Source organism: Furfurilactobacillus sp. W61-4, from assembly GCF_057545565.1.
The window spans coordinates 1-57,671 of sequence record NZ_BAAJNZ010000006.1; the positions used below are offsets into that span (position 1 = coordinate 1).

The following is a 57,671-nucleotide window of genomic DNA, read 5'->3' on the forward strand; positions in this document are numbered from 1 at the left end:
AACACGGAAGTTAAGCTTCGTCGCGCCAAGAGTAGTTGGGGGATCGCTCCCTGCGAGGGTAGGCCGTCGCCATGCATATGAATCGTCAATCTGCGGATTGACGATTTTTTTGTACCGTTATCCAGTTTTGCGCCTAGCCTTACCCATACCTAACTAGCTTGTTTTAAGTTAAGCACCCACAGACGGGATGGCGTGTAGGCTGCGTCTTCTCTTCAGCTCCACCTAGCAACCAGGGCCCGAGTGTTCGGAACGTTCTTAATAACGGCGTCCGGTGTAAAAATGATGGTAGGAGTCTGATTTCTAGAATTATACTGGGTAAGTTATCCTATCAACTCCAAATATCGTCGCACTACAAAAATTGGTCAAGACTGTTAACTGCTAAGTCTCGGCTAGTACTTAGCCCCTCGGGCTTCTTAACCCCCTTGAGGCCTTCGTGGTACTGATGTCACCATGTCACCTAAAAGAACGATGATTAGCGACAAAATTGGGCTTCGGCAAGATCTCGACCTGCTCCCAGTCGGATGCTTTAATTCATTTAGAGGAAACACGCTTGCCATCTACGGAACAACAAACTATTACCACAATAATCACTTCATTTTGTAAGTTAGATATTCCTTGACTTGAAAGTCCAACGGAAGCTTCATAAGAGGAAGCTTAGATTAGTCGCTCGTCAATTAGCTGAAACACGGCAACGGGAAAGTCGATCTAGATTTAAGAACGTCGTCGATCCTGGCAAGAAGGGATCACGCACAACTTTGAAAGATAAGTGAGTTAACCGAAAAGTAGACCAACCTAGACGCCGCGGGCATCGGTCAGCAGGTCCACGGCGTTCCAGCTGAATGCCCGTGAAGTTCATGTTAGTCGACAGTGATCAACACTGCTAAAGTTTTAGCCTAATCTACTAACCCACTAAAATTTGACGCCATCTTGATTGTGAAAGGGACTTGAAGCAAACGGTCAAGTCCGCTATACTATCAGATATGCCAATTAGTCCTGCCGGATTAGCTCAGTTGGTAGAGCATCGGTATCGTAAACCGAGGGTCAGGTGTTCGAGTCACCTATCCGGCATTAAATTTAACTTCTTTTAACCACACTTAGATGTGGTTTTTTATTTATCTAATATATAAGCCTCGGATTGCCACGGTTGGAAGTTCGATCAGCGGTAATGTGGAAAGTGACCCAAGCTGTGATTATCAAAAAAGTGATGAAATTGTTATAACATTAGAATTGTTCGATGAAAAATGGCGAATAAATTAAAAGAAAGTTTGACTATCGCCATTTATAACGGCTATAATTATTTTATCGTTTTTTTTAAAACGGACATTTAATTGAATATGTATTTTAACAAGAATTCCCGAAAGTTGTGGCCGTTGGCTATCATTGGGGATCAATTAGGAGGATTCTTTTGGAAACTAAAAGCACGGATACAGCATTTTTTGGCCAACCCCGTGGATTGGCAACGCTGTTCTTTACTGAAATGTGGGAACGGTTTAGTTATTACGGAATGCGAGCCATTCTGCTGTTCTATATGTATTTTGCGATCGATAAGGGTGGTCTTGGCTTCAGCCAGGCAACAGCCAGCTCGATTATGGCGATTTATGGATCGCTGGTCTATTTATCCAGTGTCCTCGGCGGTTTTTTGAGTGACCGGGTCTTTGGGCCACGGCGGACGGTCTTTATGGGTGGTGTGCTGATTATGTTTGGGCACATTGCGTTAGCCATTCCAGCTGGTGCGTCAGCATTATTTGCTTCCATCGGCTTGATCGTGGTTGGGACCGGGTTATTGAAGCCAAATGTCTCTGAAATGGTTGGTGCGTTATATAGCACTGAAGATCGTCGCCGGGATGCCGGTTTTAACATTTTCGTCTTCGGGATCAACATGGGGAGTCTCTTTGCGCCTTACATCGTTGGTACCCTAGGGGAGAAAGTTAACTTCCATCTTGGTTTCTCATTAGCTGCGATTGGGATGTTCTTCGGCCTACTCCAGTATTGGCTGGATGGGCGTAAATACCTCAGCAAAGATGGTCTTTATCCATCTGATCCAATCGAACGTAGTGACATTCGGCCACTAGTGGTTCGGTGGGGACTGGGGATTGTTGCTTTGATTTTAGTGCTCGTCTTAATGGCCTTGATGGATGCCTTTAATCTAAAGAATATTATTTTACTCATCAGTATCGTCGCAATTGCTACGCCGGTGGTTTACTTTATTGTCATGTTATCGAGTCGTAAAGTGACCCATAATGAGCGTCGTCACGTTGTCGCATACATTCCGTTATTTATTGCCGCCATGCTCTTTTGGGCTATTGAAGAACAGGGCTCTGTCGTGCTCGCTTTGTTTGCTCAACAGCGGACCAACTTGACCATCGGGGGTTGGACGATGCCAGCCGCCTACTTCCAGTCGTTAAACCCGATGTTTATCATGATCTATACCCCGTTCTTTGCCATCTTATGGACACGGTTGGGTAAACGGCAGCCAAGTACGACGACTAAGTTTGCCTACGGTTTAATGATTGCTGGTCTTTCATACCTGTTTATGGCGCTACCTGGTTTAATCGGTGGAACTTCTGGTCGAGTATCCTTGCTTTGGCTTGTTGGGAGCTGGGCAATCGTTGAAATTGCCGAATTGCTCATTTCACCGATTGGGTTATCTGTAACGACGCGGCTGGCTCCAAATGCTTTCCGATCGCAAATGATGAGTATGTGGTTCTTAGCTGATGCAGCTGGACAAGCGGTTAACGCTCAGATTGTTCAATTTTACAGTTCATCAACAGAAGTACCATATTTCCTTGCTATTGGCGCGGTTAGTGTCGTCTTCGGAATTGTCTTGTTTATCTTCAGAAAACCGATCTTTGGTCTGATGAAAGATGTTGAAATTGCCGCGAACTAATTAGGATATGCTAAGATGTCTTCAGATAATCCTGAAGGCATTTTTTTGTTTCAGAGGAGGTGATTATCATGGCCAAGGTGGCAATAACTAGCGACAATCATTTTGATGTCAATCGATTAGATGCTCAAGAACTGTTGAAGAAGCAGGCTCAAGCTCTGACTGATCGCCAGGTGGATTATTACATCATCGCTGGTGATACGTTTAATGATTTCACTAAAACCACTGCTTACGTTGACGCCTTACAACATGAGCTAGGCCGGCAAACCGAAGTGTACTATTTGGCTGGGAATCACGATATGGCGGCCGGGGTCACCTATGCAGAGTTAGAAACACGGGTCAATGCGCATTACTTACACAATCAATTTGTGGACATTCCCAACACGAATTGGCGAATTATCGGCAATAATGGCTGGTACGATTACACGTTTGCGGCTCAACTGTTCAATGAACGCAGTGAAGATGACTTTGCCCAATGGAAACGAGCTTATTGGTTTGACGGGACGATCCAGCAACCGATGAGTGATCCAGAACGTGAACAGGTGGTCCTTGATCAAACGGCCACCCAATTATTAGCAGCCAACGTTGCGCACAAACGAATTTTTTATGTCACTCATTTTGTACCACGCCGTGAGTACATTCATGTGACCAATGACAATCGTTTTTGGAATATGGCCAATGCGATGATGGGAAGTCAGCGATTAGGAGAGGTATTGAGCAAAGGTGGGGTGGATTTTGCACAGTTTGGCCACTTACACATTAAGCCAGCGCCAAGATTATTAGACGGGGTCACGTATTTTGACCAGGCGGTGGGCTACAACACCCATCGAATTATGGAATGGGACCATGCGGACTTTATGAGCGAATGGCTCACACGGTTACGAATCCTGTCATTAACGTGAATAACGGCCTTGAATTTATCGAAAAGATTCGGTAAAATAAACGGGTTGTTAATTGGCGGAATAGCGAAGTGGCTAAACGCAGCGGTCTGTAAAACCGCCCCGAAAGGTTCGTTGGTTCGAATCCAACTTCCGCCATTCATTGGGATATAGCCAAGTGGTAAGGCAACGGACTTTGACTCCGTCATGCGCTGGTTCGAATCCAGCTATCCCAGTTTAATCAAATGAAGACCTGATTTCCGGTAGTGTTGCGGAAGTCAGGCCTTTTTTGGTTCAGTTTCGGTGGCTGGCATGTATCGACTGATAATGATTCAGGGGCAGATGTTATCGGCGCGCAGGTTGAGACGAGTATAAAAAATGTTATACTAGTGCTACGAACGTATGTTTGACTAGGAGGTGAACCGCATGGCCGAACAAACTTCTTTATTTGAGGATAACGGGGAAAATCAACCCTTAGCAAGTCGGATGCGACCGCGGACCTTAAGTGAATTCGTCGGTCAGACACAATTGTTAGGGCCGGGTAAGGTATTACGGCAACTAATTGATGAAGACACGCTGTCCTCGTTTATTTTTTGGGGACCGCCAGGCGTGGGAAAAACAACGCTGGCGCGAATTATTGCTAGAAAGACGCAGGCCCGCTTCATTAATTTCAGTGCGGTCACTAGTGGCATCAAAGAAATCCGTGATGTGATGACTGAGGCCGAGGCAAATCGACAGGTTGGCGAACGAACGGTTGTTTTTGTCGATGAAATCCACCGCTTTAATAAAGCCCAGCAGGATGCCTTTCTTCCCTTTGTCGAGAAAGGAAGTATTACGCTGATCGGGGCGACCACGGAGAATCCGTCGTTTGAGATCAATGCAGCGCTATTATCGCGAACCAAGGTGTTTGTCTTGCAACCACTAAAACAAGCCGATTTAATTCAATTATTGCAGCAAGCGCTTCACGACAAGCGTGGTTTTGGTGACCAACAAATTAACATTGACGAAACGACTTTGGCTGCCATTGCCGATTTCGCTAATGGTGATGCTCGGGTGGCGTTGAATACGTTAGAAATGGCAGTTTTAAATGGACAACGGGTCGGTGAAGTGACGACGCTTGATCAAAACGATGTCGCCCAACTTGTCTCAAAAAAATCGCTTTTGTATGACAAGCATGGTGAAGAACACTACAACATTATCTCAGCGTTGCATAAATCGATGCGTAACTCAGATGTAGATGCAGCCCTATACTGGTTATCCCGGATGCTAGAGGGCGGTGAAGATCCGCTATATGTTGCTCGACGCCTCATTCGTTTTGCTAGTGAAGATATTGGACTAGCGGATTCGCGAGCGCTTGAATTAGCTGTGGCCGCCTATCAGGCTAGCCATTTAATTGGTATGCCGGAGTGTAGTGTCAATCTGGCACATGCAGTCAGCTATCTGTCACTTGCGCCAAAATCAAATGCGATTTACACGGCTTACGATGCGGCTAAAGCAGATGCCTTGCACACGTTAGCAGAACCTGTGCCGTTGCAGATTCGCAATGCGCCAACCAAACTAATGGCTGATTTGCACTATGGCGAAGGGTACCAATATGCCCACGATACCGAGGCTAAACTAACAACGATGCAAACAATGCCTGATAATTTAATCGGGCGCACCTATTATCGGCCGACTAATCAAGGATCTGAAGCCCGTTTTGCCAAGCGATTAGCTGAGATTAAACAGTGGCAGCATGACCACCGGAAATTGTAGTGGACAAGTAATACTGGCCTGGTCCCTGTGCCTAGTCAACTGCCAGCTTCACGCTGATTTTTTGATGATGCAGTAGGCGGCGCGTTGAAAAAGCCCTATAATAACGGCAACTAAGTTCGTTTGTGATCAATCAATTTAATAGATGATGAGGCGCATGCAATGGCAAAACCAGTGGCAATAACAGATCTTTTTGAATTAGTGGCGATGGGACAGCCGGTTGCCAATGATACCGGCGTTTTTTACCTAACCACTCAAATGCGGCAGCGTGAAAATGATTACGCGACAACAATTAATCGTTTTGACTTTAACTCACAGACGACAACCACGTGGGGCACCAACAGCGGTTTGGACAACCAACTACAGCTGGCCGACGATGACACGGTATTGTTGTTTACGAGTGAAGATGATCACCAAAAGCGTCAAGTTTTTACGCAATCCCTGGCTGGTGGGTCTCCAGTTCAACGGACGTTTGAGCCTTTTGGTGTAACGGCATTTGTTTTTGATGCAGCGCGGCAGGTGATTTACTATCAGGCCGCGTTAAAACAAAGTGGGATTGTACCAGTTCCGGCTGACTCGCGTTTTCCCCAACCGATCAACTACACCAAGACCATTTATAAGGATAATGATCTGGGGTATTTTGCTGAAGACGAGCGGTACGTGATCAAGCGCCAAGTTGTCGGACAAGCCAGCGCTAGTGAACTCTGGACAAGTGAGGAGCGCTTCACATTAGGGCCCTTGTCTCATGATGGTCGCCTGCTAACCATTGCCATTGCGGGTCAGCCGGATGTGGATTGGGATTTTAGTCAAGTGACTCAAATCCTGGACGTTGAAACAGGTGAACTGCGGACAGTCAAGTCACCAAGCTCGCTTGGCACCCTGGCGCCGGTCGCTTTTAATCCAAGCGATACTGTTTTACTGCTGACTGGCGCTACTAATGAAATTCCTAATATTTCTGCACAACATTTATATGCGTATGTGATCGACCAGCTGCAGTTAACCGAACTAACGCCAAACCCGGACGTCGTGGTCGGTGATTTAGTGATGAATACAGATGCTCAACAAAATTTGCATGGCCGAGCAGCAATGTTTATTGATGATCAACAATTTGTGTATCAACAATTGATCTCTGGGCAGTTGCAACTGGTTTTAGGTCGGTTGGGTGATGATCCGGATAATCGAGTGGTGGTGGCTGGCGGACCACGGCACGTCACTGATTTTACGACAGGAATCAAACAACACCGGCTGTATTTTATGCAATCACAGTGGACACAAGTGGCAAAATTGGTTGCCTTAGATTTGGACACACAGACAGAAACGACCCTAATTAATCCTAACGCGGCCTACGAAGAAAAGCATGACTTGGTCAAACCACAGACCGTTAATTTCACCAGCGCCGACGACTTTCATGTTCACGGCTGGTACTTGCCTCCAGTGGATGCACCAGCGATGGCAAAATATCCGGCTATTTTATACATTCATGGCGGGCCTGGGGCTAATTACGGTGAGACCTTCTTTCACGAATTGCAGGTTTATGCGAGCCACGGCTATGGTGTAATTGCCATCAATCCCCGCGGATCAACTTCTTACGGTGAGGCCTTCCAACGTGGCGTGATTGGTCACTACGGTCAAGGTGATTACGAAGATTTAATGGCAGCCGTAGATCGTGTTTTAGCCAGTGACGTCAAAATTGATCGAGAACACCTGTATGTCACCGGTGGTTCTTACGGTGGGTTTATGACGAATTGGATTGAGGGGCATACAAACCGATTTAAAGCAGCGGTCACACAACGCTCAATCGCCAATTGGATTAGCATGTTTGGTACTAGCGACATCGGTTATTACTTCTTGCCGTGGGAGTTAACTGGGCAACGGAAAATGGCTGTGACAGGTGTAAAACCATTGTGGGATGCCTCGCCATTGAAATATGTGGATCATGTTCACACCCCAACATTAATTTTGCATAGTGAGCAAGATTTTCGTTGTCCCATTGGTCAAGGGGAAGAGTGGTTTACTTCGCTAAAGTTGAACGGGGTTGAGGCGAAAATGGTTCGTTTCCCTGGCGAAAATCATGATTTATCCAGAATCGGTAAACCTAGCCTGCGAGTTGCTCGAATTCAAGCAATTCAAGACTGGTTTGACGCGCATCAATAATAAGGAGGAGCCGAAGATGCGACAACTATATCAAGCTGTCTTAAGCGTTGGAGCTGATCAGTTTCAATTATTAGCCTCAGAGCAGGGATTGGTTTTTGTGGGTTCACCCAACGCTTCAATCGACGAGGCAAAACGTTATTTACCAGACTATCAGGCTGTGCTAAAGGCGCAGCCAAACGCGTTGATCATGGCGCCATATTTGAAACAACTTTCTGAATACTTTGCCGGTAAACGCAAAGAGTTTGACTTAGCTGTTGATTTTGACGGTGTTGGGACCGGTTTACAACAAGCGGTATGGGCTGCGCTCCGTCTGATTCCATATGGCATGACTTGTGATTACACAACCATCGCCCAAAATATCGACCGCCCAGATGCGATTCGGGCAGTAGCGACTGCGATTGCTAAAAACCCAGTGCTCATTGTCACGCCTTGTCATCGCGTATTGCGAAAAGATGGCGGTCTAGGTGGCTATCGTGGCGGGCTTACTATGAAAAAAGCACTATTGGCGTTGGAAAAACAAGCTCATTAATGACTGACATCGGCTGAATTCTTGTGCATTAGGTAGCTACCAACGATTAGTCAAGAAAACTGAAGGCCAATTTCTTTTCTACCTTTACTCAAGGCAAACAACGGTTTATTTGTAAGTCATGCAATGCTAATTAATGACTAAGATACAGCACAAGTAACCACAAATAAGCCTTACTCACTGGAATTTTTGTCGAGCTCCGTCAGCCTGGGCCTTGCGCCTGGCGTGTTGCCAGCAATTGGTAAAGCCCACCAATCACTGCCAACTTGCTAGTGCTCAGGCTCAAAGCGGCTGATTGCGCTCTGAGTTCTTTTGTCGAGTTACACAAGCCTGATGTTTGTGCCTAGACCAGCTTGTTTCGCTCTGATTTTCTTTGTTGTGGCTCAGCAGCTGGCGTGTTTTTTATTGATTTATGACTTCGAGTTGCATTAATGGTCTATATCAGTTACATTCTTATTAAATAAGGACATAGTCGGGTTTTGATTTAAAGTGGTCAATAAGCATAATGGTTTAACAAAAGTCACTAAATATTGGAGGGATGATTTCTCATGCAGCTTGGTTTTATCGGCGTTGGTGGCATGGCACAGGCCATTATCAGTGGTTTAATTAAAACGGATACCGTGGCCGCTAGTGATATCTTAGTTCACAGCCCGCATCCGGCTCACTATCAAAAGTTTGCGGCAGCTACTGGCATCCAACAAGCAGATAGTAACGCCGCGGTGGTGGCCGCCAGCGATTTTGTTGTCTTAGCTGTTGTTCCTGGGGCAGCCCAGGCAGTATTAAGGGAAATTCGCGATGAATTAAATGGCCACCAAAAGGTGTTGATTTCCATTGTCGCCGGGTTGAGTTTGCAAGCAATGGAAGAAATAGCTGGTTATGATTTAGCTATTTTGCGAACATTGCCCAATGTGAACGTGGCGATTGGGGCCGGCATGACTGCCGTGGCCGCTAATAATAATCTAACTGGGGCCAAATTGGCCGACGCGAAAGGTCTGTTTGACGCTATTGGCAGTACGTCGGTTTTACCAGAAGCAGATTTTAGTACTTTCTCGGCTTTGGCAGGTAGTTCACCGGCGTTTATTGATTTCTTCATTGACGCGTTGGCGCGCGCCGGCGTGAAACATGGGTTAACCAAGGTTGAAGCGACGCGAATTGCGGCTGCCGTTACAGAGGGATCAGCCAAAATGGTCCTAGATAGTGATCGGACGCCGTTTGATTTGATTGACCAAGTTTCTTCGCCGGGTGGATCGACGGTTGCCGGTTTATTAGCCATGGAGGAAGCCGGGTTGATGACGGCGGTAGTCAAGGGCATCGATGCCACGATTGAACGCGATCAAGAAGCTTAACATTGTCAAAATGGTCTAGACCATCTATACTAGAAAGCGGATCCAATGTTTGGACTAGACCCATAGTGAAATGCATCCTGTCATAAGGGTGGTTTGCTGTGTGGCACAATGATGAGGAGGAAGATCAATGAGTACGGTTTTGAAGCACGCGATTATTTATACGGGTGAAGAAAAGATTGACGACGGTTACATTCGCTTTAGTAAGTCCATCGAGGCGATTGGACCAATGAGTGACTACGTGGCCGAACCGGAAGATGAAGTTGAATTTGTCTCTGGCAAAGTGATCGTGCCAGGATTTATCGATGTGCACGTTCATGGTGGTTATAGCTTTGATTCAATGGATGGCAACGCTGACCAAATTAATGAAATGGTCAACGATATGATTCATGAAGGCGTGACGACGTTATTCCCGACAACCATGACCCAATCTACGGAACACTTAGATCACGCGATGAAGGGGATCGCAGCCGCTGCTGAAGAGAATCCAGTCATCCAAGGGGTGCATCTGGAAGGACCATTTATCTCAGCCACCTTCAAAGGCGCACAACCAGAGCAGTACATCACTGATCCAAACATCGAGTTATTGGATAATTGGAATAAACTGTCTGGCAATCGTGTTCGGCTCATCACGTACGCTCCAGAAGACCCTGGTTCGCGTGACTTTGAAGCTTACTGTCTCAGCCACAACATTGTTCCCTCAGTCGGCCACAGTAATGCCACTCGTGAACAGATGTTAGCTTCTAAAGCCACTCATGTCACTCACTTATATAATGCACAGCGTGAATTCAAGCACCGTGAACCTGGCGTCACTGGTCATGCCATGTTAGAAGACAATATGTATTGTGAACTAATTTGTGACGGGTTCCACATTGTGCCAGATATGATCAAGCTCGCTTATGAACAGAAAGGCCCAGAACGGATTGACTTAGTTACCGATTCCATGCGGGCTAAAGGAATGCCTGAAGGAATTAGTGAACTTGGCGGTCAAAAAGTCATCGTTAAAGATAAACAGGCGCGATTAGAAACCGGGAACCTGGCTGGCTCAGTCTTACGTTATGATGATGCATTCCGCAATATTCAATACTTTACTGGTTGTGGGATCGAAGAGGCCGTCCAAATGTCGTCTGTCAACCAGGCCGAAGAATTCGGTTTGACGACCAAGGGCGCTTTGGTTCCAGGCAAAGACGCGGACTTTAACGTGATGGATCGAACGCAGACACTGGAACGGACTTATAGTTATGGACGTCGATTTGACGATTAAATTTCAAAAACAGTAAGGGATGGATAAGATGGCCTCACCGATATACATTCAAATTCATAATCGCTTGCGTAAAGCAGTCGAAGACGGGCAATGGCAAGTTGGCGACAAAATTCCCTCAGAACGGGAGTTAGCTATCCAATTTGGTGTTAGCCGGATGACCCTTCGGCAAGCTGTGCAAACGTTGGTTGAAGAGGGATTATTAGAACGACGCGTTGGCGCCGGAACCTACGTTGCTAATCGCAAGGTGCAAGAACGGATGTCTGGCGTGACCAGCTTCACTGAATTGATGGAACAAGCAGGTAAGGTACCATCTTCTCGCACCGTCTCTTACCACATTACCGCGCCGTCATTGTCTGAAAGTGAAAAATTGCAATTGTCACCAACTGAACAAATTCTGCGCATGGAACGGATTCGATTTGGTAATGATGAACCGATTTGTTTTGAAGTTGCGACGGTACCAGAACGATTGATTAAACGATTTTCTAAGGAAGATGTGACCAATTCGTTGTATCGTGTCTTGGAAGACGAAGCTGGCTTAAAAGTGGGGCATGCGCAGCAGACGGTGTCAGCGATGACTGCTAGTGAACGCGTGGCTGAATACTTGAATGTCAAACGTAATGCGCCACTTTTACGGCTGCGCCAGGTTTCATTTTTAAACGATGGGACGCCGTTTGAATATGTCAGAACCCAATACGTTGGCAGTCGGTTTGAATTCTATCTGGAGCGGTAGTTTATTTATATTTTCATTTTATCAAGTGGTGATTTGTGCGAAATTTTTCGTGCAGATCACTTTTTGCTTACGGCCCTTACTTTGCCTGGATGACGCCAAGCTGATTTATGGCAAGTTTTTATGGATGTCATTGCACAAATCACCGTATCAGAGGGGGATATGGTAGAATGTGAGGGTTAAATAAAATTCAATCGGGAAGGATCGTAATTCCAATGGCAACGCGTTACCCTGATGATAGTTTGACGCTTCACACGGACGCTTATGAAGTCAATATGGTACAGACCTACTTTGAGGAAGGCGTGGCTGACCGTCATGCTGTTTTTGAATTATATTTCCGTGATTTACCTTTTCACAATGGTTATGCGGTGTTCGCGGGTTTGGAGCGATTAATTGATTACATCAATCAACTGCGCTTTAGTGAAACGGATTTAGCTTATTTAGCGAGTTTAAATCAATACTCGCCAACGTTCTTAGCTTATTTACGCGACTTTAAATTCACCGGCACGATTCGAGCAGCTCGTGAAGGTGACCTTGTTTTCAATAATGAACCGCTTGTTCAAGTTGAGGGCACGTTAGTCGATTGTCAGTTGGTCGAAACGGCATTGCTCAATATTGTTAATTATCAGACACTGATTGCGACGAAAGCGGCTCGTATTCGATCCGCTGCCGGTCATGATGGTATCTTGGAATTTGGCACCCGACGCGCGCAAGAGTTGGATGCTGCTATTTGGGGTACCCGGGCAGCGTACATCGGTGGTTTTGATGCCACGAGTAATATGCGTGCTGGTAAAATTTTTGGTATTCCAGTGAGCGGTACACACGCTCATAGCTTAGTACAAACATATCGTAATGATTACGATGCCTTTATGGCTTATGCACGTTCCCATAAGGACTGTGTTTTCTTAGTTGATACCTATGACACGTTACGATCTGGTGTGCCTAATGCGATTCGAGTTGCTCGCGAAATGGGCGATCAAATCAACTTTTTGGGTGTGCGTATTGATTCAGGGGATATGGCGTATATTTCAAAGCGCGTTCGCGAACAATTGGATGAAGCTGGCTTCCCGGATGCAAAGATTTATGCTTCCAACGACCTTGATGAGAAGACAATTACTAACCTTAAGATGCAAGGCGCTAAAATCGATGTCTGGGGAGTCGGCACAAAGTTGATCACTGCCTTCGATCAACCGGCCTTGGGTGCGGTGTACAAATTGGTTTCCGTTGAAAATGAACGGGGTAAAATGGTGGACACCATCAAGTTATCAAGTAACGCTGAAAAGGTGACCACTCCCGGGAAAAAGCAAGTCTGGCGGATTACCAAACGCGCTGATGGTAAGTCAGAAGGTGACTATGTAGCGCTAACTGACGAGCGCCCAGACCAAGCTGACAAATTGCATATGTTTCATCCTAGCTATACTTACATCAATAAAGATGTGACTGATTTTAATGCGCGACCGATCTTGGTTGATATTTTTGATCAGGGACAACAAGTCTATGAAATCCCTGAGTTGGCGGAGACAAAAGCTTTTGCCGCTGAACAATTGGCCTCGTTGTGGGATGAATACAAACGTGATTTAAATCCACAAATTTATCCGGTCGATTTATCACAAAAACTATGGGATCACAAACAACATATCATTGAAGAAGTGCACGATTATGTGAGCTCCTTAAAGTTTGATAATTAAGGCATTGGAGGCATAATGATGAGATCACAACAAGCGGCCATTATCAAAGCGCTAGGCGTTAGCGCTGATTTTAATGCGGAAACGGAAATTAGAAAAAGCGTTGATTTTTTAAAAGCTTACTTAACAAAGCATACGTTTTTGAAGACCTTGATTTTAGGCATTTCTGGTGGTCAAGATTCAACGCTGGCCGGGAAATTATCACAAATGGCGATTGCTGAATTACGGACTGAGACTGGGGATCAGGCCTATCAGTTTGTTGCCGTCCGGTTACCATATGGCGAACAGGTTGACGAAAGTGATGCGATGGACGCCATTAGTTTTATGCAGGCTGACCGGGTTTTCCGAGTGGACGTTCGGCCAGCAGTGGATGCAGGGGTGGCAGCGGTGGAAGCTAATGACTTGGCCGTCTCTGACTTCAATAAGGGTAATATCAAAGCGCGCGAACGGATGGTGGCTCAGTATACGATCGCTGGTGAGTTACATGGGGCAGTAGTTGGCACTGATCATGCTGCTGAAGCCGTTACTGGTTTTTATACGAAATATGGTGATGGTGGGACAGATATCGATCCGTTATATCGCTTAGACAAACGGCAAGGTAAAGCGATGCTGAAAGTATTAGGTGCGCCTGAACATTTGTACCTGAAAACACCAACGGCTGATTTGGAAGATAAACGACCAGCGTTGCCTGATGAAGTCGCTTTAGGGGTCACCTATGAAGATATTGACAATTATCTAGAGGGCCAAACAATCGATCCGGCGGCAGCAGAGAAGATTGAATCCTGGTATCAAAGAACGGCGCACAAGCGGCATATGCCGATCACGATTTTTGATAACTTCTGGAAGCGAATTTGATCCACATAAAAAACGTCATCCTTAGATGGCGTTTTTTATGTGGATCAAATTAAAACTAGGCCTCATTGCGGCCGGTGATCTTTTTCAAGGCTTCATAAAGGTGGTAGACAACCGGGCGCACAGGCTTCGTGAAAGTACCTAAGCGTTCTTCCGTTAGACCACCAAAGGATTGCTTAAAGGCGAGGACCCCATCTGACCCATCAAACAAACCGGCGACACCGAAAAAGTTGTAGCGCGGGATATGTTGGGCGATTGCAAGGTGCATCATATGATCTTGGATTAAATAAGGCGCATAGAATTGTTTGAATGTTTCATTAGTGAAGCTAAACATATAGGTCAATTCTTGCGGTTGAATAAAGAACATTGCCCCAGAAAGAACGGCTATCTGCCCATATTGGTCAGTCAATTGTTGCGCTTCAGTAATCCGTTTTTCATGTTGATGGGCTTGATCAGAAAACTCATTAAGCTGCGCCTTAACGTGTCGATTATTGGGCTTTTGCGTCAATTGGTCATTCAAGGCGCGAATTTTTTCCTTGAGTTCGGTGAGCTTAACCGTTTGATTGGCAATGTACGTTTCAAAATTGAGCTCTGCGAAGATAAATTTGACACGATCGCCATAAGCTTTAAACGTTCGTTGATAATAATCCAGTGACTTATCGTGAAAGTGCAAGCGGTCAGCGGTAGCTTGTGTGTATTTTTTGAATTGTGGGAGTTGATCATAGGTGAGTTCGCGCAATTGAATTCCGAACTGTTGTGTCTTTTTCACCCCGTATTGGGCATCTTTTTCATAACTTTTTACCAACGATGTAGCCGTGAGACCCGTTAAATCTTTAGCGAATTCGTAACCAACTAAAGTTGTCGAGAATCCGGCAATCATCGGTTGATAGGTGAAACCGAGTCGTTGCATTGATTCAATCACGTCTTCGTTGCTAAGGTTAACCACTTGGCCGTCACCATTGAATTGTCTTCGATGTAAATTAGGAATGAAGCGAATCATCAGACCATGACGCTGATGGGCAAAACGTTGTAGGCCATCAGTAAAGGTTTTGACAACAACTTGATTACGGTAATCCATTAGCGGGCCACCTTCGATTTCAAATAGCTGTCCGATGCGAAGCTTTTGCCAACTGACCAAAGCGGCAGCAACGACTTGATGCTGATCGTCATAAACACCCACAAAGGCAGTTGAACGGCCCCGCTGTGACAGAACTTGTTTTTGCCAACTCGTTTGTAAATATGTCCCCTGCGGATGGCGTTGTTCAAATGTCATAAATTCTGCTTCGTTAAGTTCTCCAAATTCCATGAAAGCCAGGCTCCCTTGATTAATCTCTTATCTTACCGGGTGTCATTATAGCATAGGGCTTGTGTAGTCCATGAGTCAGCCACGTGCCTTAATAACTTTCTTAAACGTTGTGCCTTAAAGTCAGCCCACTTGCGTTTAGGATGGTAACTCGGTATACTTACTCCAGATAAATGAGGGAGTAACTAATGCTTTAGTCGACTACTGGTCGCTTGATGATCCATGATAGCAGTCTGACAGAGTGTGACAACGCCACCAGCAAGACATGTTCTGGTTTTGTCTTAAATAGTGAGACTCATGATCGACACTTTTAGGTGTGCGTTCATGAGTCTTTTTTGGTCTCACGGACGTGCGGAAGGGAAGCATTAGATGAGTCAAAATAAATTACCACAGGCTGCTCAATGGACGACCGAGCAGGCATTAAAGCAAGTCGAGAGTCAACCGAAGGGCTTAAATGACCAGGCGGTGCAAACACGTCAACAGCAGTATGGCGTGAATGCGTTAACCGGTAAACGGCAAACCAGCTTGCTAGAGAAATTTATTGCGCAATTTAAAGACCTCATGATTATTGTCTTGATCGCGGCTGCAATTATTGCTGCTTTCACCGGTGAGGGTGTTGACGCAATCATCATTTTATTGGTGGTGATTCTCAATGCGGTTTTCGGCGTCTTTCAGGAGGCGAAAGCTGAGCAGGCAATTAATGCGCTGCAAGAAATGTCGGCGCCTAATGCGCATGTCTTGCGAAATGACACTACCATGACCGTTAAAAGTGATGAGTTGGTGCCTGGCGATATCGTTTTGTTAGAGGCTGGCGATATCGTTCCGGCGGACTTGCGATTAATCGAAGTTGCATCGCTTCAAATTGAAGAATCGGCGTTAACCGGTGAGTCAGTCCCCGTCGACAAACAGTTAGCGCCGATTACGGATCCGAGTGCCGGTCTAGGTGACTTAAGTGATTTGGCCTTTATGAACAGTAATGTGACGTATGGGCGAGGCACTGGGGTGGTGGTTGCCACCGGAATGCAGACCCAGGTTGGACGGATCGCCGGCATGCTAGATCGGACGCAAGAACGTAAGACACCGTTACAGGAAAATCTGGCTCACCTAGGGAAAGTTTTAACCGCGCTAATTTTGGTGGTGGCGGTTATCGTCTTTGTTGTGGGGATGATCCGGGGCAATGAAACGTTGGTTAATATGTTGTTGACGGCGATTTCACTGGCGGTAGCCGCGATTCCGGAAGGTTTACCAGCCATTGTCACGATCACCTTAGCACTGGGTACGACAAGGATGGCCAAATTAAATGCGCTAGTACGCCGTTTGCCAGCAGTGGAAACTTTAGGGAGCACCGACATTATTGCTTCCGATAAAACGGGAACGTTGACGCAAAATAAAATGACCGTTGAGAAAGTAATTGTGGATGGCGATGTGCTGGACGCAAAGCAAACGGCTGGGGCAACGAGTAGCGACGACCAGGGCCTGCTAGCTAGTTTACTTTTGTTAAACAACGACACTAAAACAATCGATGGTCAATTGGTTGGTGATCCAACTGAAACCGCGTTAGTTCAATACAATATTGATCATCAGGTAAATCCCGAAGACTTTTTGGCGGCCCACCCCCGGGTGGCTGAAATTCCGTTTGATTCTGATCGTAAATTAATGACGACCGTTAATCAAATGAATGAGGCTAATGATCAATTGTGGGTAACCGTAAAAGGGGCCCCTGATGAATTGTTGAAACGGGTTACTCGTATTCAAAGCAATGGCGAGATTAGCCCAATGACCGATCAGTTGCGCGAGCAATTGCTGACGATTAACCATCAACTGGCGGTCCAAGCGCTGCGGGTATTGGCTTTTGCATATCGACCGGTCAGCACGATTCCGGTCGAGATGGTCAGCGATCAAGTCGAACAAGATTTGATTTTTGCCGGATTTGTCGGGATGATCGACCCAGAACGACCAGAAGTTGCTGGGGCCGTTGCGGAAGCAAAATCGGCGGGAATTCGTCCATTGATGATTACTGGTGACCATGCGGATACGGCAAAAGCGATTGCGGTTCGGTTAGGTATCATTGACGCTAATGATCAGGCTGGTGTCATCACGGGCGCACAGCTTGATGCACTGAGTGATGCTGAGTTCTCTAATCAAGTGGAACAATATTCCGTCTATGCACGGGTGGCGCCTGAACATAAAGTGAGGATTGTCAATGCTTGGCAACAAAAGGGCAAGGTTGTTGCTATGACTGGTGATGGGGTTAATGATGCGCCAGCGTTAAAGGCAGCTGATATTGGCGTTGGCATGGGGATCACCGGGACTGAGGTTTCTAAAGGGGCCTCTGATATGGTGCTAGCTGACGATAACTTCTCCACGATTGTGGTGGCGGTTCGCGAAGGCCGGAAAGTGTTCGCAAATATTCAAAAGGCGATTCAGTACTTGTTGTCTGCGAACTTAGGGGAAGTATTAACCTTGTTTGTGATGACAATGATGGGGTGGCAAATTCTGGCACCGGTGCATATTCTGTGGATTAACCTGGTGACAGATACTTTTCCAGCGATTGCCTTAGGACTAGAACCCGCCGAGAAAAATATTATGCAACAAAAGCCGCGGGGGCGTTCATCAAACTTTCTATCCGGTGGAGTCTTTGGCAATATTATCTATCAAGGGCTGTTCGAAGGTGGCTTGACCTTACTGGTTTATTGGCTTGCTTTGACATTCCCCGTCCACGCTAATGCGACGCAGATGCATGCTGACGCGCTAACCATGGCCTTTGCGACTTTGGGCTTGATCCAACTGTTCCACGCCTTTAACTCAAAATCGATTCATGGTACCATCTTCACCGGTCAATTGTTTAAAAATCGGGCGTTTAACTGGGCTATCCTGGCAGCTTTCATTCTCTTAGCTGCGACGATTGCGATTCCTGGTTTTAATGGTTTATTCCACGTCACAACGCTATCTGGTTTCCAATGGCTGATTGTTTTGAGCGCTGGTGTTGCCATGATTTTGATCGTAGAAGTGGTAAAATCGTTTCAGCGGATGGCGGCGCGCCGTCACTAATTTGATTGATGACAGGAGTAAGACTTTTGAAAAAGAATTTAATGATGACATTTGCACGAACGCTTTCACAGGTGATCGAAGAAACGCAAACGATTCAACAAGGATTGGAACCTTATTATACGAAGTTACGTGAAGCACTTGATCAGGCCCAGCTGGATCAAATTGACGTGGCGAATCTGGCGGATATCAAGGCTGAATTTCAGGATGGAACGGAGCGCTATCGCGGACTTCAAGAGCGACTCCAGCAATTGCAAGCACCGGCTCGCTTTTTAGGGAAGCATCGGAGTCTAGTGACGGCCTATACGACCTATGTCACTGCTTGTCAGGCCATGACTGATAGTATTAACTTGGATCGTCATCAAGTGGACCAAGCACAATTCGATCAAGCTGAGACAGATCAGACTGAGGCGATGAATCGGATTATTCGATTGGTTCAGACTTTAATGCAAACACAAGCATAATCGACGTCAAAATAAGGACGAGTTGCGTATATCTTAATCAGTTTTGATTAGTAGGTGAGTTTGAGACATGACTCATAAAGGTGTCGCGATTTGTGGTTTTGTACACCACGTTTTCATGATGAAGACGTGCCTAGCAATAACGGTAGCACCTTCCAGAATGCGGAGGATGCTACCGTTTTCGCTAGTGTTCACGCTCAATTCGGCGTTATGTCTCACTCTCGCACTTTTAGCGAGTTAGCGTATTAATGAAATTTAGATTTTCGTATTTGCTATTAATCAAGGCAAGGATGCTGTGGCTATTAAGGAAAGGAGCAGCAGATGACAAACGAAGCCTTGCAAACGTTAGTCGAAGAAATTTCTGTGCGGGATTTCGGTCGTCCATTTAAACATCAGGCCATTTTTAATGCTCGTTTACGGTCGACTGGCGGTCGGTATCATTTAGCAGATCATCACATTGATATCAATCCGCGAATGATTAATGATTTTGATCAAGAAACCCTGATAGGTGTTATTCGTCATGAGTTAGTCCATTATCATCTCGCACTGGCAGGATTGCCTTACCAACATCGGAGTCATGAATTCAAACAGTTGCTAGCGCAAGTTGGTGGCTTGCGTTACGCACCGGCGCCAAAGCAATCAGTTAAATCTAAGCACTCTGGGCGGCGGTATTATTATCATTGCCAGAAATGTGGTCGTCAATTTATTCGGCGTCGACGGGTTAACCTTGAACGGTATGCTTGTGGTTATTGCGGTGGCCGTCTGCATCTAGATGAGTTGGTTCGCGACGTGAAGTAGCCAAGCACACTGAATTTTGATGAATGGCATCCCAGCAGACGGGATGAAGTGTTCTGACTCAGCTTTACACGCGGGTGTAAAGCTTGGGTGTCAGAAGCTTACGATTAATCGAGGCGTGGTCCTAGTAATGATAAAATGGTTAGTGGGTTGATAGTGAACGATGTTGCAAAAGGATCATCTGCCACCGGTCCACGTTGCCAACCTAACCATCGGTCGCCACTAGCGAATTAAAATCAACCGTTGCCTTCAATGAGAATATTTGATAAACTCTTTCTTGTTGATGCGGCCATGGCGGAATTGGCAGACGCGCAAGATTAAGGATCTTGTGATCCCTTCGATCATCCGAGTTCAAGTCTCGGTGGCCGCATAAAAAAAGCAGCTTCATTCCTGATTTCAGGTGATGAAGTTGCTTTTTTGGTGCTTGGTTAATTTGTCGTAGTAAAATCAAGATCAAATTTTGATTGACCGAGACCGGGATCGACGTGCAGTTGTTGAAAGTTAATTTCATACACAACTAAGGTCGAACCAATGGCATCCCACACACTTTGATAATTAGGAATCAGTTCAAGATAACGCGGTAGCAAGTCGGCCATCGTTTTACTTGATGGAGTGATATGCACGTTGTGGGCGCGGATAAACGGATTATTAGGGGTTCCAGTAAATGGAATTGTCGTTAATGATGCATTAGCATGGTCAGCATATAAAGTGAGCGCATGGCTACCTCGAACAGAAGAAAAGTACATTTTTGCTGGTTCATCCGGAAACCACACAAAGTTGATGACTTTAACGTCGGCTTCATCCTGAAATGAAGTGGCTAAAGCGATCGTATTTGTCGTCTGGTAAACTTGTTGGAGTTGATCTAATGGGTTCGACATCGTAAAATTCCTCACAATCTGGTTTAATTGAATCAATTCTAATGAAAGCTGGCAAATTTTGCTAGTTGTTGAGCTTTTGTCGAGCTACACCAGCTTGTTGTCTGCGCCTAGCCCAACCCGATCAATTGGCAAAGAACGCCAACTGCTCAGGCTCCGCTAGTGCTCACCACCACCCAGCTGGTTTCGCTCTGAGATGTTTGTCGAGCTGGCGCTGGTTACCGCAACCTTTAAGAAAAGCTTCAGTCTAGAATAAGAGATGTGAAAGCTTGCGTGATGGTTTACAATAAATTGAAGTTTAAAAAACAAAATCGTTAATTACCATGGGGGATCATGAGATGAATAACCAGCCAAATGAGAACAATATGGATTCGCGCATGCAACGCCGCAGTGCAAATCGGCAAGGACCAAAGCAGCCGAAACAACATGGCTCACGGCGTTGGCATCCATGGCGATGGTTTTGGGGGATTATTATTCTCTTGTTGCTCGTGATTGCCGGTTTTGGTGCAGTTGCCTATCACAATATTAATTCGGCCACGAGTAAGGCATACAAGTCGGCCGGAATCACCAAAGCGCGTGACACGAAGGCAGTTTTGAATTCCAAAAAACCGATTTCAATTCTATTTTTAGGAACTGACACAGGGGCTCTGGGACGTTCTTATAAGGGACGAACCGATACCATCATGATTGCGACGATTAACCCACAAACTAAAAAAATGCTGTTGGTTAGTTTACCTCGGGACACGATGACTGATATTGCCGGCTACCCAGATGAATCACCCGCTAAAATTAATGCGGCTTATGCTTATGGTGGTGTTGGCACGACGATTAAAACCGTTCAGAATTTACTAAATGTGCCTATCGATTACTATGCTATGTTGAACATGGGTGGGCTGGAAAAGGCCATCAATGAAGTGGGTGGTGTGACCGTGACGTCACCACTGTCTTTCTCTTATGAGGGGAGTACCTTTGAAAAAGGACAAACCTATCACATGAACGGGGCAACGGCGTTGAAGTTTTCGCGGATGCGTTATGATGATCCACAAGGGGATTATGGGCGCCAAACCCGCCAACGGTTGGTTGTGGAGGCCCTATTCCGAAAATCGATTGCCGTTCAAACGGTCCTGAATTCGAGCTTTTTGAATTCAATTTCTTCGCAATCACAAACCGATTTGACGAGTTCAGATTTAGTTAAGTTAGCGCAGAATTATCGGTCAGCGACTAAAAATATTAGTAGCGACCATATGCAGGGCCAAGGTCAGATGATTAACGGACAATCCTTTGAAGTTGTCGGCCATAGCGAAAAACAACGAGTAACGAATGAGTTGAGAACGAGTCTTGATTTAAGTGCGAAAACGGATGAATGATTGAAATGAATTAGATGAGCCGTTGATCAACCAAAAAACGCCACTTTTCTTCTAAACAACGTCTAGAAGAAAAGTGGCATTTTTGGTTGTTAATTAGCCTCGATCGATAACTTGAGTTGGTGGTGTTCAGTATGCTTAAAGTGAACTTACCAACTTGCTTTGCGTACACCAGGAATCTTACCTTGCAGAGCAAGTTGCCGGAAATTAAGGCGGGAGAGGCCGAAGCGACGTAAGTAGGCATGCGGACGACCGTCGATTTGGTCACGCCGGTGAATTCTAACAGGTGAGGCATTTTTAGGCAATGCGGCTAACCCAGCATAATCTTTTGCCGCTTTTAAAGTTGCCCGTTTTGCTGCATATTTTGCAACAGTTGCTTCAATACGTTGTTCTTTAATGATTTTGGATTTTTTAGCCATTTACACGACTCCTTTACGATAGTTTTTTGCTTAAAGTGTAATAGTTACTATTTAGTATACCAAATCAACTTACAAAAAGAAAGAGGAAAAGTCTAAGATTATTCATGATTACAAGACGCTAAGATGTCCTGTCTAGGATACCAGCAAAATTAAGAAAAAGATTTTCTCTGAACTCACATTGAGACAAAAAAGTTGATGAACTTTGACGACATGAAAATGCCTTTCTATCAACCTGTCTAGTCCATTTCAAAGAAAGGCACGCCGGGTCAGCGATTTTTTAACTTGATGTAAGCGCTTTACTAGGCTATGCTAGTCACGTGCTGAAGAGTTAATTGCCAATTAGAATCGAGTCATTTTTGTTAGGCATCGAAAAAATTTTCATTATTTTCTGGAAGCGCTTTTTTTGGCAGTTGACTTGCGCTATGATACAGTTATTCCCGAGTCGTCAATAAGTTTGCGATTAATGAACGACTTTTGAATAACGACCAAGCGGAAGGAGGTTGACGCAATGCTCGCTATCGTGCTAGCCAGTCATGGTGGCTTCGCTGATGGGATTAAGGAATCTGCCGATATGATTTTCGGTAAGCAGGAAAAAGTCGTCGCAATTCCATTTACCCCTGATGAGGGACCTGACGAGTTGCAGCGTAAGTTCGAAACTGTCGTGGACGGTTTCGAGACAGACGATGAAATTTTGTTTCTTGTGGATTTGTGGGGTGGCTCGCCATTCAACATCGCTAGTCGGTTGGTAACTGAGCAACCAGAACGAATGGCCTTAATTACAGGCTTAAATTTGGCGATGCTGATTGAGGCATACACAGTTCGCAACCAGTCTCTTGAAATGGTTATTCCACATTTAGAGGAGATTGCTAAAGCTGGCGTAAAGCACCTAGACCAACATTCATTAGAGCAGGAGGCCGAATAAATGACGATGGAAATCCGCTTAGCACGCATCGATTCACGTTTGCTGCATGGTCAAGTGGCCACCGTTTGGACGAAAGCCATTGCTCCAAATCGGATTATGGTCGTCTCTGATGGTGTGGCGCACGATAATCTACGAAAGACATTGATCACTCAAGCGGCTCCGCCGGGAGTAAAAGTCAATGTTATTACGGTCGATAAACTCACTGAAATTTATTCTGATGAGCGCTTCGACGACGTACGCGCCTTTCTATTGTTCGAGACACCACAAGATGTGTTGCGCGCAGTAAACGGTGGCGTCAAATTAGCATCGGTTAATATTGGTAGCCTAAGCTTTACGGATGGCAAAACAATGATTACTGATGCGATTGCAGTGGGTCAGGATGATGCACAGACTTTCCACCAACTGCACGATGATGGGGTTACTTTGGAAGTTCGTAAAGTGCCAGGAGATCACCCACAGGATTTAATGACCCTTCTGGAACAACATGGCTTCTAGTACATCATCACACTAATTAACGGTATCAAATTATATTTTTAGGAGGGACACTCATGGTAGGTATTATCTTAGCCAGTCATGGTGGCTTTGCTGAGGGCATTTACCAATCAGGTGAAATGATCTTCGGCAAGCAGGACAATGTCCAAACAGTCACCTTGCTGCCAAGCGAAGGCCCGGATGATGTGCATGCCAAGTTTGAAAAAGCAGTCGCCAGTTTTGACGATCCAAGTCAGGTATTACTGTTAATCGATCTTTGGGGTGGGACACCATTCAATCAGGCCAGCAACCTCTTTGAGGAACATAAGGATACATGGGCAATCGTCACCGGGATGAATTTGCCGATGGTGATTGAAGCTTATGGTTCTCGAATGACGATGGATTCAGCCCAAGAAATTGCGGCGCACATCATCGAAACAGCTAAGGATGGGGTTAAGGCAAAACCTGAGTCGTTGGTTCCAGCAGCCCCGGCCGCTTCAACTGATGACAATCAACCTAAAGCTGCCATTGCGCCAGGAACGGTGCTAGGCGATGGTCACATCAAGTTTGCGTTGGCTCGGGTTGACTCCCGTCTATTACATGGGCAAGTTGCCACTGCTTGGACGCGTTCGGTTAATCCGACTCGGATCATTGTAGCTTCTGATAATGTGGCTAAGGACGCATTACGGAAGAATATGATCGTTGAGGCAACACCACCTGGTGTAAAGGCAAACGTGATTCCAATCGACAAGTTTATTGAAATCACTAAGGATCCTCGTTTTGGGTCAACGAGAGCTCTAGTCTTATTTGAAACACCAGAGGATGCTTTACGAGCGATTGAAGGTGGCGTCGATATCAAGACGTTAAATATTGGGTCAATGGCTCATTCAGCTGGTAAAGTGGCCGTTTCTAATGTTCTGTCATTAGGGAAAGAAGATATCGAAACCTTTGACAAACTTAAGGCGGACGGCGTGAAGTTTGATGTTCGCAAAGTGCCAGATGATTCTTCCGCAAACATGGATGAAATTGTCGAAAAGGCACGTAAAGCCCTCGCAAATAACGCATAACGCATTCACATAGAAAAGGAGGATTCTCAGATGTCTGCTATTTCGATGATTTTAGTTGTAATCGTTGCATTCTTTGCCGGCATGGAAGGGATCTTGGATGAATTTGAATTCCATCAACCTGTCATTGCCTGTACGCTGATTGGATTGGTTACAGGTCACTTGGCCGCCGGATTAATTTTAGGTGGTTCGCTACAAATGATCGCCCTTGGCTGGGCCAACATTGGTGCGGCTGTCGCCCCTGACGCTGCCTTGGCATCCGTTGCATCTGCTATTATTTTGGTTCAAGGTGGTCAAGGAACGAAGGGTGTCGGTTCAGCGATTGCGATTGCGATTCCGCTGGCCGTGGCTGGTTTATTCTTAACGATGATTGTTCGTACGATTACGGTGGCGATCGTCCACTTGATGGATGCGGCTGCCGAAAAGGGTAATTACCACACCATCAATTTCTGGCAAATTGTATGTATTTGTTTGCAAGGTCTGCGAATTGCGATTCCAGCCGCTTTGCTATTAGTTATTCCGGCTAGTCAAGTGCGGGCAATGTTGGAATCAATGCCTGCATGGTTATCCGATGGGATGGCGATTGGTGGTGGCATGGTGGTGGCCGTTGGTTATGCCATGGTTATCAACATGATGGCTTCCAGTGAAGTTTGGCCATTCTTCGCCATTGGGTTTGTCATTGCTGCGCTTTCTGACTTAACTTTAATTGCGATCGGGACATTAGGCCTTTCATTAGCTTTGATGTACTTGAAGTTAGACAGTGGTCACTCCGATAACGGGGGTGGCGGTAGTAGTAATACTGGTGATCCACTCGGCGATATCCTCGACGATTATTAAAATTAAGGGAGGAAAACGAACATGGCTGATAACAAAATTACGCTAACTAAACGTGATCGTTTGCATGTTGCTTGGCGTTCCACCTTCATTCAAGGGTCATGGAACTACGAACGAATGCAAAACGGTGGCTGGTGTTATTCTTTAATTCCAGCATTGAACAAATTATACAAAAATAAAGAGGACCGCGTGGCCGCTTACAAGCGTCACTTGGAATTCTTTAACACCCACCCATACTTAGCATCACCAATCATCGGGGTGACATTAGCCTTGGAAGAAGAACGGGCTAACGGTGCTGAAGTGGATGATGTTGCGATTCAAGGGGTTAAAGTTGGGATGATGGGACCGTTGGCAGGGGTTGGTGACCCAGTCTTCTGGTACACGGTTCGTCCAATCGTGGGGGCGCTTGGTGCCTCATTAGCCCTAGGTGGAAACATTCTTGGCCCAATCTTATTCTTTGTTGTTTGGAACTTAATTCGTTGGGGATTTATGTGGTACACCCAAGAATTCGGTTACCGGGCCGGGTCACGAATTACTGAAGACCTATCTGGTGGTTTGTTACAATCCGTTACCCGTGGTGCTTCAATGATGGGGATGTTTGTCATTGGTGCCTTGATCGAACGGTGGGTTAACATTAAGTTTGTCCCAGTGGTTTCACAGATTAAGCAACAAAAAGGGGCTTATATCGAATGGGATAAATTGCCTAAAGGACCAAAAGGGATTCAAGAAGCGTTGACCCAATATAACTTGGGCAAGGGGTTATCACTTTCCAACGTTAAAGTTACAACTTTACAAGATAACTTGGATCAGTTGATTCCTGGTTTAGCAGCATTACTGTTAACTTTCCTATGCATGTGGTTATTGAAGAAGAAAGTTTCACCAATTATCATCATCCTAGGCATTTTCGTTGTCGGGGTTGGTGGACACGTGATCGGGTTGTTCTAATTTTAAATTGAACAGTTACTGTGGTACTAATTAGTTTCGGATAGCGGTCGGGTCTTACGAAATGTGAGAATCGACCGCTATTGATTTACCACAAAAAATATGGTTTGATGACCATAGTTCTAATCGGATGAGGAGAGTAACATGGTAGAATCCTTAAATGCAAAAGTTGAATTGACGACACCTGGAACGTCTTATCTTGGGGTCGGCGACTACGGGCAAATTATGATTGGGGACAAGGCATTTGAATTTTATAACGACCGGGATACAAATAAGTTCGTTCAAATTCCTTGGGAAGAAGTGGATGTGGTCATTGCATCAGTCATGTTTGGCGGGCGCTGGATTCCTCGATATGCTTTACGGACCAAGAAGAATGGTACTTACAAGTTCTCGTCAAGGAAACCCAAAGTTGTTTTAAGAGCGATTCGGGAACATATACCGGCGGAACGAATTGTGCGCTCACTGACCTTCTTCCAAGTGATGCGGCGTAATTTAAAGCGGTTGTTTCATCGCAACTCTGCGTCAAAACAATTGAAATAATTAACCGATTGGCTGTCGTTTAAGCTCGGTCCAAAAGGCAATTCACCAAAATAAGGTGGTGTTGCCTTTTTTTTGTTTTTAGCCGAGGATTACCCAAATAATGCGTGACAGTGTGCGTGGTATACTGAGCGAGAGTTCAAATAGAGGGAAGATGAGAAAATGGCGATATTTTTTGAAAGCGCGCAAGGCGTGTTCATGATCGTCTTAATGGTCGCAGTCGGGTACTTTTTGGCTTGGCGGCATTGGTTTGATGAGTCTGCCAAACAGTTGTTAGCTAAATTAGTGACCCAAGTGGCCCTACCACCATATATGATTGTTTCAATTACAAAGGATTTTTCTCGACAACAACTAGATCAATTTTTACCTGCCTTACGATTTCCTGTTCTGTCAATGCTTATCTTAATGGGATTAGCCTGGGGACTGGTATTTGTCTTAAAAATCGATGAAAGTCGTCGAGGTCTGTTTACCTCAATGTTCTTTAATTCCAATACAGTGTTTGTTGGCTTGCCGATCAATTTGGCGATTTTTGGCCGTGCCAGTTTGCCATATGTTTTGGTCTATTACATGGCAAATACCACGATTTTTTGGACGTTGGGGGTGATGTTTATTCAACGTGACGGAGCGTTGCATGAACATTTAACGATCAGTGGGGTGCTTAAAAAAATCTTTTCTGCACCGCTGATTGGGTTCTTGATTGGGGTTGCGCTTGTGTTAACGGATATTCATTTACCCCATTTTCTCAACCAAACTTTTAATTACTTAGGTGGTTTGACAATACCTGTGTCCATGTTATTTATTGGTGTTTCCGTTTATGATGCTGGATTACGCAACATGCGACTCGATCGAAGTAGTTTAGGTGTTTTATCGGGGCGGTTTATCTTTGCACCACTGTTAATGCTCGCGTTGGTTATCCCTGCTAATATGCCATTGTTAATGAAGCAGGTGTTTATTTTGCAGGCCGGGATGCCAGTGATGACGAATGCGCCGGTAGTGGCGAAGTTGTATCACGCTGATGCGGATTTTGCGTCCATTATGGTGTCCGAAACGACTTTGTTATCCCTAATTTTTGTACCTGTGATGATGCTAGTGATTCAACATGTTGTTTGATTTTGGACAGAAAATGATCGAGGGAGAGTGGCTTGAAAATGAAAGTGACACGGAAAATGTTGGCCCCGGACTTACGATTTTGCGGTAGTCTATTACGACCATTTACTCAAGTAAGAAATCCGTCTGTATTCAAGTGGCAACAGTGGTTAACGGAAAAAGTTTATCGTGGTCAGATGCCAAGTGATCCACAGATTGTCTTTAAAGAAACGTTTATTTCAAATGAGGATGGGGAACGGATGCGGCTTTGCATCTATAAACCGCGTCATTTAGATCCTAGTCAACCGGTCACCGGACTTCTTTGGTTACATGGGGGTGGGTATGCGATTGGTTTGCCAGAACAAGAATTGCCGACAATTGAGCGTTTTATTCAAACTAACCCCTGCGTGGTAATCGCCCCTGACTATCGCCGTTCTCTAGTTGCGCCATTTCCAGCTGCGCTTAATGATGCATATACAACATTATTGTGGATGAAGGAAAACGCGAAAAAATTAGGAATTAGGACAGACCAACTATTTGTCGGTGGTGAAAGTGCTGGCGGTGGCTTAACATGTTGTGTTTCTGCGTACGCGAGAGATCATGGCACGGTCCAAATTGCTTACCAAATTTCCTTATACCCAATGTTAGACGATCGGATGTTAACAGCCTCGATGAGGGATAACAATGGTCCAGTTTGGAATGAGACCAGTAATCGTACAGCATGGCGTTTATATTTAGGTCAATCGACAGCGAAGACGTCGGCTTACGCCGCCCCAGCTCGCTTGCAGAATTTTCGAAATTTGCCACCGACTTACACATTTGTTAGTGATATTGAACCATTTTATGATGAAACGCGGCAGTATATTAACCACCTAAAACAAGCTGGTGTGCCAGCTATTATGACTGTTTGCCCCGGTGGCTTTCATGCATTTGATCGATTTGTACCTAAGTCTAAGCTAGCTGAGTTTGCCACGATAGATTTACTCAATCATTATCGTCAGGCAACAGAGCGTTACTTTAAAGAGCAGACAGATTGAGCAGGGTGCAAGTGGGTTAAAGTGGGCAATGCGTGATAAAAGTAACAAGGCTTTATCATTGAATGGTGTGGTCCAATGAATAAAAGTTGAGAATTCCTTAACTTTTTTATGAATTCACGACTGTATGAAAACTTGATATGACGGGGTTCTTAAGTAATTTTAGGAAGAAAAGTAATGCTTTTGTAACGTTCGTAACAAAGTGTTATATGGCTGCTATGGCCCTGTCATACGAATGGCTTAATATGTTCACCAGTGAGTGTTACATACGACCTGTTACACGGGATGAATTGACTAGGAGTGACTAACGTGAAAAAATCAATTAAAACTGCTTTACTAACTACTGCCGGTGCTGCCAGCGTGCTTGCTGGGGTTTCCGCCGCAAATGCCTCAACGATCAAAACAATCAAAGGTGACACGGTTTGGAACTTTGCTCAAAAGAACCACACCACTGTCGATGCTATTGTTAAGGCGAACCACCTTTCAAACGCCAACTTGATTTATGTTGGTCAATCATTGGTTATTCCTGACGCCAATGATGCAGCTTCAACCAGTGATGCAGCTGCGTCTACAGCGCCTGCTTCAGATGCAGCAGCGACCTCAACGGTCAGCGAAGCTTCTGCAGCGACAACTACGGTTGATGCTAATGGTGACTACACAGTTCAAGCCGGTGACACTTTGTCAGCCATCAGTGCAAAGACTGGTGTTTCGATTGCTGATCTTGCTGCCTACAGTAACATTAGCAATCAGAACTTCTTATTAGTTGGTCAGACAATTCACACTAAGGGCACTGCTAGTGCAGCAACAAGTGAAGCGCCTGTGTCACAAGCTAGTCAAGCTCCTGCATCTTCTGAAGCAGCTAGCCAGGCACCAGCATCAGTTGCTAGTCAAGCACCTGCTTCACAAGCTAGCCAAGCACAGCCAGCCCCTGCGACTAGCAATGCTGCACCTACAACGCCAACGACTAATCCAACTGCCCCAGCAGCTGTTTACGGCAACGCCGCCGCAGCTGGCCAAGCTGGTTTCTTTAGTGGCGTGCAAGGTTACCCAGCTGGTCAATGTACTGCATTTGTCGCAGGCATTTTACAGGCATCTGGTGTACCTGCTTCTGAATGGACATACCTTGGAAACGGGGATGCTTGGGGTGCCAACGCTGCTGCCCGTGGCGTAGCTGTTGACCATAACCCAGTAGCCGGTTCAGTTGCTTACTTTGGTTACATGCACGTCGCTTACGTTACTGGTGTTAACGGTGACGGTACAGTTAACATTATCGAAGGTAACTTCAATGGCATGTCATACCATGCGCGGACAATTTCTGTTAGCGAAGCCGCTGGTTACATTCACTTCTAATTCAAATTAATCATTACCAAAGACCGGTCCAATGTGGATACGGTCTTTTTGTTTTGTCCAGCTATACCGACGTTTAGTTCACCAGATCACTGTTGGGCAACACTTTACCTAGTTTCATCCTGCGGCTTTTGTTTGCAACAAATTTTCCACATGTTACGATATTCTTGGTAGAGTAAGCATTAACATAGAGAGAAGATTATGATGATGAGTGAGTTAGTTATCTTACGCCATGGTGAAAGTACCGCTAACCGGGACAATATTTACACCGGCTGGTCCGATGTGCCGTTAACGGAGCGCGGCCGGGAACAAGGGCGTCTGGCTGGGAAGCTGGTGGCTGGTACAGGAATTTTGTTTACGGATGTGCATACTTCTTTGTTACAACGAGCGATTGAAACAACCCATTTGGTTTTGGAAGAATGTCATCAGCTCTGGTTACCCGAGCATAAAACTTGGCGCCTTAATGAACGTCACTATGGCGCATTACGAGGCCAAAATAAAGACTGGACACGTCAAGTTTATGGCAAACAACAAGTTGCAAAATGGCGACGCAGTTTCGACGTGGTACCACCGCTGTTAGACTATCCAGACCACGAACAAGATCGTCGTTATGCAATGTTCCCAGCGTCTATCTTGACACGAGGTGAGAGTTTGGCCATGACGTTAGCTCGCTTACAGCCTTATTGGATTGATGAAATTGCGCCTAAATTGCTTGATGGTCATAATCAGCTCATTGTGGCACATGGAAGTTCCTTACGGGCCTTGATCAAGGATTTAGAACAGATTAGTGATGAGGCAATTAGCCAAGTAGAGGTGCCTAACGGTCAACCAATTCACTATACGTTTGATAATGAGTTGCGCATTGTTAATAAAGAGATTTTAGGCCAGTGAATGACTGACCGTGCAAATAAAGATTCATTTTTAAAAAGCAAAAGACCTCGTTTTCACCATTTATGATGAAAACGAGGTCTTTTCGATTGAAATTAAATTTCAACTTTTGGGATGGGTGAGGGGAAAGCTAATCGTGAAGATTGTGCCATGGGGAACATTGTCCGTAATGCTAATCCGACCCCGATGGCTATCGGCGATCCATTTCGCAATTGATAAACCTAAGCCGTTGCCACCGGTGGCCCGGCTACGAGATTTGTCAACGCGATAGAATCGATCGAAGACGTGTGGCTTGTCGCTATCGGCAATGCCAATACCAGTATCCTTAATCTGTAACTCCCAACGTGTGCCCACGACACGAGCCATTAAGGTTACCGTGTCACCTGGCTCAGTATACTTCAGCGCATTATCCAAAAAAATGACGATTAATTGGTGAATACGTTGTTTGTCAATCGTTAGACGCCGATCAAGATCAATTTGTTCGGTGAATTGCTTATCTTGACTAGCAGCAATTTCAGAATAGGGTTGACTAACTTCAGTTAAGAAGGCTTTCATTGAAACGGTTTCTGTTCGAATCTGCGTCATATTTGAATCTGATCGAGCAAGTAACAACAAATCACTGGTTAAGGAATTTAACCGGCGGACTTCAGACAAGGAAAGGGTGATTTGCTCAGTTTGATCCATGATTTTATCATTGGGGTGGGTTAGCATTAATTCCAATTTGTTTTGAATGACCGTTAGTGGCGTCCGCAGCTCGTGTGCCGCGTTGGCAACGAACTCGCGTTGAAGCTGCCACGAGCGCAAAATTGGTCGCATATTTAAACGGGCGAGTACGTAACTAAGCAAGATCGAAATGACCCAAAAAATAAGCATCGACCACGTCAGGACACGTTTGAAGACCTCAATGGAAGCCTTTTCAGAATCAGTATTGGTGACAATCATGAGGTAGTCGCCGGCGTAAGCGAGGTTCGAATTTGTTTTGGGAACATAAAAAGTTAGCGTGCGAAAATTATTTTGCTGATTGATCCGGACATCGTGTAATTCATTGAGATGTCCTTTATTTAACTTCAATTGTTGTAAAACAGCCGTATAGTTGTCCTGACCATTGGGAGTGGAGCTGTTGGCATCACTGGAATCGCTCTTAGCATTGGGACTGGTCTGCTGACGTGTCGCTGGCGTATTGACGGCACCATTCAGTAATTTTCCTTTACGATCAAAGACGAGAATCGAGGTTCGAAAAGCGATCGCACGAAAGGCATCTTGGCTCGGAGCACCACCGGTCACTGGTTTGTTTAATAGCAGTTGACGTTGAACCCGAATCCCGCGGTCAACACCTTGGTAAATGGAAGGCTGAAAGACTCGCCAAAGAATCGTGCCCAGTGATAGAAAGATTAACGCAAAGCTGATTAATTCGCTTAGGAATAGCCACCACTGTTGCCGACCAAAGGCATGCGTTGCTTGTTTTTTATTCACGACTCTACTCCTACCAAATAACCGGCATTGCGCAATGTTTTGATGTATTGATCAGCACCGAATGGTTTTAATTTCTTCCGGAGATTGGAAACGTAAACTTCGACTACCGTGATCGAAGTCTCGGAATCAAATCCCCAAAGTCGATCGAAGATTTGATCCTTCGTCACAATGGTGCCCTGATTTTGAATGAAGTAGACCAAGAGGTCAAATTCTTTACCATTTAGCTGAACTGATTGTTCTTGAATCGTAACCGCATGGTTTTGTAAGTTAACCTCAATGTCGCCCATCCGGAGAACATTTTCGTTGAGAAAGTGGCCAGTACGCTTAATTAATGCTCGAACACGCAACATTAATTCCTCGCGATGAAAAGGCTTCGTTAAATAATCGTCAGCCCCTAAATTAAATCCACGTATCTTGTCATCAAGGCCATCTTTGGCCGTCAAAAACAAAACAGGGACATCTAAATGTTGAGTACGGATGGCCTTTAAGACATCTAAGCCACTTTCAGACGGTAACATCCAATCGAGGATAATTAAATCATAAATCCCCTGAGTGGCCATAAATTCGCCTTCTTCGCCATCAAAAGCCTGATCACAATCTAATAGGTCGACCAGCAATTCCTTAATGCCATCTGAAACTGAATGATCATCTTCAATAATTAAGCCGCGTGCGCGCTGTTGCATGGTTGTCCCCTCCCAAAGGTAAGCTTTCTTAACGCTTATTGTAGTCGAAAATCTCTGCGGATGCGACTGCAGTGACTGGTTGAGCGGGGAGCAACCAGCCACTATCGATGACCTCGTGGTAACGTTTGGTAATCGGTAACCAGATTTCGGCGCGCAAAATGTCTAACATCGTTGCCCAAAATAAGGGATCTCGTTTTTGCTGACGGGTCAGGTGTAGTGGAAAACGTTGCCCGGTTTCTGTCTCAGCAATGATGAGCGGACAATGGGCGCTGACTACTTTGGCAGCAATCAGGTTGGCTGAATCTTTTAACATGAGCATCGCTCCATTCATGTAACATGATTTTGATTCTTAATAAGCATAAGAAGATCAGCATAAGGCTAACTTAAAAAGGAAGAAAGAAACATTTGCGGCGAGATTAGGAACTGATTCGCTTTCTAAGCGACTTCTAATGTCGTATACTAATTCCAATACGAAAAAGGAGTGTGAGGGTTTTGAGTAGTGAAATTACAGCTGATCAAATTCGGCGGTATCAAGAAGAGTTAGCAGATCGTAAAGATGCCGCGGTGATTGAACGTTCGATCAAACACAATGGTATCTTGGCCACGGCCCAAGATAATGTGGCAAATGTTGATATGACGCCAGTCTTCTCCATCGATTTAGACACGGGTCATGTGGCTAACCAGAAGCAAAGCGGTCGTTGTTGGATGTTCGCCGCTTTAAATACAATGCGTCACTCAATGAAGGACACTTTTAATTTACCTGGTGATTTTGAGTTGTCTCAAAATTACACCAATTTCTGGGACAAGTTCGAAAAAGCAAACTATTTTTACGAAAATGTCTTAGCGACGGCGGATCAACCGTTGGATGATCGTAAAGTAGCCTTCTTGATGGCAACCCCACAGCAAGATGGTGGTCAGTGGGACATGATTTGCGCCGTGATTGAAAAGTATGGCGTTGTGCCGAAGTCAGTGATGCCAGAGACGTTCAATTCATCTTCATCATCTGATTTAAATGCGCTGCTGAACAAAAAGTTGCGTAAAGATGCGATCGCCTTACGTGAGTTGGTGGCTAACCATGCAACACAGGCAGAAATTGACGAAATTAAAGATCGTAAACTACAAGAGGTTTACCGTATTTTGGCTTATGCTTTAGGTGAACCAGCGCAGAAGTTTGATTTTGAGTATCGTGATCAGGATAAGACTTATCATATTGATCAAGGATTAACACCTAAAGCTTTTTACGACAAATATGTTAATTGGGATTTGTCACAATATGTTTCAGTGATCAACGCGCCAACCGATGACAAAGCTTACAACAAGACTTACACCGTTGAAATGCTCGGTAATGTGGTTAATGGTCGACAAGTTAAGCATTTAAACGTGGATATGGCTGACTTTAAGCAAATGGCGATTTCACAACTGGAAGCGGGACAAAGCGTATGGTTTGGTTGTGACGTTGGGCAAAGTTCTGATCGTAAAGCAGGGATCATGGATCTCCAAGTGTATGCCAAAGACGAATTGTTTGATGTTGACTTTGCCATGACGAAGGCTGAACGATTGGACTATGGTGAGAGTTTGATGACTCATGCCATGGTTCTAACCGGTGTTGACTTGGTGGATGGTAAACCAACTAAGTGGAAGGTTGAAAACTCTTGGGGCGATAAAGTCGGCGAGAAGGGTTACTTCGTGATGAGTGACGCGTGGATGGATGCTTATTGTTACCAAGTTGTGGTCAACAAGACCTTTATGCCTGAAACTTTACAGAAGGCACAAGCACAAACACCCGAATTATTGGCACCATGGGATCCAATGGGCGCATTAGCCTAAAGCAGTAGGTCGGTGACCAGCAAATAGTTATACAAAAAGTCCTTTCCAATTTTTTCGGAAAGGACTTTTTTTAGACTAGCTTGCGTTGTTAGACAATTAATCACGCTCTAACACTAAGTCATACGCGACATTAGTTTCATCTGGCCGTCCACCAACGACGGGGACTAAGCCAATGTAATCAAAGCCATTGGTTTCGATTACGTGTTGCATGCCAAAATTTTCTGGATGGGTATCAATGCGAATGCTCTCAATATCTGGATCAGACGCAATCTGTTCTTTCATGAGGTCAAAGAAATCATGGGTTAAGTGATGACCACGAGAGGCTTTCGCCATGGCAACGCGGTGGATAGAGACATAATTATTGGTCGTTCCTTTAACACGCCAATCACCATCGACAATGGCCTCGTAGGGTTGATCTAAACCTTTAACTAAAGAGGCGATGGCTAAAACGGTGCCCTCATCATCTTTCAAGGCGACGGTTTCGCCACGTTTGATATCGTTGGCAATCACATCTGGTTCGGGATAACCATTTTGCCATTGATCAATCTTTTGATCCGCTAAAAAATCACGGGCATCGTTAATGATTTCTTGAATGGCAGGTAAGTCTGTCATTTCGGCAAAATGTAAGGTAACGTTCAAAGTGGATGATGTCATGAGACTCGCTCCTTTCAGGAATTGTGTTAAACAATTCCGCGGGACAATGTACCGTTAAAACGGCCAGGTTGATTCACGAAGAATCATGACAGTAGCCATATTATGGGTGGGTAACTCCTCATCAGTTACACTTTTCATTGGCTGGCTACTGCCTGATGAAAAGGTCAAATACGTGACCACGAAAAAGCATTCTACACGGTTCAAATGAAAATGGCTACTGTTTTCAACATTAATTTTCTACTAATTATTTTCATAAATGAAACAACCAGAAAAGGCGTCAATTTACCTCGTGTGAAACCTTCACAAGTCACCTTAATTGAATTCTCATTTTTAGTCATCCGTTAAGAGATCCGTGATCCATTCTAATGCTAATTCAAACCAGTGGGCGACATGAGGTAAATCGGTTCCCGGTTTCCACGCTGTCGTCCGATCAGCTAGGGCTAGGCCATGGGGGCCGTGATTGAAAATGTGCGACTCTAATGGAATCTGGTGTTCATACAACGCCGTGGCGTAGGCGAGGCTATTGGTGATCGGCACGGCTTGATCTTCGGCGGTGGCCCAAATAAAGGTCGGTTTATTGGCTGCCGTGATGTGTTGTTCAGCAGCATCACGTTGGCGATCATTGGTCCAGGTGGCGCGGGTGGTTGCTGTTGTCGGAAAGCCAAGTTGTACATCAATCACCGGGTAGCAAAGAATGGTGGCTCGTGGTTCAAGTTGACTTGCAGTCGCACCAACGGTATTTGTGAGCCAACTTGATGACCAATAGTCGTTGTAAAGAGCAGTCACGAGACCACCGGCGGACATTCCCAAAATCAAGACTTGATTTGCATCAACCGGCCAGTCAGAATGGTCTTTGAGTAAAACCATTGTTTGGCCTAATTCAATGAGCGGTCTGGGTAAAATTGGTGATATCTCGCTGATGAATGAATAGCGGAGATAAACGGCGTTGAAACCACGCGCGAAGAAGGCTAGTGCCACTTGCTCTGCCTGAGGTTCAGGAATATGGGTAAATGAGCCACCTGGCACGATCACAATGGTTGGAAAATATTGTTGTCCCGCTGGTCCGGGACGATCGTGAAGAAAACCGTGAAAGTAAGCTCGGTCATTTAATGATTGATGAATTGTTTTCATGAAACGCACCTCAGTTGTCATAATAGTCAATTGAGTTAATTGTACAACTGAGTGACTCGCTTTATGAACTGAAACGAAGTTAATTGACGGAGGTAGGTCGAAGATTGTGACAATTGAAACAGATCGGTTACGACTGCGGGCCGTAACTGAAGCAGACTACGAAGCCTTTTTAGCGATCGTTAGCAATCCCAACGTTGCTTTGCCAGCTGGCTTTCAACCGGTTAAGAATTCCTTTGAGGGCCATTTTTTAATTCGTCAAACACTTCATCAGCGTTGGCTATGGGGGATTGTGGTAAAGTCAACGAACCAATTTATTGGGACAGTCGGACTTTATGGCAAGACAAACGATGAGGGCCGATTACTTCATGATCAGCGCGATTTAGGCTATATGTTAAATGAGTCTGAGTGGGGGCATGGTTACATGAGTGAGGCGGTTGTTGCTGTACTGAACGAGGCTTTCCAGCGGGGGCTGACGCAAATTTGGGGTTCTTATTTCGAGGATAACCAGCGCTCAGCGCATATTTTCAAAAAGATGGGGTTTGTTTTTGATCATCAATTACAACATCGTGAACATGATTTTTTCGCGCCTGGAAAACAAGAGTGTTTCTATCATTTGAATGCGACTGATTTTTATCGGGCTAACCCCAAGGGAGATTCGTGAATACTTTTTTCTCTGGACACTGGTTGGTACTGGTTAACCAAATGGAGGGGAAATTATGCAATTAACTAAAGGTGTAGAACAGGCAGCTTGTATTTTGGCACTGTTGGCCACGCAAGATGCTTCAGCACCCATCACATCTGAAGTTATTCACACACGTTTAGGCGGCTCACAGACTTATATGCGAAAAATCATGCGCAAATTAGTCGTTGCTGGTTTAGTCCGCTCTGTTTCTGGAAATCAGGGCGGCTTTAGTATCGGCCGAAATCCTCGGCAAATTTCCGTTTGGGATGCGGCCATCGCCGTTGAGGGAGATTTTGCTTCGTTTCCAAATAGTGGCTTGATTGACCGTGTGTTTAACGATGTTGAGCCATTGGCAAATCGGGGTTCCCAGGTGCTTAGTGATTTATTTTCCATGGCTGATCGTCAGTATCGTGCGGTTTTAGAACAAGTTTCGGTCCATCAAATGTTGGTGCGAATTCTTCAATCTGAAATCATTCCGACGGTTGATTGGAATGAAAGTACAGACAATTATGCTTTTTTTATTCGCAAACTGCGCAATCTGTTACACGATGAGCCAAGTAACAACCATTAAATCAGGCTGTCGGCTAATGAATTCGCTTTCATTAAAACGAAATGAAAATAAAGGTTGCATTTTATTAAACATCTTCCTATACTCAGAACATATCGAATGAAGAGGTTGCGACAATCATTAGTCACCAGGTTGAGAGTAGACAGACTCGTTGACACTTGGCAAAAGGGTGCGTCGCCGAAATTAAGGCTTGCTGTTTCAAGACTTGGTTGGGCCGTTGGTTAACAGCTGACGGACTGTCGCAGCAAATAAAAACGCTGCGGGGCGCTATCAACGATTGACCAGGATGAATGTTGTGGTCGGTTTGTTTGGCGTGTGAAAACACTTTCAAGCAGACCGACCTTTTGTTTATTCAGATTACATCAAGTGCTTCTCTTTAATGAATGGGAGGAACTCGATATGGCAGAAAACGAAAATCGCGCGGTAAAGCGTGAACTGAAGACGCGACATCTTTCGATGATTGCGTTAGGCGGTAGTATCGGAACTGGACTATTTGTGGCCTCAGGATCCGCTATTTCCGCTGCAGGTCCTGGTGGGGCACTGGTAGCCTACATTGCGATTGGTATCATGGTCTTTTTCTTAATGACGAGTCTTGGCGAAATGGCGACTTACATGCCATTAACCGGATCATTTGCCGCCTATTCGACAAAATTTGTCGATCCAGCATTAGGGTTTGCCATGGGCTGGAACTACTGGTTTAACTGGGCGATTACGTTAGCCGTTGATGTGGCCACAGCCGCGTTGGTGATGCAATTTTGGTTACCTAATGTCCCTGCTTGGATCTTTAGTCTAATTGCCTTAGTCTTAATCTTTACGATTAACGCACTATCGGTCCGTTCTTTTGGGGAGACTGAATACTGGATGTCCATTATTAAAGTGGTCACTGTGTTAGTCTTCTTGGGTGTTGGGACGCTGACCATTTTTGGTATCATGGGTGGACATGCGACTGGTTTTAGCAATTTGACTTACCACAAGGCACCGTTTGTCGGTGGTATGCCGGCCTTGTTATCCGTGTTTGTCGTCGCTGGTTTCTCATTCCAAGGGACAGAATTGATCGGGATTGAAGCTGGTGAAAGTGCCACACCTGAAAAGAGTATTCCTAAGGCCATTCGACAGGTCTTTTGGCGAATTTTATTATTCTATATTTTAGCGATCTTTGTCATTGCATGTATTATTCCATATACCAGTAAAGATTTACTGGGCTCAAGTGCTTCAGATATCGCCATTAGTCCCTTTACATTAGTCTTTCGTCGGGCTGGGTTGGCTGCTGCGGCCAGTGTCATGAATGCGGTTATTTTAACCTCGGTCATCTCTTCAGCCAATTCAGGCATGTACGCGTCAACGCGGATGCTTTATTCGTTAGCTAATGAAGGGTATGCGCCAGATTTCTTTGGGCGTACCAACAAACGTGGAATTCCAATGGCGTCTTTGATCGGAACGACCATTGTTGGGCTGTTAACGTTTCTAACAAGTATTTTTGGCCCAAAGATTTATATGTACCTAGTGGCCGCTTCTGGATTGACAGGGTTCATCGCGTGGCTAGGGATTGCCATTAGCCACTATCGGTTCCGACGGGCTTTCATTAGGCAAGGTCATCAAGTGTCCGAGCTTCGTTACCATGCAAAGTGGTTCCCATTTGGGCCTGTTTTGGCACTAGTCTTAGGGATCGTGGTAATTGTGGGTCAAGATTTAAAATCTTTTGCGCAGCTCGATTTCCAAGCTATTTTAATTACCTATATGAGTGTGCCATTATTCTTAATCTTGTGGTTGTACTATAAGCTGCGCCATCACACGCACGTGATTCCGTTAGATCAAGTTGATTTAACGCCACGAACAGTTGGTGAAAGTTATGACGCAGCTGCCAATGAGGCTGAACAACAAAATGTTGCACAGACATCAGCATCTGCTCATGATCCTAAAGGCTCAGTGGTTGCCTCAGAGACGAGCGATTGATTAGATCATTTTTAGAGTAAAGCGGCAATAAGTCGGCTAGTGAAGCGTATGAAGGGCGAATTTCGAATGATGGATGGTTTATTCATTAGTTGAAATTCGCTTTTTACGTGGCGTCACTTGACTTATGGCCCACATGTTAACAATGTAGGTTGAAAGTGAACGCTGGCTTTTGTCTCAAACTTTTTTGACTTGAACTAGGGTTAAATGACAAATAGATTACTTTTACACTTGTAAGCTACAAGATGTGGCGGCAAAAAAGAGACGTGCTACAATATATTGGTGGTCAAATGGCGCTCACAATGTGTGGTGATTAACCACGTAGCGTGGTAACAATGAAGTTTAGGGGAGATTATACATGATTGTTTTAGCAGGTACGATCGGCGCGGGTAAGACGAGTTTAACGGATTTATTGGCAAATCATCTTCATACGCAGGCTTATTACGAGTCCGTGGAAGATAACCCGATTTTGCCATTGTTTTATCAAGATCCGAAGAAGTATGCTTTTTTACTTCAAATCTATTTCTTGAATAAACGGTTAGATGCGATCAAAGCGTCTTTTGCTGACGATAATAGTGTGATGGATCGCTCCATTTATGAAGATTCATTGTTGTTTCATCTAAATGCTGATTTGGGTCGGTCAACGGGTACTGAAGTCAACATTTACGATTCTTTATTGCAGAATATGATGCAAGAATTGCCCGATGCAACGCATGCCAAGAATCCTGACCTGCTTATTCATATCGATATTTCCTTTGACACCATGCTCGACCGAATTCAAAAACGGGGACGAGCTTACGAGCAAATTGATAATGACCCATCGTTGTATGAATATTATCAAGAACTCAACCATCGTTATACTGCTTGGTATGAACAATACAATCATGGACCAAAGATGAAAATTGACGGTGATCAATTCGATTTTGTTGAGGATCCTAACGCTGCTCATGCTGTGCTACAACAAATTGACACTAAGTTGGCTCAGTTGCAATTGGCGACGGCATAATAACTGCCGAGCGCTTAATCTGCAACCACCGACCGCACTTGGCGACCGACGTTAATTGATTCCGGATGGTCACTGATTGCCAACTGGTTGAGCGAAAATGGCTGGTGTTAAGGTCCAGTCGTTCACGCCTGTTAGAGCTGGCGTCTTGCACTGGGGAAGGTTTTAGCTTACACTAGCAGTAACAATTAACTAAACAATGACTAAAACACAGTTGTTATGACAATGCTTGTTCAGAGAGTCGGTGGTGGTGCAAACCGATTAGCAGTCTTTCCAGCAACGGATAAAGTGGGTGGGTAATGCCACACGGCGAAAGTCGTTATCTTGTTCGAGCGCATCGATTTCGATGAACTTGGGTGGTACCGCGAATTAACGCCATTCGTCCCAATTTTTTGGGGACGAATGGCGTTTTTTGATGCATAAAACATAATTTATGGAGGTTATCAGCGATGTTAGATATTAAACGAATTCGTAATAATCCAGCAGAGGCAAAAGAAAGATTAGCTACGCGAGCGGTGGCACCGGAACAAATTGATGATGTGTTGGCTTTAGACGAGCAACGACGCGAATTGTTACAACAAACGGAACAGTTAAAGGCCGAGCGAAATCAGGCGAGTGATCAAATCAGCATTGCCAAGCGCAATCATGAGAATGCAGATGATGCTATTGCACAAATGCGTGAAGTTGGTAGTCGCATTAAAGCGTTAGATAACAAATTAGATGACGTTTTGACTGAATTTAATGATAAAATGTCGCGATTGCCCAATTTCCCACACGATACCGATCCAATTGGTCCGGATGAGAACTACTCGCGGGAAGAACGCAAGGTAGGCACCTTGCCACATTTTGACTTTCAACCTAAAGCGCACTGGGAAATCGGTGAGGATCTTGGTATTCTAGACTTTGAACGGGCCGGTAAGGTTTCAGGAGCTCGCTTTGTATATTACATGGGGATGGGTGCAAAGTTAGAACGCGCCATTTATAATTTCATGCTGGATCAGCATGCCGAAGAGGGCTATGAAGAAGTCATCCCACCGTACATGGTTAACAGCGCATCGATGTACGGTACAGGGCAGTTTCCTAAGTTTAAAGAAGATGTCTATCAACTCCAAGACGAAGATTTGACCTTGATTCCGACAGCGGAGGTTCCTTTGACGAACTACTACCGTGATGAGGTTTTGCCTGCTGCAAAATTACCGGTCTATTTAACGGCGTTAACACCAAGTTTTCGTTCTGAGGCTGGGTCGGCTGGTCGTGATACGCGCGGACTAATCCGCATGCATCAATTCAATAAGGTCGAGATGGTTAAATACGTTAAGCCAGAAAGCTCTTATGATGAATTAGAAAAGATGACTGCTAACGCTGAAAACATCTTGCAGAAATTGGGCTTAGCCTACCATGTGATTACGTTGGCAACTGGGGATATGAGCTTTACTGCAGCTGAAACGCACGATCTAGAAGTGTGGATTCCACATCAGGAAACCTATCGAGAAATTTCCAGCTGTTCTAACTGTGAGGACTTTCAAGCTCGGCGGGCTCAAATTCGGTACCGTGACGAAGATGGCAAGGTTCACTTAGTTCATACGTTAAACGGTTCTGGTTTAGCTGTTGGTCGGACCGTCGCGGCCATTTTGGAAAACTATCAAAATGCGGACGGTTCTGTCACAATTCCAGAAGTTCTCGTGCCGTACATGCACGGCGTAAAGAAGATTACCAAAGAAAATGCCCACGCTAAGTAACGGTGCTATTCGAGGCTAGATTATTTGTTATAGTCTCTAAGGTGTTACGACCAAGATTGTCTTGCTGGTCGCAACACCTTTTTTCTACCTTTGGTCACGCCTGTCTACTTGGCAAGGAATGCCAACCGGTCAGCCTCAGCTAGTGCTCGACATCATCCCAGCTTGTTTTGCTCTGATTATTTGGTACATCGAGCATAATTCCGCACATTTTTCGAGAAAATCCCTGAAATCATGTTGACAGTTTTTGACCGTAAATGATACTATCTAATAGTTGTCTGATGAGGGAACGGAATCAGATGCTGCGGATGTGGCGGAACTGGCAGACGCGCTAGATTTAGGTTCTAGTGTCTTTTGACATGGGGGTTCGAGTCCCTTCATCCGCATCGTTTGCCGACTTAGCTCAGCTGGTCAGAGCACCGCTCTAGTAAAGCGGGGGTCGGAGGTTCGAATCCTCTAGTCGGCATTGTACCAGTAATATGCGGAAGTAGTTCAGTGGTAGAACATCACCTTGCCATGGTGGGGGTCGCGGGTTCGAATCCCGTCTTCCGCTTTTCGTAACGTCTGTTATGAGAATGCACCCATAGCGCAACTGGATAGAGTGTCTGACTACGAATCAGAAGGTTGTAGGTTCGACTCCTACTGGGTGCATCATTGGCGACCGCCACCAATAACTGGTGGCGGTCTTCCTTTTTCGGGATATAGCTCAGCTTGGTAGAGCACTGCGTTCGGGACGCAGGGGTCGCAAGTTCAAATCTTGTTGTCCCGATTAGATATAGCACCAACTATGGAAGTGTCAACACGGTCAGTCGTGTTGACACTTTTTTGCGAATCTACTGAGCTTGGCCCTTGTTCTAACCGACCATCTGGCTTATTTGATTGTTGCTAATGGCTTTGTTTTTCAATTATGTTGAGCCGGTTGAGGGAGAAGTGGATGAGTTAACAAAAATAGGGGCATTTTTTGGAATTAAGGGTCTGATTATGGCATGATGACAGTAGCGAACAGCATAAGGAGCGAATTGACCATGAGTGTAACAAGCGATATCTTAACGGCAATTGAAGAAGCACCAACGATTATTTTGCATCGTCATCAACGTCCAGATTTAGACGCGTTAGGTTCCCAACTAGGGCTTAAATCGATTATTCAGGCAGCTTTTCCTCAAAAGGCTGTTTGGGCAGTAGGAGAAATGCCCGAGGATTTTGCTTGGCTTGGCACGATGGACACGATTGACGACGCGCAGTATCAAAATGCATTGGTCATTGTCCTCGATACAGCCAATACTGAACGAATTGATGATGGCCGATATGCAACTGGCAATCAGTTAATTAAAATCGATCACCACCCTAATGATGATGCTTATGGATTGCCAATGTGGGTATTGCCAAAGGCCTCCAGCACCTCAGAGCTGATTGTTGATTTGGTTAACGACAGTCACGGTGTTTTGAAGCTTAATCAAACGGCCGCCATCGCGTTATACGCCGGGATTGTGGGTGATACTGGTCGGTTTTTGTACCCGGCCACCAGCGCACATACCTTTGCTGTCGCCAGTGAATTACTAGCGACGGGCATTGATGCCGCAGCGGTTAGTCGCCATGATAGTGAGCTTAGTCGGGGCATCGGTCGGCTGATGGGCGATGTTTTGAATCAATTAACGATTGATCAAGATGGCGCAGCTAGTTACGTGGTGACTCAAAAGCGGCTGCATGAGTTGAACGTTTCTACCGAATCGGTTCACGATCTGGTCTCAACGCCCGGACGGTTAGCTGACGTAATTGCTTGGCAAATTTTTGTTGAGACGCCAGCGGGGGATTACCGAGTTCATTTACGCTCCAAGGGACCAGTTATTAATGAGTTGGCCAAACAACATCGTGGTGGGGGTCACGAGCTGGCCAGTGGCGCAACAGCCGCTAATCTAGACGAAGTTGAAGAAATGATTCATCAGCTGGCGACGATTGTTCATGATTGGCGGCAAGCTCATTAAGCTTTAGCGTTAGTGGAAATGCACGAATTAACTGACCAACAGGGAGTGATTAAGTGGCAAACCGTAATCAAGCGGCCCAGCAAGTATTAATTGCTTGGCTAGATCAAACAGTTAAGCAACGGCGTGAAACACGTCTGGTGCGGCAGTTAGCGTATTTAGATAATTTAGTGACCACCGCGACGACTCGATCGACCGGTGATTTAGCAGCGGCTCAAGCTGCGATGGTGCTGCCGAATGAAGATTTTTTGGCGTGTTTGCTAACGTATCCTTTTCGTGAGCAAGTTTTGACTGGCGACGCAATTCGAGTTCAACACTGGTTTGAGCAGGCATTGGCCTCGGCACACAGTCAAATTTTTAGTAACATTGGTCTATTAATGGAAATTGTTTTAGATCAGGAGTCTGGCTGTGATGTCGCCCAATGGGATGCTGAAACGATTGGTACAGCTAACTGTCTTGCTGGCTTGGCCAATGACCAATTTTTAACCATTGTGGTTCAATGGCAACAGCAACTTGTCGGTCAGCCAGTTCATGATGATCAGCCTTTTCGACTTCATTTGGCGCCAGAACAGCTATGCGAGTCTGAATTATCCCAAATCCATCAGGTTACATCTAAACGGAGGCGACATTGATCATGATTAAGAGATCCGGAAGGCTATTGAAATTGATATGGGGCCTAATGCTGTCGACGGTACTGATTTTAACGATCTGGCCGGCGCATTCGCAGCAAAGCTTGACGAATTTAGCGGCCTGGTGGATCTCCTTTTTCATACTTACACTTGGCTTTGTTTTCGGGTGGCGTTATCGGAAACGTTTACGTGGTAGAGTTCTGTTAGCAACGATGGTGGCGTTGACGGTGGTTTTTGGTTTGTTTGCATTATTAGTTGCCTTGTTTGCCGAACAAGGAATCGTTCGGCTGGGACTAGCTTTGGTCGCTTTGAGCATCGTGGTTACGGGTATTTTATGGTATGGTCGAGTATATGAACGACGTCAATGGCTTAATACCGGATTAGATGATCATCATGATCAAGTGAGTTGAAATGGAGCGTGAAACGGTTGATCAAGCGGCAAACACAGGTTTTAAACGGCATTCTTTTAGCTAGTGGTGGGGCGATGCTCTGGGGTGTTTCTGGAGTCATCGCCCAAATTTTGTTTACTGGAACCCATCCCGTGACGCCAGCTTGGCTAACCACCGTCAGGATGATGCTGGCAGGTGGAATTTTGTTAATTTACAGTACGCTCGCTGGTGGTCACCCATTGGCCGTATGGCGTCATCGAAAAACCGCTTTTCAGCAGATTGTTTTTGCTTTAGCCGGTCTCATTCCCATTCAATTTTTCTATTTCTTGGCAATTCAATATGGTAATGCGGCATTGGCGACCATTTTGCAATTTCTCGGCCCCTTGGTTATTGCCGGTTATTACCTGATTTTTCACCACGAAATTCCATCCCGTGCAGAAAGCATTGGGATGTTACTAGCACTAGCTGGTGCTTTTTTTGTGGTTACCCACGGTCGTATCGATCATTTGGCCGTCTCTCCGGGGCTGTTGTTTTGGGGTTTGATGTCAGCGATTGCCGTGGCAACCAGTACGTTGCTACCTCGACCATTATTGCCGCGCTTCGGAGCCATCAATGTCAATGGCTGGGGACTTTTAATCGGTGGTTTGGCCATGAATGTCATTCAACCAGCTTGGGTCGGTGTACCGCCATTAACCAGTCGAACGCTCCTTGCCATCGGTCTGGTTGTTTTATTTGGAACTTTAATTGCCTTTGTCATGTATTCTGCTAGCCTACGGTATATCTCACCCACAACGGCTAGCCTTTTAGATGCCTTTGAACCCCTTGCAGCGACGGTAATTTCGATTACGGTGCTGCATATTCCATTTTCATGGGCTGATGGCCTAGGCGGTAGTTTAATCATCTTAGCGGTGGTGATGTTGACCTTGGGCTATAAGCGGCCAAACTGATGAACTTATATGAGTTGGTTCAAGATAATTCAATTGATGTCTTGGTAACTTATGGAACCGCACGCAAGCGTGGTATAATTAGTTTGTTACTGAAATTAAATGGAGGTTTTTAACGTGAAAATTATTGCTTACGGAATTCGTGATGACGAGCGTCCATATGTTGATGAATGGGCCCAAAGCCAAGGAATTGAAGTCAAAGCAACTAGTGAGTTGTTAACAGAAGAGACTGTGGATCAAGCAGCCGGTTTTGATGGGGCGGTCGTTTATCAACAAAAGCCTTACACAGCTGCGGTTATTGATCGTTTAGCAGAACTAGGCGTTAAAAATATGTCCTTGCGTAATGTCGGGGTGGATAACGTCGATGCAGAAGCAGTTAAACGGACTGGCTTACGTGTCACCAACGTTCCAGCCTATTCACCTGCCGCAATTGCTGAATTTACCGTAACCGAATTAATGCGATTATTACGTCACACAAAACAATTCGAACGTCGGCAAGCAAAGGGTGACTTACGCTGGGCACCAGATATTGCCACTGAGTTGAACACGTTGACTGTTGGGGTCATCGCAACTGGGCGAATTGGCCGAGCAGCTATTCAAATTTATCAAGGCTTCGGTGCCAAAGTTGTGGCGTATGATGTCTTCAAAAATCCTGAGTTAGAAAAAACGGGCATGTATGTTGATACGTTAGATGAACTATATGCACAAGCCGACGTTATTTCTTTGCACGCGCCAGCCACTAAAGAAAACTATCACATGTTAAATGCAGCAGCCTTCAGTAAGATGAAAGATGGCGTGATCATCTTGAATCCGGCTCGTGGTGATTTGTTAGACACCGATGACTTAATCGTTGCTTTGGATTCTGGTAAAGTCGGTGGTGTTGCCATGGACGTTTATGAGGGTGAAGTCGGCATCTTTAATGCTGATTTTGGTCAATTTGATGCCATTCCTGACGAACGGTTAAAAGATTTGATGTCACGGGACAACGTTTTGGTGAGTCCGCACATTGCGTTCTACACGAAGACAGCGGTTCGTAACATGGTGCAGTTTGCTTTAAACAACAATCGTCAGTTAATCGAAACTGGCACGGCTGACAATGTCGTTTCGTTTGACTAATCAGGATTTGGTAACGCCGGATATAAATGTGTTCGTCTGTTTGTAAAGAGCTAGTATCGATTATGTAAAACCCATGCTTTCATGATGAAGGCATGGGTTTTATCGGCTATACTAGGTGAGACGCATGGCACTTTCTTCAGTAAAGGAGTCTTATCATGTCTTTCAGTCAAAACGCCTACCAAGCCAACCGGTCACTTTGGCAAGCCAGCATTCAGCATCCATTTATTCAGCAACTGCGTGATGGTACTCTGCCTGAAGCAACCTTTCGTTATTACATCATTCAAGATCATCATTATTTGCATGACTTTGCGCGGGTGCACGATTTAACGGCGCAAGTAGCTGAAAACAAACAGGTCAAACAGCTTTTAACAGATTTGGCGAACGGTCTGCGGGCTGGTGAAATCACAACCCGAACGACGTTTTTTAAACCGTTAGCGATTACGCCAAGCGATGTGACACAGACGCCAATGGCACCGACAACCTATGCTTATACGTCGCACATGTATCGGACGCTATCACAGGCGGGACCAGCTGCCGCCATTGCCGGTCTACTACCTTGTGCTTGGTTGTATGCGGATATTGGTGCTGCCTTACAAGGGGTGAACTCACCGGTTCCTGTCTATCAGGCCTGGTTAGACAGTTACCAAGCCGCTGATTATACTGACGCTGTGGCGACCCAAATCGAATTGACTGACCAAGTTGCCGCTGCCACAGATCAAGCGGGACGGGCACAAATGATGGCCGCATTTGCGCGGAGTACGTATTTTGAACTCAACTTTTGGCAAATGGCACTTGATCATCAACAATGGCAGCTATGATTATTTTCGTTACGTTAGTTAGCCTCGTATGATGACAGGGCGTTGTTTGTGAAGACCAATAAAATTGCCACAGAAGTACATTTCATTACTAATCTGAATCATCAAGACACGGGACATAAAGTCAAGTGACGCCGCCGAAAAGTGAATTGTAAACGATGAAAAAATGTCATCGTTTGTAGTTCGCCCGCAACACGCGTCACTGTCCGACTTATGTCCCGTTTCCGCGTTCTACGCGTCTGGATGACCGAGGCATGTGTCAGTGGTATTTTATTTGGGCCTACCGAGGCCTTTGAATCCTTTATGATTGCAAATTTAGTCAGGGTTCGTATAATATAGTCAATATTAGTCAAAGACTGGGGTGAGCAATCATGGAAGGACCAACTAACATTTCGGATGTGATTGAGAAATATTTGAAGGGTATCTTGGCTGATGAAGAACAGGTGGAAATCCGCCGTTCTGATATTGCCGACCAATTTAATGTCGTTCCTTCACAAATCAATTACGTGATCAAAACCCGCTTCACCATCCAGAATGGCTACATCGTAGAGAGTAAGCGCGGCGGCGGTGGCTATATCCGGATCGAAAAAGTTAATTTGTTGGCAGATACGGATGTGCTCGATAGTCTGCTTAGCGACGTCGTGGGCGATGCCATTAATCAACACGACGCATATGCGATTATTAATTCATTATTCAACGACGGTGTACTCAAGGAACGCGAGGCCAATATTATTTTAGCGGCAATTGATAAAGACACCTTGGCCGTGGCTGACCATGAGGTGGAAAATACGCTACGCGCCCGTATCCTGATTGGCGTGCTGAATCGTTTACGGTTTGAAGACTGAGCGTTAATGAAAGGCAGGACAGCAAATGGACAATTTATTTACCCCGAGTGCTAAAGATGTTCTCGTTTTGGCGCAAGAACAAGCGAAGTATTTTAAACACCAGGCGGTCGGCACTGAGCATTTGCTCCTTGCTTTAACCATTGAACAAAATGGGATCGCTAGTAAAGTTTTACAACAATTCAATATTACTGAAGAAGATGTCCGTGAAGAAATCGAACGGTTCACTGGTTATGGAACGTTAACTAATGTTGACAAAGAGACGTACCTTCCTTATTCACCAAAGGCGAAGGATATTCTCACGATCGCTGGTGATGAAGCGAAACGGTTGGGTGCGACCAAGATTGGGACCGAGCACCTATTATTGGCGCTACTTTCTGATGAAAGCATTTTGTCTTCACGTATTTTGGTGACGTTAAATCTCGACTTGGCTCAAGCACGCAAAGTGATTCTGCGTAAGCTAGGAATTACTGATTCACCACGGCGTCGACAACAAATGAGCAAGGCTGCCAATAATAAGCAGCAAACAGAAGGAACACCAACACTAGATTCGTTAGCACGCGATTTAACGGCTTTGGCGGCGGATAACCAGATGGATCCGGTTGTTGGTCGGAGCAAAGAAGTTAAGCGGGTCATCCAGATTTTGAGTCGTCGAACCAAAAACAACCCCGTTTTAATTGGTGAACCTGGGGTGGGGAAGACAGCGATTGCTGAAGGATTAGCTCAAAAGATTGTCGCTGGCGACGTGCCTGAAGACTTAAGCGACAAACGTTTGATGATGCTTGATATGGGCTCCTTGGTTGCTGGCACTAAGTATCGTGGTGAGTTTGAAGATCGGCTGAAGAAAGTCATTGAAGAAATTTACAATGACGGACATGTGATCTTATTCATCGATGAGTTACACACACTAATTGGCGCTGGCGGTGCTGAGGGTGCGATTGACGCTTCTAACATTTTGAAGCCGGCCTTGGCTCGTGGTGAACTACAAACAATTGGCGCGACAACTTTAAACGAATATCAAAAGTACATTGAATCTGATGCCGCGTTGGAACGCCGGTTTGCAACAGTTCAAGTCGATGAACCGACGGAAGCTGAAGCTGTGGAAATCTTAACGGGATTAAAGCCACGTTATGAAGAACATCATCAAGTTGAGATTACTGATGACGCAGTTAGTGCGGCGGTCAAGCTATCGGCTCGCTATATCACGGAGCGTTTTCTGCCTGATAAAGCGATCGATTTGATGGATGAAGCCGGTGCCAAGGTTCGTATTGATGCTGCCGGTCACAAGACAAAATTAGCTAAGCAAGAAGATAAGTTAACTGACTTACAGCAACAAAAAGAAGCGGCGATTGAGAATCAGGACTTTGAAGGTGCGGCTGCAATTCGTGAAAAAGAGATGGCAATGCGAAAACGCGTTGATAAGCTCTTGGATGAACAGGACAATGAAAAGCTCAGCGGCCAGCCACATTATGAGCTACAAGTGACTGAAGAGGATGTTGCCGAAGTTGTTTCAGAATGGACTGGTGTGCCGCTGACACAACTGCGAAAAGACGAAGAGTCACGATTACTCAACCTAGAAAAGGTTTTACATGAACGGGTAGTCGGTCAAGACGAAGCCATTTCTGCGGTTGCACGGGCGATTCGCCGTGCTCGATCTGGGTTGAAAGATCCAAATCGTCCGATTGGATCTTTCATGTTTCTTGGACCTACTGGAGTCGGAAAAACTGAGTTGGCCAAAGCTTTAGCCGAGGCCATGTTTGGTTCAGAAGATAATATGATTCGGGTTGATATGTCAGAATATCAAGAACGCTTTAGTTCAAGTCGGTTGATTGGGGCAGCCCCAGGATATGTCGGTTACGACGAAGGGGGCCAGTTAACTGAGCAGGTTCGAAACAAGCCTTACTCAGTGGTCCTTTTGGATGAAGCCGAAAAAGCGGATACCGACGTCTTTAACTTGTTATTGCAAGTATTGGATGATGGGTTCTTGACGGATTCGAAGGGACGCAAAGTTGATTTTCGTAACACAATTTTGATCATGACTTCGAACTTGGGTGCAACTGCTGTTCGAGATGACAAAGAAGTTGGGTTTGGCGCAACCAGTGCGACAGATAATTACCAAGCAATGTCCGACAAGATTCGCCAAGCATTGCGACTCACGTTCCGACCAGAATTCTTAAATCGAATTGACGAAACGGTCATTTTCCACTCCTTGACCAAACCAGAACTGCACGAAATTGTGAAATTAATGGCCGGAACCGTTTTAAAGCGAGTGGCTGACCAAGGAATCAAGGTCAAAATCACACCTGCTGCCATTGATGTGGTGGCTGAGGCTGGGTTTGATCCAGAGTATGGTGCGCGACCAATTCGACGAGCCTTACAGACCCAGGTTGAGGATCGCCTTAGTGAAGCGCTGATCGCTGGTCAAATTAAGACGACAGACGCGGTCACTGTTGGCGCTAAATCTGGCAAAATAACGATTACAACAAAGACAGCCCCGGCTGCCAAGGCAACGGTTAGTGCGAAATCTTAACCGCAATAAAGTTTTCATCGCTTGTCTCTTTTTGGGAGATGAGCGATTTTTGCGTGTCGCTCATTAGACCATTGGGGGACTGAATGCGAATCGTTAAGATTTATCCAGAAAGTTAACCTTGTGAATTGCATTTTAGGTCGTTAACCGGCAAACTTGAAGTAAATAATTATGCGAGTGAGGAAGTACCTATGAGTCGAGAGGAGCAACTGGCCCACACGCGCCGAGGCATATTGGACGCGGCTCGGACCTTATTTTTAAATAAAGGATACGCAGAAACATCAACGCGTGATATTGCGAACGCGGTTGGGTTAACGCAACCGGCTCTTTATCATCATTTTGCGGATAAAGAACTTATCTTTATTGAAGTGATTAGTGAAGTTGGCCGTGAACTAGCGGGCCGGATGAATGCAATTATTGACGATGGCAAGGGCGATGGTTTAACGATATTGACCGACTTGTCGCAAGCCATGGTGGCAATTCATCCTCGTGATGCTTTTAGCCTAATTCACGGCAGTTTCCAATATTTAAAGCCGGAAAATCAAGGCAAATTAGGCCGAATCTTTAGTCAGGATTACGTCCAACCGCTGGTCCGTTTTTTTAGTTCAGATAAGCTGACATTAAAGCCAGGGCTAGATCCAATGACTGCAGCAAATTTTTATATGACGAGTTTAGCGCCACTGTTTGCGGAATTTCATCAACTAGGTGGTCCTAATCTGAGTGATCGCGAACGCATTCAAGTGTTACTAAGGTTGATCTTATTTGGCGTTGCCGATGAGACGAACGCATGATTTTCGTTGAGCCACGGGGCGTATTAAGGAACCCCCAACGATAGATGCAAACCCGTTGACAGAATCGTGTTAACGGCGTATATTTATCAACGTATATCACTGTGAATAAAAATGGCTGAAGCGATCTATTGTCCGTTGAAGCCCTTATAGAAAAGCAAAAGTAGCGCTTACATTTTTTTGAAATGAATTGCTTCTTTTGCCTTTTTTATGCCCAAAATTTCTGTTTCAAGTGTTTTGTAATCAACTTGTAACATATACGATGGGCTTATTCACTGGAAGACTTATATCAAAGGAGTGAAGAACTTGGCAGGGCATTTAGTTAAATACGGTAAACACCGGACCCGTAGAAGTTACGCGCGCATTAAAGAAGTTCTTGATCTGCCGAATCTGATTGAAATCCAAACGGATTCATACCAATGGTTCCTCGATGAAGGACTGCGTGACATGTTCGATGACATCATGCCAATTGACGATTTCCAAGGCAACTTGTCATTGGAATTTGTTGACTACCAGTTACTTGAACCAAAATACACGGTGGATGAAGCTCGCGAACACGATGCCAATTATTCGGCACCATTGCATGTGACCTTGCGTTTAACCAACCACGAAACTGGCGAAATTAAGAGTCAGGACGTGTTCTTTGGTGACTTCCCGTTAATGACGGATCAAGGGACGTTTATCATCAATGGTGCAGAACGGGTCATCGTTTCCCAGCTGGTTCGTTCACCAGGGGTTTACTACAACGAAGAGGAAGATAAAAATGGCCGTGAAATTTACGGTGCAACGGTCATCCCTAATCGCGGTGCATGGTTAGAATACGAAACCGATGCCAAGGAAATTTCTTACGTCCGCATTGACCGCACTCGGAAAATCCCAATGACGGAACTTGTTCGCGCATTGGGCTATGGTTCTGATGATGAGATCATTGATATCTTAGGGCAAAGTGACGGCTTAATGGCCACCTTGGAAAAGGATATTCATAAGAATTCTGACGACTCTCGGGTTGAAGAATCATTGAAGGATATCTATGAACGGTTGCGCCCAGGCGAACCTAAGACCGCTGATTCTTCTCGAAGTCTATTGACGGCTCGTTTCTTTGATCCAAAACGCTACGACACCGCTCCCGTTGGCCGTTACAAGCTTAATAAGAAGCTTGACCTACACACACGTTTGCTCGGCTTAACGTTGGCGGAAACATTAGCAGATCCTGAATCTGGTGAAATCATTGCCGAAAAGGGCACTGTTATTGACAAGACGGTCATGGCGAAATTATCGCCATACTTGGACCAAGAAGACTTCAAGTCAGTTACCTTTACACCTTCTGATGAAGCTGTGGTGACGGAACCGATGACCGTTCAAGTAATCAAGGTCTTCTCAAAGAATGACCCTGAACAAGTCTTGAACATGATCGGTAATGGCCATATTGATCTGAAGAATCACACGATTCAACCGGCCGATATCATTGCATCAATCAACTACTTCTTCAACTTGCAAGAAGGGATTGGTTCAACAGATGATATCGATCACTTAGGTAATCGACGGATTCGTTCAGTTGGTGAGTTACTACAGAACCAGTTCCGGATCGGTCTTTCACGGATGGAACGGGTTGTTCGTGAACGGATGTCCATTCAAGACTCCGCGACGGTTACCCCACAACAATTAATTAACATTCGACCAGTAGTTGCTTCGATCAAAGAATTCTTTGGCAGTTCACAATTGTCACAATTCATGGATCAAACCAATCCTTTGGGTGAATTGACTCATAAACGCCGCTTGTCTGCACTTGGACCTGGTGGACTGACTCGTGATCGGGCTGGTTATGAAGTTCGAGACGTTCACTACACGCACTATGGCCGGATGTGTCCGATTGAAACGCCTGAAGGTCCAAACATTGGTTTAATTAACTCATTGTCTAGTTATGCCAAAGTTAACCGTTACGGTTTTATCGAGACTCCTTATCGGCGTGTTTCTTGGGACACCCACAAAGTGACTGACCGAATCGACTATTTGACGGCCGACGAAGAAGATAACTTCGTGATTGCCCAAGCCAACTCAACGTTGAATGATGATGGTTCATTCGTTGACGACACGGTTTTGGCACGTTCTAAGGATGAAAACATTGAAACTTCGATCGACAACGTTGACTACATGGACGTGTCACCGAAGCAGGTTGTGGCGGTTGCCACTGCATGTATTCCATTCTTGGAAAACGATGACTCTAACCGGGCGTTAATGGGCGCCAACATGCAACGTCAGGCGGTGCCATTACTTGATCCTCATGCACCATTGGTTGGGACAGGGATTGAATATAAAGCGGCTCATGACTCTGGTGTTGCCTTGATTAGTAAGGCAGCTGGTACGGTGGAATACGTGGATGCACGTCAGATTCGGGTCCGTCGTGAAGATAGTACGCTAGACACGTACAAGTTAATGAAATTCCGTCGTTCAAACGGTGGGAAGAACTACAACCAACGGCCGATTGTCAAGGCTGGTGACCACGTTGATGCTGACGAGATCTTAGCAGATGGGCCTTCAATGGAAGGTGGGGAATTAGCCCTTGGTCAAAACCCATTGATCGCCTTTATGACTTGGGATGGTTATAACTTTGAAGATGCCATCGCCATTTCAGAACGTTTAGTGAAAGACGATGTGTACACGTCCATTCATATCGAAGAATACGAGTCAGAAGCTCGTGACACAAAGCTTGGACCTGAAGAAATGACGCGCGAAATTCCTAATGTTGGTGAAGATTCATTAAAGGATCTAGACGAACAGGGAATTATTCGGGTCGGAGCCGAAGTTCATGATGGCGACATTTTGGTTGGTAAGGTAACACCTAAAGGGGTTACCGAATTATCAGCTGAGGAACGTCTACTACATGCGATCTTTGGTGAAAAAGCGCGTGAAGTTCGGGATACATCCCTTCATGTACCGCATGGTGGTGGCGGAATTATCCAGGATGTGAAGATCTTTACCCGTGAAAATGGGGATGAATTATCACCTGGTGTCAACATGATGGTTCGTGTTTACATTGCCCAGAAGCGGAAGATTCAAGTTGGGGACAAGATGTCCGGTCGTCATGGGAACAAGGGGACCGTTTCAATTGTGATTCCAGAAGAAGACATGCCTTACATGTCTGATGGGACTCCAATTGACATCATGTTATCACCGATGGGTGTGCCTTCCCGGATGAACATTGGGCAAGTGCTTGAATTGCATTTGGGGATGGCTGCTCGTAAATTAGGTATTCATGTGGCAACACCGGTCTTTGATGGCGCGCAAGATCAAGATATCTGGGATGCTGTTAAAGAAGCCGGGATGCCAGCTGATGCAAAATATGTGTTGTATGATGGTCGTACTGGTGAACCATTCGATAACCGAATTGCCGTTGGGGTCATGAACTATCTTAAATTAGCCCACATGGTTGACGACAAGATCCATGCACGTTCAATCGGACCTTACTCCTTAGTTACGCAACAACCACTTGGTGGTAAAGCACAATTTGGTGGTCAGCGTTTCGGTGAAATGGAAGTTTGGGCACTGGAGGCCTACGGTGCGGCGTACACGTTGCAAGAAATCTTGACCTATAAGTCTGACGACGTGGTCGGTCGAGTTAAGACCTACGAAGCGATCGTTAAGGGTGAACCAATTCCAAAGCCAGGCGTACCAGAGTCATTCCGTGTGCTGGTTAAGGAATTGCAGGCCTTAGGCTTAGATATGAAAGTGTTAGACAACGACAAGAAGGAAATCGAACTGCGTGATATGGATGATGATGAAGATGACGTGGTTAACGTTGATGCCTTAAGTAAGTATGCTGCGGAACATCCGGTGGATGAAAAGCCAACGGATCAGCCGAGTGCACCTGCCAGCGAGCCAGCGTCGACACCGGTAAACGAGTCTGGACACACCACGAACGAATAATTTGTCGTCGCCATTGAATATGAGAGGGAGGTCAATCCTTTGATTGATGTCAACAAATTTGAAAGCATGCAGATTGGGCTTGCTTCGCCCGACAAAATCCGCAGCTGGTCTTATGGGGAAGTTAAAAAACCTGAGACGATCAATTATCGGACATTAAAACCTGAACGTGACGGTTTGTTCGATGAACGGATTTTTGGACCAACAAAAGACTGGGAATGTGCCTGTGGAAAGTACAAACGGATTCGCTATAAGGGTGTCGTTTGTGACCGTTGTGGTGTTGAAGTGACCCGTTCTAAGGTTCGTCGTGAACGGATGGGCCATATTGAATTGGCTGCACCAGTGACCCACATCTGGTATTTTAAAGGGATTCCTAGCCGGATGGGGCTGGTCTTAGACATGAGCCCACGGGCCTTAGAAGAAATCATTTACTTTGCTTCTTATGTTGTTTTGGAAGCGGGTAACACACCTTTGGAACGTAAGCAGTTGCTTTCCGAACGTGAATATCGTGAGAAAAAAGCACAATACGGTAATGAATTTCAAGCTGAAATGGGTGCCG

At 45.3% G+C, this 57,671-nt stretch carries 49 protein-coding genes, 9 tRNA genes and 1 riboswitch (1 of these 59 running past the window's edge); of the genes, 50 read left to right on the forward strand and 8 right to left on the reverse strand.

Going from position 1 to position 57,671, the window contains the following annotated elements; translation table 11 throughout:
- Positions 1-995: 995 nt before the first annotated feature.
- The 13 genes from AC27FN_RS08090 to nadE all read left to right on the forward strand — a co-directional run bounded on the left by AC27FN_RS08090 (position 996) and on the right by nadE (position 14,068).
- A tRNA-Thr gene (locus AC27FN_RS08090) sits at positions 996-1,068 on the forward strand.
- Positions 1,069-1,405: 337 nt separating this feature from the next.
- Positions 1,406-2,887: a peptide MFS transporter gene (locus tag AC27FN_RS08095; RefSeq protein WP_487167501.1), complete on the forward strand. Its 1,482-nt coding sequence runs from the start codon at positions 1,406-1,408 to the stop codon at positions 2,885-2,887.
- Between the two features lie 68 nt (positions 2,888-2,955).
- Positions 2,956-3,786 carry a metallophosphoesterase gene (locus tag AC27FN_RS08100; RefSeq protein ID WP_487167502.1) on the forward strand — a complete coding sequence of 277 codons (831 nt, stop codon included), beginning with the start codon at positions 2,956-2,958 and terminating at the stop codon, positions 3,784-3,786.
- Positions 3,787-3,840: 54 nt separating this feature from the next.
- Positions 3,841-3,921: transfer RNA gene (locus AC27FN_RS08105), tRNA-Tyr, on the forward strand.
- Positions 3,922-3,926: 5 nt separating this feature from the next.
- Positions 3,927-3,998 (forward strand) — tRNA-Gln (locus tag AC27FN_RS08110).
- Positions 3,999-4,188: 190 nt separating this feature from the next.
- Positions 4,189-5,517 (forward strand): replication-associated recombination protein A, encoded by a 1,329-nt coding sequence (locus AC27FN_RS08115; protein WP_487167503.1) that lies wholly within the window; start codon positions 4,189-4,191, stop codon positions 5,515-5,517.
- A 159-nt stretch (positions 5,518-5,676) separates the two neighbouring features.
- The gene (locus AC27FN_RS08120) at positions 5,677-7,668 is read left to right on the forward strand and encodes an alpha/beta hydrolase family protein (protein ID WP_487167504.1); all 1,992 of its coding nucleotides are present in this window, start codon (positions 5,677-5,679) and stop codon (positions 7,666-7,668) included.
- Between the two features lie 16 nt (positions 7,669-7,684).
- The gene (locus AC27FN_RS08125) at positions 7,685-8,197 is read left to right on the forward strand and encodes a methylated-DNA--[protein]-cysteine S-methyltransferase (RefSeq protein ID WP_487167505.1); all 513 of its coding nucleotides are present in this window, start codon (positions 7,685-7,687) and stop codon (positions 8,195-8,197) included.
- 545 nt (positions 8,198-8,742) lie between these two features.
- On the forward strand, positions 8,743-9,540 hold the full coding sequence (gene proC, locus AC27FN_RS08130) for a pyrroline-5-carboxylate reductase (protein ID WP_487167506.1): 798 nt from the start codon (positions 8,743-8,745) through the stop codon (positions 9,538-9,540).
- 127 nt (positions 9,541-9,667) lie between these two features.
- A complete protein-coding gene (nagA, locus tag AC27FN_RS08135) occupies positions 9,668-10,801 on the forward strand; it encodes an N-acetylglucosamine-6-phosphate deacetylase (RefSeq protein ID WP_487167507.1) in 1,134 nt (377 codons plus the stop codon).
- Positions 10,802-10,829: 28 nt separating this feature from the next.
- Positions 10,830-11,531: a GntR family transcriptional regulator gene (locus AC27FN_RS08140; RefSeq protein WP_487167508.1), complete on the forward strand. Its 702-nt coding sequence runs from the start codon at positions 10,830-10,832 to the stop codon at positions 11,529-11,531.
- A 212-nt stretch (positions 11,532-11,743) separates the two neighbouring features.
- Positions 11,744-13,216 (forward strand): nicotinate phosphoribosyltransferase, encoded by a 1,473-nt coding sequence (locus tag AC27FN_RS08145; protein WP_487167509.1) that lies wholly within the window; start codon positions 11,744-11,746, stop codon positions 13,214-13,216.
- Positions 13,217-13,234: 18 nt separating this feature from the next.
- Entirely contained in the window at positions 13,235-14,068 is an 834-nt protein-coding gene (nadE, locus tag AC27FN_RS08150; RefSeq protein WP_487167510.1) for an ammonia-dependent NAD(+) synthetase, read from the forward strand.
- A 55-nt stretch (positions 14,069-14,123) separates the two neighbouring features.
- On the opposite strand, the gene AC27FN_RS08155 is transcribed toward nadE, so the two are convergent.
- Complete coding sequence (locus tag AC27FN_RS08155) at positions 14,124-15,371, reverse strand: aminoacyltransferase (RefSeq protein ID WP_487167511.1); 1,248 nt, start codon at positions 15,369-15,371, stop codon at positions 14,124-14,126.
- A 366-nt stretch (positions 15,372-15,737) separates the two neighbouring features.
- Here AC27FN_RS08155 and AC27FN_RS08160 point away from each other — a divergent pair, with 366 nt between their 5' ends.
- The 4 genes from AC27FN_RS08160 to AC27FN_RS08175 all read left to right on the forward strand — a co-directional run bounded on the left by AC27FN_RS08160 (position 15,738) and on the right by AC27FN_RS08175 (position 20,042).
- Positions 15,738-18,419: a cation-translocating P-type ATPase gene (locus AC27FN_RS08160; protein WP_487167512.1), complete on the forward strand. Its 2,682-nt coding sequence runs from the start codon at positions 15,738-15,740 to the stop codon at positions 18,417-18,419.
- 26 nt (positions 18,420-18,445) lie between these two features.
- Positions 18,446-18,880: a hypothetical protein gene (locus tag AC27FN_RS08165; protein WP_487167513.1), complete on the forward strand. Its 435-nt coding sequence runs from the start codon at positions 18,446-18,448 to the stop codon at positions 18,878-18,880.
- A 318-nt stretch (positions 18,881-19,198) separates the two neighbouring features.
- Complete coding sequence (locus AC27FN_RS08170) at positions 19,199-19,675, forward strand: SprT family protein (protein WP_487167514.1); 477 nt, start codon at positions 19,199-19,201, stop codon at positions 19,673-19,675.
- A 282-nt stretch (positions 19,676-19,957) separates the two neighbouring features.
- Positions 19,958-20,042 (forward strand) — tRNA-Leu (locus AC27FN_RS08175).
- A 58-nt stretch (positions 20,043-20,100) separates the two neighbouring features.
- On the opposite strand, the gene AC27FN_RS08180 is transcribed toward AC27FN_RS08175, so the two are convergent.
- Positions 20,101-20,550, reverse strand: a complete 450-nt coding sequence (locus AC27FN_RS08180; protein ID WP_487167515.1) for a pyridoxamine 5'-phosphate oxidase — start codon at positions 20,548-20,550, stop codon at positions 20,101-20,103.
- 335 nt (positions 20,551-20,885) lie between these two features.
- On the opposite strand from AC27FN_RS08180, the gene AC27FN_RS08185 reads away from it, so the two are divergent.
- Positions 20,886-21,914: an LCP family protein gene (locus AC27FN_RS08185; RefSeq protein WP_487167516.1), complete on the forward strand. Its 1,029-nt coding sequence runs from the start codon at positions 20,886-20,888 to the stop codon at positions 21,912-21,914.
- Between the two features lie 146 nt (positions 21,915-22,060).
- Here the strand turns inward: AC27FN_RS08185 and rpsN are convergent, their stop codons facing one another.
- The gene (rpsN, locus tag AC27FN_RS08190) at positions 22,061-22,330 is read right to left on the reverse strand and encodes a 30S ribosomal protein S14 (protein ID WP_487167517.1); all 270 of its coding nucleotides are present in this window, start codon (positions 22,328-22,330) and stop codon (positions 22,061-22,063) included.
- Positions 22,331-22,838: 508 nt separating this feature from the next.
- On the opposite strand from rpsN, the gene AC27FN_RS08195 reads away from it, so the two are divergent.
- The 10 genes from AC27FN_RS08195 (at position 22,839) to AC27FN_RS08240 (ending at position 31,458) form a co-directional block, all read left to right on the forward strand.
- The gene (locus AC27FN_RS08195; protein WP_487167518.1) at positions 22,839-23,252 is read left to right on the forward strand and encodes a PTS sugar transporter subunit IIA; all 414 of its coding nucleotides are present in this window, start codon (positions 22,839-22,841) and stop codon (positions 23,250-23,252) included.
- Positions 23,253-23,747 (forward strand): PTS sugar transporter subunit IIB, encoded by a 495-nt coding sequence (locus AC27FN_RS08200; RefSeq protein WP_487167519.1) that lies wholly within the window; start codon positions 23,253-23,255, stop codon positions 23,745-23,747.
- 53 nt (positions 23,748-23,800) lie between these two features.
- Positions 23,801-24,790 carry a PTS sugar transporter subunit IIB gene (locus AC27FN_RS08205; protein ID WP_487167520.1) on the forward strand — a complete coding sequence of 330 codons (990 nt, stop codon included), beginning with the start codon at positions 23,801-23,803 and terminating at the stop codon, positions 24,788-24,790.
- 30 nt (positions 24,791-24,820) lie between these two features.
- Positions 24,821-25,624 (forward strand): PTS mannose/fructose/sorbose transporter subunit IIC, encoded by an 804-nt coding sequence (locus tag AC27FN_RS08210; protein ID WP_487167521.1) that lies wholly within the window; start codon positions 24,821-24,823, stop codon positions 25,622-25,624.
- A gap of 21 nt (positions 25,625-25,645) precedes the next feature.
- Positions 25,646-26,566 carry a PTS system mannose/fructose/sorbose family transporter subunit IID gene (locus AC27FN_RS08215; protein WP_487167522.1) on the forward strand — a complete coding sequence of 307 codons (921 nt, stop codon included), beginning with the start codon at positions 25,646-25,648 and terminating at the stop codon, positions 26,564-26,566.
- Positions 26,567-26,707: 141 nt separating this feature from the next.
- Complete coding sequence (locus AC27FN_RS08220) at positions 26,708-27,103, forward strand: DUF956 family protein (RefSeq protein ID WP_487167523.1); 396 nt, start codon at positions 26,708-26,710, stop codon at positions 27,101-27,103.
- A 159-nt stretch (positions 27,104-27,262) separates the two neighbouring features.
- Positions 27,263-28,210 carry an AEC family transporter gene (locus AC27FN_RS08225; RefSeq protein ID WP_487167524.1) on the forward strand — a complete coding sequence of 316 codons (948 nt, stop codon included), beginning with the start codon at positions 27,263-27,265 and terminating at the stop codon, positions 28,208-28,210.
- Between the two features lie 38 nt (positions 28,211-28,248).
- Positions 28,249-29,223, forward strand: a complete 975-nt coding sequence (locus AC27FN_RS08230; RefSeq protein WP_487167635.1) for an alpha/beta hydrolase — start codon at positions 28,249-28,251, stop codon at positions 29,221-29,223.
- Positions 29,224-29,529: 306 nt separating this feature from the next.
- Positions 29,530-30,570 carry a LysM peptidoglycan-binding domain-containing protein gene (locus AC27FN_RS08235; protein WP_487167525.1) on the forward strand — a complete coding sequence of 347 codons (1,041 nt, stop codon included), beginning with the start codon at positions 29,530-29,532 and terminating at the stop codon, positions 30,568-30,570.
- Positions 30,571-30,774: 204 nt separating this feature from the next.
- Complete coding sequence (locus tag AC27FN_RS08240; protein WP_487167526.1) at positions 30,775-31,458, forward strand: 2,3-bisphosphoglycerate-dependent phosphoglycerate mutase; 684 nt, start codon at positions 30,775-30,777, stop codon at positions 31,456-31,458.
- A 99-nt stretch (positions 31,459-31,557) separates the two neighbouring features.
- On the opposite strand, the gene AC27FN_RS08245 is transcribed toward AC27FN_RS08240, so the two are convergent.
- From AC27FN_RS08245 to AC27FN_RS08255, 3 genes are read right to left on the reverse strand one after another with little or no spacing between them, the layout of a single operon-like run.
- Positions 31,558-32,928, reverse strand: coding sequence for a sensor histidine kinase (locus AC27FN_RS08245; protein ID WP_487167527.1), 1,371 nt, complete (start codon positions 32,926-32,928; stop codon positions 31,558-31,560).
- Positions 32,925-33,611, reverse strand: coding sequence for a response regulator transcription factor (locus AC27FN_RS08250; protein ID WP_487167528.1), 687 nt, complete (start codon positions 33,609-33,611; stop codon positions 32,925-32,927). Before AC27FN_RS08250 ends, AC27FN_RS08245 begins: the two co-directional genes overlap by 4 nt.
- A gap of 28 nt (positions 33,612-33,639) precedes the next feature.
- The gene (locus AC27FN_RS08255; RefSeq protein WP_487167529.1) at positions 33,640-33,924 is read right to left on the reverse strand and encodes a hypothetical protein; all 285 of its coding nucleotides are present in this window, start codon (positions 33,922-33,924) and stop codon (positions 33,640-33,642) included.
- Between the two features lie 179 nt (positions 33,925-34,103).
- Here AC27FN_RS08255 and AC27FN_RS08260 point away from each other — a divergent pair, with 179 nt between their 5' ends.
- Positions 34,104-35,438, forward strand: coding sequence for a C1 family peptidase (locus tag AC27FN_RS08260; RefSeq protein WP_487167530.1), 1,335 nt, complete (start codon positions 34,104-34,106; stop codon positions 35,436-35,438).
- Positions 35,439-35,534: 96 nt separating this feature from the next.
- On the opposite strand, the gene AC27FN_RS08265 is transcribed toward AC27FN_RS08260, so the two are convergent.
- Together AC27FN_RS08265 and AC27FN_RS08270 are read right to left on the reverse strand one after the other, a co-directional pair.
- Positions 35,535-36,092 carry a GNAT family N-acetyltransferase gene (locus tag AC27FN_RS08265; RefSeq protein ID WP_487167531.1) on the reverse strand — a complete coding sequence of 186 codons (558 nt, stop codon included), beginning with the start codon at positions 36,090-36,092 and terminating at the stop codon, positions 35,535-35,537.
- Between the two features lie 330 nt (positions 36,093-36,422).
- The gene (locus AC27FN_RS08270; RefSeq protein ID WP_487167532.1) at positions 36,423-37,223 is read right to left on the reverse strand and encodes a lp_1002 family arylesterase; all 801 of its coding nucleotides are present in this window, start codon (positions 37,221-37,223) and stop codon (positions 36,423-36,425) included.
- Between the two features lie 106 nt (positions 37,224-37,329).
- Here AC27FN_RS08270 and AC27FN_RS08275 point away from each other — a divergent pair, with 106 nt between their 5' ends.
- From AC27FN_RS08275 to rpoC, 21 genes are all read left to right on the forward strand, one after another.
- Entirely contained in the window at positions 37,330-37,884 is a 555-nt protein-coding gene (locus AC27FN_RS08275; RefSeq protein WP_487167533.1) for a GNAT family N-acetyltransferase, read from the forward strand.
- A 55-nt stretch (positions 37,885-37,939) separates the two neighbouring features.
- Positions 37,940-38,476: an Rrf2 family transcriptional regulator gene (locus AC27FN_RS08280; protein WP_487167534.1), complete on the forward strand. Its 537-nt coding sequence runs from the start codon at positions 37,940-37,942 to the stop codon at positions 38,474-38,476.
- A 91-nt stretch (positions 38,477-38,567) separates the two neighbouring features.
- Positions 38,568-38,752: riboswitch (Lysine riboswitch) on the forward strand.
- 120 nt (positions 38,753-38,872) lie between these two features.
- Positions 38,873-40,426 (forward strand): amino acid permease, encoded by a 1,554-nt coding sequence (locus AC27FN_RS08285; protein WP_487167535.1) that lies wholly within the window; start codon positions 38,873-38,875, stop codon positions 40,424-40,426.
- Positions 40,427-40,781: 355 nt separating this feature from the next.
- Positions 40,782-41,429, forward strand: a complete 648-nt coding sequence (locus AC27FN_RS08290; protein ID WP_487167536.1) for a deoxynucleoside kinase — start codon at positions 40,782-40,784, stop codon at positions 41,427-41,429.
- Positions 41,430-41,875: 446 nt separating this feature from the next.
- A complete protein-coding gene (gene serS / locus AC27FN_RS08295) occupies positions 41,876-43,165 on the forward strand; it encodes a serine--tRNA ligase (RefSeq protein WP_487167537.1) in 1,290 nt (429 codons plus the stop codon).
- Between the two features lie 301 nt (positions 43,166-43,466).
- A tRNA-Leu gene (locus tag AC27FN_RS08300) sits at positions 43,467-43,548 on the forward strand.
- A 6-nt stretch (positions 43,549-43,554) separates the two neighbouring features.
- Positions 43,555-43,628: transfer RNA gene (locus AC27FN_RS08305), tRNA-Thr, on the forward strand.
- 15 nt (positions 43,629-43,643) lie between these two features.
- A tRNA-Gly gene (locus AC27FN_RS08310) sits at positions 43,644-43,715 on the forward strand.
- A gap of 24 nt (positions 43,716-43,739) precedes the next feature.
- A tRNA-Arg gene (locus AC27FN_RS08315) sits at positions 43,740-43,813 on the forward strand.
- 44 nt (positions 43,814-43,857) lie between these two features.
- Positions 43,858-43,931 (forward strand) — tRNA-Pro (locus AC27FN_RS08320).
- A gap of 256 nt (positions 43,932-44,187) precedes the next feature.
- Positions 44,188-45,144 (forward strand): DHH family phosphoesterase, encoded by a 957-nt coding sequence (locus AC27FN_RS08325; protein ID WP_487167538.1) that lies wholly within the window; start codon positions 44,188-44,190, stop codon positions 45,142-45,144.
- Between the two features lie 53 nt (positions 45,145-45,197).
- Positions 45,198-45,773 carry a hypothetical protein gene (locus tag AC27FN_RS08330; protein WP_487167539.1) on the forward strand — a complete coding sequence of 192 codons (576 nt, stop codon included), beginning with the start codon at positions 45,198-45,200 and terminating at the stop codon, positions 45,771-45,773.
- 2 nt (positions 45,774-45,775) lie between these two features.
- Positions 45,776-46,180, forward strand: coding sequence for a hypothetical protein (locus AC27FN_RS08335; RefSeq protein ID WP_487167540.1), 405 nt, complete (start codon positions 45,776-45,778; stop codon positions 46,178-46,180).
- A gap of 8 nt (positions 46,181-46,188) precedes the next feature.
- The gene (locus AC27FN_RS08340; protein ID WP_487167541.1) at positions 46,189-47,106 is read left to right on the forward strand and encodes a DMT family transporter; all 918 of its coding nucleotides are present in this window, start codon (positions 46,189-46,191) and stop codon (positions 47,104-47,106) included.
- Positions 47,107-47,220: 114 nt separating this feature from the next.
- Complete coding sequence (locus tag AC27FN_RS08345) at positions 47,221-48,219, forward strand: D-2-hydroxyacid dehydrogenase (RefSeq protein ID WP_487167542.1); 999 nt, start codon at positions 47,221-47,223, stop codon at positions 48,217-48,219.
- 155 nt (positions 48,220-48,374) lie between these two features.
- The gene (gene tenA, locus AC27FN_RS08350) at positions 48,375-49,037 is read left to right on the forward strand and encodes a thiaminase II (RefSeq protein WP_487167543.1); all 663 of its coding nucleotides are present in this window, start codon (positions 48,375-48,377) and stop codon (positions 49,035-49,037) included.
- A 368-nt stretch (positions 49,038-49,405) separates the two neighbouring features.
- Positions 49,406-49,879 carry a CtsR family transcriptional regulator gene (locus AC27FN_RS08355; protein WP_407884272.1) on the forward strand — a complete coding sequence of 158 codons (474 nt, stop codon included), beginning with the start codon at positions 49,406-49,408 and terminating at the stop codon, positions 49,877-49,879.
- Positions 49,880-49,904: 25 nt separating this feature from the next.
- A complete protein-coding gene (locus AC27FN_RS08360) occupies positions 49,905-52,406 on the forward strand; it encodes an ATP-dependent Clp protease ATP-binding subunit (RefSeq protein WP_487167544.1) in 2,502 nt (833 codons plus the stop codon).
- A 188-nt stretch (positions 52,407-52,594) separates the two neighbouring features.
- Positions 52,595-53,194 (forward strand): TetR/AcrR family transcriptional regulator, encoded by a 600-nt coding sequence (locus tag AC27FN_RS08365; protein ID WP_487167545.1) that lies wholly within the window; start codon positions 52,595-52,597, stop codon positions 53,192-53,194.
- A gap of 303 nt (positions 53,195-53,497) precedes the next feature.
- Positions 53,498-57,115, forward strand: coding sequence for a DNA-directed RNA polymerase subunit beta (rpoB, locus tag AC27FN_RS08370; RefSeq protein ID WP_487167546.1), 3,618 nt, complete (start codon positions 53,498-53,500; stop codon positions 57,113-57,115).
- Between the two features lie 39 nt (positions 57,116-57,154).
- A protein-coding gene (rpoC, locus tag AC27FN_RS08375; RefSeq protein WP_487167547.1) for a DNA-directed RNA polymerase subunit beta' crosses the window boundary here: on the forward strand, positions 57,155-57,671 show its 5' end (the start). It continues 3,125 nt past the right edge of the window; the window shows 517 of its 3,642 coding nt (coding positions 1-517); its start codon is at positions 57,155-57,157; its stop codon lies beyond the right edge, outside the window.

What these genes read in the sequence shown, in the direction of transcription:
- AC27FN_RS08120 (WP_487167504.1), top strand. Translation starts at nt 5,677, where the DNA reads ATGGCAAAACCAGTGGCAATAACAGATCTTTTTGAATTAGTGGCGATG.
- AC27FN_RS08360 (WP_487167544.1), top strand. Translation starts at nt 49,905, where the DNA reads ATGGACAATTTATTTACCCCGAGTGCTAAAGATGTTCTCGTTTTGGCG.
- AC27FN_RS08325 (WP_487167538.1), top strand. Translation starts at nt 44,188, where the DNA reads ATGAGTGTAACAAGCGATATCTTAACGGCAATTGAAGAAGCACCAACG.
- AC27FN_RS08140 (WP_487167508.1), top strand. Translation starts at nt 10,830, where the DNA reads ATGGCCTCACCGATATACATTCAAATTCATAATCGCTTGCGTAAAGCA.
- rpsN (WP_487167517.1), bottom strand. Translation starts at nt 22,330, where the DNA reads ATGGCTAAAAAATCCAAAATCATTAAAGAACAACGTATTGAAGCAACT.
- proC (WP_487167506.1), top strand. Translation starts at nt 8,743, where the DNA reads ATGCAGCTTGGTTTTATCGGCGTTGGTGGCATGGCACAGGCCATTATC.
- AC27FN_RS08250 (WP_487167528.1), bottom strand. Translation starts at nt 33,611, where the DNA reads ATGCAACAGCGCGCACGCGGCTTAATTATTGAAGATGATCATTCAGTT.
- AC27FN_RS08355 (WP_407884272.1), top strand. Translation starts at nt 49,406, where the DNA reads ATGGAAGGACCAACTAACATTTCGGATGTGATTGAGAAATATTTGAAG.
- nadE (WP_487167510.1), top strand. Translation starts at nt 13,235, where the DNA reads ATGAGATCACAACAAGCGGCCATTATCAAAGCGCTAGGCGTTAGCGCT.
- AC27FN_RS08290 (WP_487167536.1), top strand. Translation starts at nt 40,782, where the DNA reads ATGATTGTTTTAGCAGGTACGATCGGCGCGGGTAAGACGAGTTTAACG.
- AC27FN_RS08220 (WP_487167523.1), top strand. Translation starts at nt 26,708, where the DNA reads ATGGTAGAATCCTTAAATGCAAAAGTTGAATTGACGACACCTGGAACG.
- AC27FN_RS08210 (WP_487167521.1), top strand. Translation starts at nt 24,821, where the DNA reads ATGTCTGCTATTTCGATGATTTTAGTTGTAATCGTTGCATTCTTTGCC.
- AC27FN_RS08280 (WP_487167534.1), top strand. Translation starts at nt 37,940, where the DNA reads ATGCAATTAACTAAAGGTGTAGAACAGGCAGCTTGTATTTTGGCACTG.
- AC27FN_RS08180 (WP_487167515.1), bottom strand. Translation starts at nt 20,550, where the DNA reads ATGTCGAACCCATTAGATCAACTCCAACAAGTTTACCAGACGACAAAT.
- AC27FN_RS08200 (WP_487167519.1), top strand. Translation starts at nt 23,253, where the DNA reads ATGACGATGGAAATCCGCTTAGCACGCATCGATTCACGTTTGCTGCAT.
- serS (WP_487167537.1), top strand. Translation starts at nt 41,876, where the DNA reads ATGTTAGATATTAAACGAATTCGTAATAATCCAGCAGAGGCAAAAGAA.
- AC27FN_RS08285 (WP_487167535.1), top strand. Translation starts at nt 38,873, where the DNA reads ATGGCAGAAAACGAAAATCGCGCGGTAAAGCGTGAACTGAAGACGCGA.
- AC27FN_RS08195 (WP_487167518.1), top strand. Translation starts at nt 22,839, where the DNA reads ATGCTCGCTATCGTGCTAGCCAGTCATGGTGGCTTCGCTGATGGGATT.
- nagA (WP_487167507.1), top strand. Translation starts at nt 9,668, where the DNA reads ATGAGTACGGTTTTGAAGCACGCGATTATTTATACGGGTGAAGAAAAG.
- AC27FN_RS08160 (WP_487167512.1), top strand. Translation starts at nt 15,738, where the DNA reads ATGAGTCAAAATAAATTACCACAGGCTGCTCAATGGACGACCGAGCAG.
- AC27FN_RS08230 (WP_487167635.1), top strand. Translation starts at nt 28,249, where the DNA reads ATGAAAGTGACACGGAAAATGTTGGCCCCGGACTTACGATTTTGCGGT.
- AC27FN_RS08185 (WP_487167516.1), top strand. Translation starts at nt 20,886, where the DNA reads ATGAATAACCAGCCAAATGAGAACAATATGGATTCGCGCATGCAACGC.
- AC27FN_RS08335 (WP_487167540.1), top strand. Translation starts at nt 45,776, where the DNA reads ATGATTAAGAGATCCGGAAGGCTATTGAAATTGATATGGGGCCTAATG.
- AC27FN_RS08240 (WP_487167526.1), top strand. Translation starts at nt 30,775, where the DNA reads ATGAGTGAGTTAGTTATCTTACGCCATGGTGAAAGTACCGCTAACCGG.
- AC27FN_RS08265 (WP_487167531.1), bottom strand. Translation starts at nt 36,092, where the DNA reads ATGACATCATCCACTTTGAACGTTACCTTACATTTTGCCGAAATGACA.
- AC27FN_RS08205 (WP_487167520.1), top strand. Translation starts at nt 23,801, where the DNA reads ATGGTAGGTATTATCTTAGCCAGTCATGGTGGCTTTGCTGAGGGCATT.
- AC27FN_RS08255 (WP_487167529.1), bottom strand. Translation starts at nt 33,924, where the DNA reads ATGTTAAAAGATTCAGCCAACCTGATTGCTGCCAAAGTAGTCAGCGCC.
- AC27FN_RS08125 (WP_487167505.1), top strand. Translation starts at nt 7,685, where the DNA reads ATGCGACAACTATATCAAGCTGTCTTAAGCGTTGGAGCTGATCAGTTT.
- AC27FN_RS08145 (WP_487167509.1), top strand. Translation starts at nt 11,744, where the DNA reads ATGGCAACGCGTTACCCTGATGATAGTTTGACGCTTCACACGGACGCT.
- AC27FN_RS08155 (WP_487167511.1), bottom strand. Translation starts at nt 15,371, where the DNA reads ATGGAATTTGGAGAACTTAACGAAGCAGAATTTATGACATTTGAACAA.
- AC27FN_RS08270 (WP_487167532.1), bottom strand. Translation starts at nt 37,223, where the DNA reads ATGAAAACAATTCATCAATCATTAAATGACCGAGCTTACTTTCACGGT.
- AC27FN_RS08365 (WP_487167545.1), top strand. Translation starts at nt 52,595, where the DNA reads ATGAGTCGAGAGGAGCAACTGGCCCACACGCGCCGAGGCATATTGGAC.
- AC27FN_RS08115 (WP_487167503.1), top strand. Translation starts at nt 4,189, where the DNA reads ATGGCCGAACAAACTTCTTTATTTGAGGATAACGGGGAAAATCAACCC.
- AC27FN_RS08215 (WP_487167522.1), top strand. Translation starts at nt 25,646, where the DNA reads ATGGCTGATAACAAAATTACGCTAACTAAACGTGATCGTTTGCATGTT.
- tenA (WP_487167543.1), top strand. Translation starts at nt 48,375, where the DNA reads ATGTCTTTCAGTCAAAACGCCTACCAAGCCAACCGGTCACTTTGGCAA.
- AC27FN_RS08225 (WP_487167524.1), top strand. Translation starts at nt 27,263, where the DNA reads ATGGCGATATTTTTTGAAAGCGCGCAAGGCGTGTTCATGATCGTCTTA.
- AC27FN_RS08100 (WP_487167502.1), top strand. Translation starts at nt 2,956, where the DNA reads ATGGCCAAGGTGGCAATAACTAGCGACAATCATTTTGATGTCAATCGA.
- AC27FN_RS08170 (WP_487167514.1), top strand. Translation starts at nt 19,199, where the DNA reads ATGACAAACGAAGCCTTGCAAACGTTAGTCGAAGAAATTTCTGTGCGG.